This is a genomic window from Geofilum sp. OHC36d9 (assembly GCF_052400685.1).
Lineage (GTDB): Bacteria > Bacteroidota > Bacteroidia > Bacteroidales > Marinilabiliaceae > CAZHHH01.
This window is the reverse complement of record NZ_JBQTGJ010000020.1, coordinates 1-57,671: the sequence shown is the minus strand read 5'-3', so window position 1 is coordinate 57,671 and position 57,671 is coordinate 1. Positions and strand designations below refer to the sequence as shown.

General features: G+C 38.9%; 54 protein-coding genes and 1 pseudogene (1 of these 55 running past the window's edge). 41 read left to right on the top strand and 14 right to left on the bottom strand.

All coding sequences use genetic code 11. The features are described 5' to 3' along the window. The 30 genes from ACT3CD_RS14930 to ACT3CD_RS14785 all read left to right on the top strand — a co-directional run. Positions 1-392 carry the 3' end of an alpha-L-fucosidase gene (locus ACT3CD_RS14930; protein ID WP_444646457.1) on the top strand. Its footprint begins 1,246 nt before the window's first position, so the window shows 392 of its 1,638 coding nt (coding positions 1,247-1,638); its start codon lies off the left edge, out of view; its stop codon occupies positions 390-392. A 210-nt stretch (positions 393-602) separates the two neighbouring features. Continuing rightward, a complete protein-coding gene (locus ACT3CD_RS14925) occupies positions 603-2,624 on the top strand; it encodes a CBM96 family carbohydrate-binding protein (RefSeq protein ID WP_444646456.1) in 2,022 nt (673 codons plus the stop codon). 58 nt (positions 2,625-2,682) lie between these two features. Continuing rightward, positions 2,683-4,110, top strand: a complete 1,428-nt coding sequence (locus tag ACT3CD_RS14920) for a glycoside hydrolase family 30 protein (protein ID WP_444646455.1) — start codon at positions 2,683-2,685, stop codon at positions 4,108-4,110. A gap of 227 nt (positions 4,111-4,337) precedes the next feature. Further along, complete coding sequence (locus tag ACT3CD_RS14915) at positions 4,338-6,710, top strand: hypothetical protein (RefSeq protein WP_444646454.1); 2,373 nt, start codon at positions 4,338-4,340, stop codon at positions 6,708-6,710. A 17-nt stretch (positions 6,711-6,727) separates the two neighbouring features. Continuing rightward, positions 6,728-7,219, top strand: a complete 492-nt coding sequence (locus ACT3CD_RS14910) for a family 43 glycosylhydrolase (protein WP_444646453.1) — start codon at positions 6,728-6,730, stop codon at positions 7,217-7,219. A 31-nt stretch (positions 7,220-7,250) separates the two neighbouring features. Continuing rightward, a complete protein-coding gene (locus ACT3CD_RS14905) occupies positions 7,251-8,366 on the top strand; it encodes a family 43 glycosylhydrolase (protein WP_444646452.1) in 1,116 nt (371 codons plus the stop codon). Positions 8,367-8,844: 478 nt separating this feature from the next. Next, positions 8,845-9,408: a hypothetical protein gene (locus ACT3CD_RS14900; protein WP_444646451.1), complete on the top strand. Its 564-nt coding sequence runs from the start codon at positions 8,845-8,847 to the stop codon at positions 9,406-9,408. Positions 9,409-9,885: 477 nt separating this feature from the next. Next, positions 9,886-10,017, top strand: coding sequence for a hypothetical protein (locus ACT3CD_RS14895; RefSeq protein ID WP_444646450.1), 132 nt, complete (start codon positions 9,886-9,888; stop codon positions 10,015-10,017). A 636-nt stretch (positions 10,018-10,653) separates the two neighbouring features. Beyond that, positions 10,654-11,205, top strand: a complete 552-nt coding sequence (locus ACT3CD_RS14890) for a sigma-70 family RNA polymerase sigma factor (protein ID WP_444646449.1) — start codon at positions 10,654-10,656, stop codon at positions 11,203-11,205. A 12-nt stretch (positions 11,206-11,217) separates the two neighbouring features. Then, a complete protein-coding gene (locus ACT3CD_RS14885; protein ID WP_444646448.1) occupies positions 11,218-11,481 on the top strand; it encodes a hypothetical protein in 264 nt (87 codons plus the stop codon). A 1-nt stretch (position 11,482) separates the two neighbouring features. Further along, positions 11,483-11,749, top strand: a complete 267-nt coding sequence (locus ACT3CD_RS14880) for a hypothetical protein (protein WP_444646447.1) — start codon at positions 11,483-11,485, stop codon at positions 11,747-11,749. Between the two features lie 91 nt (positions 11,750-11,840). Continuing rightward, positions 11,841-12,149, top strand: coding sequence for a thioredoxin family protein (locus ACT3CD_RS14875; RefSeq protein WP_444646446.1), 309 nt, complete (start codon positions 11,841-11,843; stop codon positions 12,147-12,149). Between the two features lie 126 nt (positions 12,150-12,275). Then, a complete protein-coding gene (locus ACT3CD_RS14870; protein WP_444646445.1) occupies positions 12,276-12,737 on the top strand; it encodes an OB-fold protein in 462 nt (153 codons plus the stop codon). A gap of 45 nt (positions 12,738-12,782) precedes the next feature. Beyond that, positions 12,783-13,346, top strand: a complete 564-nt coding sequence (locus tag ACT3CD_RS14865; RefSeq protein ID WP_444646444.1) for a YceI family protein — start codon at positions 12,783-12,785, stop codon at positions 13,344-13,346. Between the two features lie 31 nt (positions 13,347-13,377). Further along, positions 13,378-13,812 carry a thioredoxin family protein gene (locus ACT3CD_RS14860; RefSeq protein WP_444646443.1) on the top strand — a complete coding sequence of 145 codons (435 nt, stop codon included), beginning with the start codon at positions 13,378-13,380 and terminating at the stop codon, positions 13,810-13,812. 90 nt (positions 13,813-13,902) lie between these two features. Further along, positions 13,903-14,343: a DUF4395 domain-containing protein gene (locus ACT3CD_RS14855; RefSeq protein ID WP_444646442.1), complete on the top strand. Its 441-nt coding sequence runs from the start codon at positions 13,903-13,905 to the stop codon at positions 14,341-14,343. A gap of 95 nt (positions 14,344-14,438) precedes the next feature. Next, positions 14,439-15,020, top strand: coding sequence for a peroxiredoxin family protein (locus ACT3CD_RS14850; protein WP_444646441.1), 582 nt, complete (start codon positions 14,439-14,441; stop codon positions 15,018-15,020). A gap of 6 nt (positions 15,021-15,026) precedes the next feature. Next, positions 15,027-15,533, top strand: a complete 507-nt coding sequence (locus ACT3CD_RS14845) for a DinB family protein (protein WP_444646440.1) — start codon at positions 15,027-15,029, stop codon at positions 15,531-15,533. Beyond that, positions 15,521-16,240: an NRDE family protein gene (locus ACT3CD_RS14840; protein ID WP_444646439.1), complete on the top strand. Its 720-nt coding sequence runs from the start codon at positions 15,521-15,523 to the stop codon at positions 16,238-16,240. Before ACT3CD_RS14845 ends, ACT3CD_RS14840 begins: the two co-directional genes overlap by 13 nt. Next, on the top strand, positions 16,237-17,247 hold the full coding sequence (locus tag ACT3CD_RS14835) for a DUF6695 family protein (protein WP_444646438.1): 1,011 nt from the start codon (positions 16,237-16,239) through the stop codon (positions 17,245-17,247). Before ACT3CD_RS14840 ends, ACT3CD_RS14835 begins: the two co-directional genes overlap by 4 nt. Positions 17,248-18,433: 1,186 nt before the next feature. Next, positions 18,434-19,726 carry a hypothetical protein gene (locus tag ACT3CD_RS14830; protein WP_444646437.1) on the top strand — a complete coding sequence of 431 codons (1,293 nt, stop codon included), beginning with the start codon at positions 18,434-18,436 and terminating at the stop codon, positions 19,724-19,726. A gap of 6 nt (positions 19,727-19,732) precedes the next feature. Further along, the gene (locus ACT3CD_RS14825) at positions 19,733-20,182 is read left to right on the top strand and encodes a hypothetical protein (RefSeq protein ID WP_444646436.1); all 450 of its coding nucleotides are present in this window, start codon (positions 19,733-19,735) and stop codon (positions 20,180-20,182) included. Between the two features lie 10 nt (positions 20,183-20,192). Further along, positions 20,193-21,686, top strand: a complete 1,494-nt coding sequence (locus ACT3CD_RS14820; protein WP_444646435.1) for a hypothetical protein — start codon at positions 20,193-20,195, stop codon at positions 21,684-21,686. A 1-nt stretch (position 21,687) separates the two neighbouring features. Continuing rightward, a complete protein-coding gene (locus ACT3CD_RS14815) occupies positions 21,688-25,038 on the top strand; it encodes a hypothetical protein (RefSeq protein WP_444646434.1) in 3,351 nt (1,116 codons plus the stop codon). Then, positions 25,031-26,407: a hypothetical protein gene (locus ACT3CD_RS14810; protein WP_444646433.1), complete on the top strand. Its 1,377-nt coding sequence runs from the start codon at positions 25,031-25,033 to the stop codon at positions 26,405-26,407. Before ACT3CD_RS14815 ends, ACT3CD_RS14810 begins: the two co-directional genes overlap by 8 nt. Position 26,408: 1 nt before the next feature. Beyond that, the gene (locus ACT3CD_RS14805) at positions 26,409-27,941 is read left to right on the top strand and encodes a hypothetical protein (protein ID WP_444646432.1); all 1,533 of its coding nucleotides are present in this window, start codon (positions 26,409-26,411) and stop codon (positions 27,939-27,941) included. A 1-nt stretch (position 27,942) separates the two neighbouring features. Then, the gene (locus ACT3CD_RS14800; protein WP_444646431.1) at positions 27,943-28,422 is read left to right on the top strand and encodes a hypothetical protein; all 480 of its coding nucleotides are present in this window, start codon (positions 27,943-27,945) and stop codon (positions 28,420-28,422) included. Next, positions 28,422-29,141, top strand: a complete 720-nt coding sequence (locus tag ACT3CD_RS14795) for a hypothetical protein (RefSeq protein WP_444646430.1) — start codon at positions 28,422-28,424, stop codon at positions 29,139-29,141. The genes ACT3CD_RS14800 and ACT3CD_RS14795 overlap by 1 nt, the downstream gene beginning before the upstream one ends. Beyond that, a complete protein-coding gene (locus tag ACT3CD_RS14790; protein ID WP_444646428.1) occupies positions 29,141-29,761 on the top strand; it encodes a hypothetical protein in 621 nt (206 codons plus the stop codon). The genes ACT3CD_RS14795 and ACT3CD_RS14790 overlap by 1 nt, the downstream gene beginning before the upstream one ends. Further along, entirely contained in the window at positions 29,751-30,527 is a 777-nt protein-coding gene (locus tag ACT3CD_RS14785) for a S1C family serine protease (RefSeq protein ID WP_444646427.1), read from the top strand. The genes ACT3CD_RS14790 and ACT3CD_RS14785 overlap by 11 nt, the downstream gene beginning before the upstream one ends. A 604-nt stretch (positions 30,528-31,131) precedes the next feature. Here ACT3CD_RS14785 and ACT3CD_RS14780 read toward each other — a convergent pair. The 3 genes from ACT3CD_RS14780 to istA form a co-directional block, all read right to left on the bottom strand. Continuing rightward, positions 31,132-31,269 (bottom strand): ATP-binding protein, encoded by a 138-nt coding sequence (locus ACT3CD_RS14780; protein WP_444646426.1) that lies wholly within the window; start codon positions 31,267-31,269, stop codon positions 31,132-31,134. A 233-nt stretch (positions 31,270-31,502) separates the two neighbouring features. Further along, on the bottom strand, positions 31,503-32,228 hold the full coding sequence (gene istB / locus ACT3CD_RS14775; protein ID WP_444646424.1) for an IS21-like element helper ATPase IstB: 726 nt from the start codon (positions 32,226-32,228) through the stop codon (positions 31,503-31,505). 30 nt (positions 32,229-32,258) lie between these two features. Then, on the bottom strand, positions 32,259-33,827 hold the full coding sequence (gene istA / locus ACT3CD_RS14770) for an IS21 family transposase (protein ID WP_444646423.1): 1,569 nt from the start codon (positions 33,825-33,827) through the stop codon (positions 32,259-32,261). Positions 33,828-34,979: 1,152 nt separating this feature from the next. Between istA and ltrA the strand changes: the two genes are divergently transcribed. After that, positions 34,980-36,230 (top strand): group II intron reverse transcriptase/maturase, encoded by a 1,251-nt coding sequence (gene ltrA / locus ACT3CD_RS14765; protein ID WP_444646422.1) that lies wholly within the window; start codon positions 34,980-34,982, stop codon positions 36,228-36,230. A gap of 777 nt (positions 36,231-37,007) precedes the next feature. Next, a complete protein-coding gene (locus tag ACT3CD_RS14760) occupies positions 37,008-37,742 on the top strand; it encodes a hypothetical protein (protein ID WP_444646421.1) in 735 nt (244 codons plus the stop codon). A 288-nt stretch (positions 37,743-38,030) separates the two neighbouring features. Here ACT3CD_RS14760 and ACT3CD_RS14755 read toward each other — a convergent pair. Further along, positions 38,031-38,342 (bottom strand): annotated as a pseudogene (locus ACT3CD_RS14755) (IS91 family transposase); the annotation flags it as partial. 485 nt (positions 38,343-38,827) lie between these two features. On the opposite strand from ACT3CD_RS14755, the gene ACT3CD_RS14750 reads away from it, so the two are divergent. Continuing rightward, positions 38,828-39,028: a hypothetical protein gene (locus ACT3CD_RS14750; RefSeq protein WP_444646420.1), complete on the top strand. Its 201-nt coding sequence runs from the start codon at positions 38,828-38,830 to the stop codon at positions 39,026-39,028. A gap of 161 nt (positions 39,029-39,189) precedes the next feature. Here the strand turns inward: ACT3CD_RS14750 and ACT3CD_RS14745 are convergent, their stop codons facing one another. The 6 genes from ACT3CD_RS14745 to dinB form a co-directional block, all read right to left on the bottom strand. Continuing rightward, the gene (locus tag ACT3CD_RS14745) at positions 39,190-40,290 is read right to left on the bottom strand and encodes a TrmO family methyltransferase domain-containing protein (protein ID WP_444646419.1); all 1,101 of its coding nucleotides are present in this window, start codon (positions 40,288-40,290) and stop codon (positions 39,190-39,192) included. Then, a complete protein-coding gene (locus ACT3CD_RS14740; RefSeq protein ID WP_444646417.1) occupies positions 40,280-41,059 on the bottom strand; it encodes an ABC transporter ATP-binding protein in 780 nt (259 codons plus the stop codon). Before ACT3CD_RS14740 ends, ACT3CD_RS14745 begins: the two co-directional genes overlap by 11 nt. Beyond that, positions 41,056-42,099: a FecCD family ABC transporter permease gene (locus ACT3CD_RS14735; RefSeq protein WP_444646416.1), complete on the bottom strand. Its 1,044-nt coding sequence runs from the start codon at positions 42,097-42,099 to the stop codon at positions 41,056-41,058. The genes ACT3CD_RS14740 and ACT3CD_RS14735 overlap by 4 nt, the downstream gene beginning before the upstream one ends. After that, complete coding sequence (locus ACT3CD_RS14730; protein WP_444646415.1) at positions 42,092-43,219, bottom strand: ABC transporter substrate-binding protein; 1,128 nt, start codon at positions 43,217-43,219, stop codon at positions 42,092-42,094. Before ACT3CD_RS14730 ends, ACT3CD_RS14735 begins: the two co-directional genes overlap by 8 nt. Beyond that, entirely contained in the window at positions 43,219-43,641 is a 423-nt protein-coding gene (gene nikR / locus ACT3CD_RS14725; protein ID WP_444646414.1) for a nickel-responsive transcriptional regulator NikR, read from the bottom strand. The genes ACT3CD_RS14730 and nikR overlap by 1 nt, the downstream gene beginning before the upstream one ends. A 127-nt stretch (positions 43,642-43,768) precedes the next feature. After that, positions 43,769-45,046: a DNA polymerase IV gene (gene dinB, locus ACT3CD_RS14720; RefSeq protein WP_444646413.1), complete on the bottom strand. Its 1,278-nt coding sequence runs from the start codon at positions 45,044-45,046 to the stop codon at positions 43,769-43,771. 817 nt (positions 45,047-45,863) lie between these two features. Between dinB and ACT3CD_RS14715 the strand changes: the two genes are divergently transcribed. Then, on the top strand, positions 45,864-46,727 hold the full coding sequence (locus ACT3CD_RS14715; protein WP_444646412.1) for a VIT1/CCC1 transporter family protein: 864 nt from the start codon (positions 45,864-45,866) through the stop codon (positions 46,725-46,727). Positions 46,728-46,867: 140 nt separating this feature from the next. On the opposite strand, the gene ACT3CD_RS14710 is transcribed toward ACT3CD_RS14715, so the two are convergent. Both ACT3CD_RS14710 and ACT3CD_RS14705 read right to left on the bottom strand, forming a co-directional pair. Further along, positions 46,868-47,572 (bottom strand): LytR/AlgR family response regulator transcription factor, encoded by a 705-nt coding sequence (locus tag ACT3CD_RS14710; protein ID WP_444646411.1) that lies wholly within the window; start codon positions 47,570-47,572, stop codon positions 46,868-46,870. Then, the gene (locus ACT3CD_RS14705) at positions 47,569-48,642 is read right to left on the bottom strand and encodes a sensor histidine kinase (protein ID WP_444646410.1); all 1,074 of its coding nucleotides are present in this window, start codon (positions 48,640-48,642) and stop codon (positions 47,569-47,571) included. The genes ACT3CD_RS14710 and ACT3CD_RS14705 overlap by 4 nt, the downstream gene beginning before the upstream one ends. A gap of 338 nt (positions 48,643-48,980) precedes the next feature. Here ACT3CD_RS14705 and ACT3CD_RS14700 point away from each other — a divergent pair, with 338 nt between their 5' ends. The 4 genes from ACT3CD_RS14700 (at position 48,981) to ACT3CD_RS14685 (ending at position 53,176) form a co-directional block, all read left to right on the top strand. Beyond that, a complete protein-coding gene (locus tag ACT3CD_RS14700) occupies positions 48,981-49,832 on the top strand; it encodes a polyphosphate polymerase domain-containing protein (protein WP_444646409.1) in 852 nt (283 codons plus the stop codon). Continuing rightward, positions 49,810-50,487, top strand: coding sequence for a DUF4956 domain-containing protein (locus ACT3CD_RS14695; protein ID WP_444646408.1), 678 nt, complete (start codon positions 49,810-49,812; stop codon positions 50,485-50,487). Before ACT3CD_RS14700 ends, ACT3CD_RS14695 begins: the two co-directional genes overlap by 23 nt. Continuing rightward, complete coding sequence (locus ACT3CD_RS14690) at positions 50,477-51,160, top strand: DUF2490 domain-containing protein (RefSeq protein ID WP_444646407.1); 684 nt, start codon at positions 50,477-50,479, stop codon at positions 51,158-51,160. The genes ACT3CD_RS14695 and ACT3CD_RS14690 overlap by 11 nt, the downstream gene beginning before the upstream one ends. Before the next feature lie 219 nt (positions 51,161-51,379). Further along, positions 51,380-53,176, top strand: a complete 1,797-nt coding sequence (locus tag ACT3CD_RS14685; RefSeq protein WP_444646406.1) for a carbohydrate-binding domain-containing protein — start codon at positions 51,380-51,382, stop codon at positions 53,174-53,176. A 314-nt stretch (positions 53,177-53,490) separates the two neighbouring features. On the opposite strand, the gene ACT3CD_RS14680 is transcribed toward ACT3CD_RS14685, so the two are convergent. Together ACT3CD_RS14680 and ACT3CD_RS14675 are read right to left on the bottom strand one after the other, a co-directional pair. Further along, positions 53,491-54,408: a YeiH family protein gene (locus ACT3CD_RS14680; RefSeq protein ID WP_444646405.1), complete on the bottom strand. Its 918-nt coding sequence runs from the start codon at positions 54,406-54,408 to the stop codon at positions 53,491-53,493. Between the two features lie 190 nt (positions 54,409-54,598). Next, positions 54,599-55,483 (bottom strand): LysR substrate-binding domain-containing protein, encoded by an 885-nt coding sequence (locus ACT3CD_RS14675; protein ID WP_444646404.1) that lies wholly within the window; start codon positions 55,481-55,483, stop codon positions 54,599-54,601. A gap of 299 nt (positions 55,484-55,782) precedes the next feature. Between ACT3CD_RS14675 and trhA the strand changes: the two genes are divergently transcribed. Genes trhA through ACT3CD_RS14660 form a run of 3 tightly spaced genes read left to right on the top strand, consistent with a single transcriptional unit; the run spans position 55,783 to position 57,583 of the window. Further along, complete coding sequence (trhA, locus tag ACT3CD_RS14670; protein WP_444646403.1) at positions 55,783-56,427, top strand: PAQR family membrane homeostasis protein TrhA; 645 nt, start codon at positions 55,783-55,785, stop codon at positions 56,425-56,427. Positions 56,428-56,465: 38 nt separating this feature from the next. Continuing rightward, positions 56,466-56,669: a YwbE family protein gene (locus ACT3CD_RS14665; protein WP_444646402.1), complete on the top strand. Its 204-nt coding sequence runs from the start codon at positions 56,466-56,468 to the stop codon at positions 56,667-56,669. Next, the gene (locus tag ACT3CD_RS14660; protein WP_444646401.1) at positions 56,666-57,583 is read left to right on the top strand and encodes an RluA family pseudouridine synthase; all 918 of its coding nucleotides are present in this window, start codon (positions 56,666-56,668) and stop codon (positions 57,581-57,583) included. The genes ACT3CD_RS14665 and ACT3CD_RS14660 overlap by 4 nt, the downstream gene beginning before the upstream one ends. The last annotated feature ends 88 nt before the right edge of the window (positions 57,584-57,671 follow it).

Below are 57,671 nucleotides of genomic sequence, written 5' to 3'. Positions count from 1 at the left end.
CACAACGCATTTATAACAATGCCAAATGGCCAAACCCTATAATTGTTAAAATTGAGAATGTACTCCCATCACTTGATCCTCCCATTATTGAAACACAAAAGGCTAAAGTCGCTAATAAAACGGTAACCCTAAGTGGTAATCTTTTAAAAAAGGGAGATGCAAAAAAAGTGAAAGTCGGCTTTGAATACCGTTTGTATGCCGGCTTTGTTGAAAATATATCTAATAAAACCTGGCATGAAACATCATTCAGGGAAGCTTCAAATGAGGCGGAATTTACTGTGGTACTTGAGAATCTTCAACCAGGGAAGACCTATGAATATAGGGCTGTAGTGGTACATCCACAAATGAGTATATATGGTGATGTTAAAAAGGTTACAACAAAAAATGAATAGGGAAAATTTCACTTTTTAGCGGAGCTGAATCCCTGTATTTAGCAGGATTTTCAATCGTCACGCTTTACTCTGTTGTATTATTAAGGCGTTATTAGTTATAGGAAGTTGATTTAGAGTAGGGGGGTGGAAAGGAAAATATTTTACACATTGTAAGTCATTGGTGTGTAAGAGTTAATAAATGAGAATAATAATTAAAAATATGAGATTAAAATGAAAAATAATATTTGTATCATTCGATTTCTGTTAATATCGTTTTTGGTTTTAGTGTCTGCACAAACTAATGAGGCTTATTCACAAGCTCAGGCTGGTAGTTCGTCTCAGTGGTTTACAATGAATTGTCAGATTCTGGATAGATTAAATGATTACGAGGAGAACCCTTCCAATATGGAGTTCAGCAAATATGGTGGCTGGAAAGCACATCAAACTACGGCTACGGGTTTTTTTCGAGTGGAAAAAATTGATGGTCGCTGGTGGGCAATAGACCCTGAAGGTTATTATTATATGCACAAAGCACTTAACTCTGTTAATTTAGATGATTTTTCAACTGATGAGATTTACAAGCTCCTTACTGAGAATGGATTTAACGGATTGGGATGCTGGAGTGATGAAGGTATTGTGACGACCCTGAATAATGAAAGCCCCTTAGCATATTGCCCAAAAATAAGTTTTATTGGAATATATAGAGCGCAACGAAACCCTCGCATTGAAATGCCTGTTTTTGATGATGAATTTGAAACGTTTGCGAATGAGTTGGCACAAGGTTTCGCTTTATATAAGGAAGATCCTTATGTGTTTGGTTATTTTTCTGATAATGAGTTGTCATGGAAAAATGAAGGCTTAAAAGCACATCTTGCCATTACTGATCCTACAGATAAGAACTATATTACTGCTGTTAATTTTTTATCATCAAGAGGGAAAACCTCAAGTAATTGGGATGAAGATGATCTATATGCTTATATGGCCTTAATGGCTGAGCGTTATTATTCTGTTGTCTCAGCAGCTATCAGAAAAGTAGATCCTAATCATATGTATCTTGGAAGCCGTTGTAATAGTACAGAGAAGACTCTCGAAGATTTTATGAAAAATGCCGGTAAATATGTAGATGTGTTTTCAACCAATCATTATAGTAGATGGGGGGCTAGAGACTTTGAAATTCAAAATATGGTAAATTGGTCAGGCCGTCCTTTGATGTTAACTGAGTTTTATGCTATGCATGATAAAACAGATAAAGCAACTGGTGCGGGATGGAAAGTTAAAGATGAGGAGTCTCGTGGTATGTTTTATCAAAATTTTGTAACAACAACAGCCGAAACTGGTTGTGTGGTCGGATGGCATTGGTTCAAGTTTCAGGATGACCAGGTTGATGTTGCTAAAGGAATTGTAGATATAGATGGGAACCAGTACACTACTTTACTTGAGGATATGAAGGAAGTGAATAATCATATTTATGACTTCATTGATTATGTTGATTCACAGCCTCAACCTAGTGTGACATTGATTCCTGAAGCAGATGCCTATTATAAGGGTAATACTAATTATGGCTCAGAATCAGAGTTGATTAGTAAGTTTTCGACTAAGGCTCCCTATTTGCGTGAAACATATTTGCGATTTGATTTATCTTCCATAGCAGCTTTATCTTCAGATATCTATTATGCCAGGTTAAAATTATTTTCTATAAATACGGGGTCTGAAGTTTCTAGTTACCAAGCAGAATTAGTTGAAGACGATAATTGGGATGCGAATTCAATAGTCTATTCAAATAGTCCTGATGGTACTAAGATCTTATATACTTGGAGTGATGGTGGTGACGTTACTATTGATGTCACAAATGAATTATTGAATGCTTTAGATGATAACAATAAGCTTTCTATTCGTATTGCCTGCACTCTTAGTAATAACAAAGCGACCAGGTTTGGATCCTCAGAACATCCCAATCCTATTGCTCATCCCAAATTAATGGTTTACTCTAAAGAGGTCTCAGTTTCTACTGATAAGGTTGTTGGTGGCCAGGATTTCGATTTTTATCCAAATCCTGCACATAACAGTTTAACTATCAATAATGCAGAAGGCTCAAGAATGGATATATTTACTGGTGCTGGGGCATTAATACAGCAAAATATTATTGTTAGCAAGACTCAAATAATTGATGTTAGTACGCTCCCTAATGGATTATATATTGTTCAATTAATTCGTAATGGATCGGTGAATTCTTGTAAATTGATTAAGCAATAGTTTTGTTGAAATTTCTAATCGATTGGTTTAAGAATCAATAGAATCTAAAACAAATAGTATGACTAAAAAATCGTTTTGTATTACACTGGCAGCAGCTCTGGTGTTTTATGGAAGCATACAAGCGCAAACGGTTACGACTTATAAGCCAGCATCGGTAAGTTATGTTAACCTTGCGGATGACGCAACAGTTACAGGTCAGCCGGTGATAACAAAAAAAATGAAAATTAAACCATCAGAGAAATCTGAGTCATCAGTTAAAATTAAACTGGATGCCATTATCCATCCAAACTTAAGTGGTATTGGTGGCGCATTTAATGAGCAAGGTGGCGAGGCTTTCATGAGTTTAAGTAAAAATGGTCAGAAGACGTTAGCCAGGAACCTATTTAGTGCCCAAAAAGGCATCGGCTTTTCTATGTGCCGCACAGCGGTTGGATCATCTGATTTCGGTCTGGGAGCATACAGTTACAGTGAAACACCTGAGGATTATGAAATGAACCATTTCTCGGTGGCACGTGACGAAAAAACGGTTATTCCTTTTATAAATGCTGCTTATTCTCAAAATTCAGAGCTTAAAATATTTGCATCTCCATGGAGTCCTCCGGGTTGGATGAAATATTCAGGTATAATGGATGGTGGTAAGAAGAATGCAGAGAATAATAAGCTTAAGGCCGATCCTAAAATTTATGCTGCTTATGCTCTTTATTTTACTAAATATGTTCAGGAATATGCCAAAAGGGGTGTTCATATTGATCGATTGGTTATTCAGAATGAAACAGATATGAACCCAAAGTATCCAGGTTGCGACATGTCTCCAGAACAAATGGCTGAATTAGCTTTTGATCATATCCGACCGGCGTTTAAAAAAGCAGGCGTAAAAACTGAAATTTGGGCTGGCACTTTTAGGGCATTTCGCAAAGATGCTGAGAAATTTTTGACACTCAAAGGAAGCGAAGTGATTGACGGAATTGGATTGCAATACTGTCGTAGAGGTCAAATCAAATCCTTAAATAGCGATTATCCGGATATGGATTTTATGCATACGGAAGGAAGATGCGAGAATGGGAAAAATAGTATGGAACAAGCTCGCAAACGTTTCGGTGAAGTGTGTATGTGGCTCAACGGTGGATGTGAGAATTTTTGCTACTGGAATATGGTTCTGAATGAAGAAAGTAAAAGTGGCTGGGGCTGGAAACAAAATAGTCTGATTAAAATCGATCGTCAGGCTAAAACTGTAACCTATAACCCCGATTATGCGCCAATGGCTTTGCTCAGTAAATTTATTCGTCCTGGTGATCAGAGTATAACGACTGAGACCCCGGAAGAGGTGAATGCATTAGCTGTTCGTAACGACCATCAACTGGTTGTTTTTCTGCAAAATGATGCAGATGCTGTAGCAACACAAAATATAACTCTTGCCGATAAAAACTACACAGTAGAGCTACCTGCCAAAAGTTTATGTGCATTTGTCTTTAAGGCTGTAAAATGATTTTTAATGCCATAGGTATTTTTATACTAGTGATATAGCGTGTTGTTGCCATTCAAAAGTTTATTATCGCCACTTATTTTTTGATAAGTAGTGCCTGCAAGAAAATTTTTATGACAGAAAGAAAGCTTCATTATCAGGACTTGTGAAGTCCTGATAATGGAGTTTTATTGCTGACACTAATCAGAAAATAAGAACTTTAAAAGTTAAAGAAAAACGAAACTAGAAATATGAGATTAGTCAAAATAGGTATTCTGTTGCTTTTATTGCTGGTACTAAATGTGGCCAATGCCGCTGACTTTTATGTGAGTCCCAATGGATCGGATTCAAATAAGGGAACAAAGAGGAGACCTTTTGCTACCCTGATGGCGGCAAAATATGCAGCTCGTAAATATTTAGGCAGAGAAATGGTGACGGTACACGTTGCTGCTGGTGTTTATTATTTGCCTGAAACGCTTGTTTTTAAACCTGAAGATTCAGGCACGGAAAAATATCCTGTTGTCTTTAAGGCGGATACCGAGGGGGAAGCAGTTTTAAGTGGAGGAACAAAGCTCCAACTTACCTGGAAACCGTATCTGAATGGGATTTATCAGGCATCTACACCTGAGGATTTGAAGATTGACCAGCTATTTATCAATGGGTTAAATCAACGAATGGCACGATATCCAAATTACGATGCCGGTAAGAAAACAGATGCTTATCAGGGTTATGCCGCTGATGCTTTCTCAAAAGAACGTGCCGCAGGATGGAAAAATCCGGTGGGGGGTTACATACACGCCATGCACTCCAGACTTTGGGGCGGCTATCATTACATCATCACTGGAAAAGATGTGAATGGCGAAATAACCTATAAAGGTGGCTGGCAAAACAACAGGCAAATGGGAATGCATCCAAAATATCGTATGGTTGAAAACATATTTGAAGAATTGGATGCTCCGGGTGAATGGTTTCACAATGCGAATACAAATACCTTGTATTACATGCCGGAAGTGAATACAGATCTTGCAAAAGCTACCGTAGAAGTGGTTCGCTTGACGCGTTTAGTTGAATTTCAGGGTTCTATGGATGCTCCTGTCAGTCATATTACATTTCAGGGTTTTGTTGTTCGTCATGCAGCCCGAACGTTTATGGATACCAGAGAGCCAATGGTCCGCTCTGATTGGACCATTTTTCGTGGTGGGGCATTTATGCTTATCGGTACTGAAAATATTCAGATTCTCGATTGTGAGTTCGATCAGGTTGGGGGTAATGCCATTTTTGTGAGCAACTATAACCGTCACACCTTGGTGAAAGGAACCCATATTCACGATACCGGAGCCAGTGGTATTTGTTTTATTGGTGACCCCAATGCTTTGCGTAATCCATTGTTTCAATATCGTGAGAAGAACGAATTTATTAAACTGGATCTCACACCAGGACCAAAAACCGAAAATTATCCGGCTTTATGTACTGTTGAGGATTGCCTCATTCATGGTATAGGTACGGTAGAACGTCAACCGGCCGGAATAACTATTGATATGGCCAGTGAAATAACGGTGCGTGATTGTTCTGTTTACGATTGTGCCCGTTCCGGAATTAATATTGGCGATGGCGCTTTTGGAGGGCACTTGATAGAACGTTGCGATGTGTTTAATACGGTGCTTGAAACTCATGACCATGGCTCTTTTAACTCTTGGGGCCGAGATCGCTATTGGCGTGTGCAAGGGCTCGATTTAGCTAAATATCCTGAACTCCCGTTTGCCGATGCAATGAAAACTACTGTGATTCGCAATAGTCGTTGGCGATGCGATCACGGTTGGGATATCGATCTGGATGATGGTTCCTCCAACTACGATATTTATAACAACCTGATGTTATCTGGCGGATTAAAATTTCGTGAAGGATTCCGTCGTCGGGCATGGAATAATATTACCGTAAACAATACCTTCCATCCTCATGTATGGTATCCCAACAGTGGCGATGAGGTGTTTTCAAATATTTTTATGGCTAAATACCGGGGGGTTAAAGTGCCAACTGCTGAGAATTCAGGTAAGCTTGTTGACCGAAACCTTATTTTTAATGGCGTGTTAACGCAAAAATTTGGGTGGGACGAGAATTCAATTGTTGCCGATCCTCTGTTTATCGATCCCAAAAATGGTGATTTCAGGGTAAAGGAAGGGTCGCCAGCTTTTAATGTCGGCTTTAAAAATTTTCCGATGGATCAATTTGGTGTAAAAAAACCGGCTTTAAAAGCAATTGCACGAACTCCGGTTATACCGTCTCTCGCAACGGCAGGAAAACGTGACAAAAAACCGAAAAGCAAAAAAATGACAACCAAGGCAACAACATGGATGGGAGCTAATATAAGTGGTTTGACCGGAATGGCATTTTCAGCTTATGGTGTTTCTCAGGATGAGAAGGGGATTGCCTTGATAACTGTGCCTGAAGATTCGGAGGCAGCCAAAGCCGGATTTCTTGAAGGTGATCTTGTTTTAACCGTGAATGGACAACAGGTGGCCACCGAAACTCAATTCTTAAAAATAGTGAGTGAGCAATCCGCACCGCTTAAGTTGAAAGTCGTTCGTGAGCAGCAAGAAATATTTTTGACAGTGGATATTAAATAGTAGAATAAAGCATAAAAATGAAAAACCAAACCAATAATTTTTTAATCTTTTCACTGATTTTATTTTTTGCATTTGGAATATTCTCTATCGCCCAAAATCGTCGTTCAAACCCTGTTGTAAGTCACATGTTTACAGCCGATGCATCGGCGCATGTTTGGAAAGACGGGCGTTTGTATGTTTATCCTTCCACTGATGTTGCGCCCGCAAAGGGATATGCCAAAATGGATGGCTACCATGTATTCTCAACCAATGACATGATGACCTGGAAAGATCATGGCGAAATTCTTCATTCGAGGGATATTCCTTGGGGAACCAAAAAAGGAGGTTATATGTGGGCCCCAGATTGTGTCTATAACGATGGAATCTATTTTTTTTATTTCCCTCATAAAAATGCAGATATGGTTTGGGAGATAGGTGTGGCAACCAGCAAAATGCCTGCTTCTGATTTTAAAGTACAGGGATATGTGAAAGGGGGGGGAGACCTTTTGCGATCCATCTGTTTTCATTGACGATGACGGACAAGCTTATCTTTATGCGGTTGTGCATGCTAAGTGTTATGCCGCTAAACTTAAAGATAATATGATGGAAATTGAAGGGGAAATGGTTCATCAGACCGGAGTCGACGAACATCGCGAAGGTCCGTTTGTGTTCAAGCGTAAAGGCAAATATTATATGATCTACCCGGATCATCATCGGCCTTACAACCAAATGCAGTATTCAATGAGTGACAGTCCATTAGGACCATGGGAGCCCAAAGGTCTGATTCTTGAGCATACCGATGTGATTACCATGCATGGTTCAATAGTTGAATATAATGACCAGTGGTATATTTTTTATCACAACGGGAATCTTTCGGGAGGAATTGCGCCACAACGGTCCATTTGCTTCGACCCTGTTTATTTTAATGAAGACGGTACTATTCAAATGGTAAAACAGACGTTGGGTGTAAAACTCCCAACTTTTCATAACGACATTAACTTTAATGAAATGTTCGGAACTTTACCCGTTGGTGAATATAATCAGGCTGAAATGCTGAAACGTGGTATTACGCCTAAAGCAATATCCTCCATTCAAATGCCGGAAGGTTATATGGTCGAATGTTTTGAAAAAGATGATTTTAAGGGGAAATCATGGCTTTTTCAGGAAGACAGGATTGACTTAAATGCAATAGGCTGTAACGATATAATTTCTTCACTTAAAATTTATAAAGCAAAAATAAATAACCTGGTCAAAAATTCATCCTTTGAGCTCGCTACCCAAAATCAAATTAAATTTTGGGTAGATAAATCTCCAAAAGCATATACATGGTGCCGTGACAATACGGCAAAAGGTTATTATTCATTGCAATACAAAGGATCAGAAAGACCAAAGGAGAAGATTCAAAAGGTGCAGATTACTCCAAATACAATTTACCAGTTAAGTGTATTGTTAAAAGTTGATAAGGGGACCATTGGCAAAGCAATATTCGATACCAATGGTGCATTTGATAAGACGTGTCGGTTTGAGCTTGATGCGAACAGCAAGGTTGGCCAATGGGTTGAGTTTAAAGGTGTTTTTAATAGTGGTGAATCCTCAATGGTACAATTGCGGTGTCTTACATCTTCTGAATTCAATGGAAGGTGTTACTGGGATTATGTTAGACCAGAAGAAAAATAGGGGTACTGTAAGATATTGTGTTTTATACGAAATCAGAGCCAGCGCGGTGGGGCTGGATCTACATCCGTAGAATCATGCTTCTGCCACTTTTCGCACTGAAAGTGAAAATTAATTCAGTCCAGGGCAACACTCTGGGAAACGGTATTGAATAAAATATTTCGTCCTGAAAAGGTCGCTCACATAAATGCTACTTGCCTAAATGCATCGGGATCAGATGTTGCAAATTAAAGGCTTGTTAAAGTTTTGTGTGGCTCGGAAAACATGAGTTGACCCCAGTAAATATTTATTATCACAGCAAGCACAACGCAGTAGATGAATTTTATAAGCAGCCCCATCTAATTATTAGCCATTTTTGATTAACCTTTTTGGTAAATATCAGTGAATTCGTAAATTCGGTATTTGTTTTTACAGAAAGCAACGAAGTCAATAAGAAATAGTAGATAGATAAAATTTCAATTAATAAAATTAAGAAGATAAAATGCGACAATTACAACTATTTGGATTTTTCGCTTTGATAGTGGCATTGGCTGCTTGTGGACAATCCTCTCAAATAGAGTCAAAAAAAGACGTTAAAGCTGAAACATCAGGAAGTTGGATATCTCTTGACGAGTCCGATTATTCAATTCAGTATCCCGATACCTTTAATCTGGATAGATCTGGACAAATGGGGTTGAGTTTCATTCTATTATCGAACCAAATTTCTCAACAAGACTCATTTAGAGAAAATATAAATTTGCTGATACAAGATTTATCCGGACAAAATATTGACCTTGATAAGTATGTTGAGATTTCAGAAGAACAGATTAAGACAATGATTACAGACGGTAATTTAATATTGTCCCAAAGATTAACCCATAAAAACAAGGCGTTTCAAAAAGTGATTTATACAGGGAAGCAAGGTCGATTTGATTTAAAATGGCAACAACTTTATTGGGTTGAGAATAAAAAAGCTTACGTGTTGACTTTGACCTGTGAATTAAATCAATATGATAAATATGTATCGGTAGCAGAAGATATTATGAAAACTTTTGTGATTAAGTAATCAATAAAGAATAGAAAATCAGTCTCCGAAAGGGAAATATGATGATTGTCCTATGATAAAAGTATCCACAAACGCCGAAGGGATGATATGATTATAGAAGAATATAAATATTCATTGGTGTCCGGTAAAAATTTAGAGAAATGATTAGAACCCAGATCCAATGTGATAGTCAGAGATTTTAGGAGATATTGGGGTTGCTTTCCGCCTCAAGAAATTTCCGTTAAGAAAATCAATTTTATTGGCGTAAAGAAATCCGGGCTGTTTGAGCGAAGCGAGTTCCCGGATTTTAGACAATGAAATTGATTTTTAGGAAATTACTTGCAGCGGCGGCATTTTTTGTTTACTTTTTTTTGCTGTAGAAAAAAAGTAAAAGCCGGTGCGGCTTGAGCACTTAAATGGAGAATATATTTTTTACCGGACAATAGTGATAAATATTGATTAACCCAACGCCGAAGGGGTGAAATAAAAAATGAATATATGTCTGGAACATTCTCACCAATTTATATTCAAGTTGTTTTTGCCGTAAAAGGCAGAGGAAATCTGATTTCCAGATTATGGCGCAATGAATTGCATAAATACATTTCGGGCATTATAAAAGACAAAGGTTAAAAAACAATTATTGTAAATGGCATCGCTGATCATATTCATGCTTTTATTGGTTTAAAACCATCTATTGCTATTTAAGACTTGGTGCGAGACATAAATAATAATGCATCTAATTTTATTCATAATAGAAAATTGGTGAAAGAAAATTTTTTTGGCAGGAGGGTTACGGAGCTTTTCCATATTCTCATTCACAAATAGAGAATGTCTACAACTATATTTTGAATCAGGACGAACATCATAAAATAAATTCATTTAGAGAAGAATATTTGAAATTGTTTAAATTTGAATTGAATACAATGAAAAATATTTATTTGATTGAATAGATTGATTATATCTCCACTTCCGGATTTATATAAATTTGTTGTCCGATTTGCTACCATTATTTCATCCCTTCGGAATCGATTAAAACCCAACTTTAATGCGAGTGAGTTCAAAAATTTTGAGTTACCTTAGGGTTGCTTTCCACCTCAAGGAATTGCCGTTAAAAAGCCAGTGCGGCCTGAACACTTAAATGAAGAGCTTATTTTTTACGGACAATAGGGATGAAAATTTATAAATAAACTGTTCCACTTTTTTATCCGCATAGAAGGGGTAAAAGTTTACAATAAAAGTTGAATAATTAAAAATAAAAAATGAACCATGCCAACTAATCTACTAACAACATGGGTAGAAAACTACACTACCGACCTTTATAAATGGGCGTTGTACAAGGTTTCAAACAGTGAGCTGGCCATGGACTTAGTTCAGGATACCTTCCTTTCGGCCACCGAAAAAATGGACTCATTTAAAGGAGAGAGTTCTCCTAAAACGTGGCTCTTTAGTATTCTAAATCACAAAATCATCGATCATTACCGTAAAAAGGTGCACCAAACCGTATCTGTTGATGATCAATCTTTTTCCAGCTTCTTTGAACACGATGGAGGCTGGCAGGAGCAACGAAAGCCAAACGACTGGCACATCGACGCTGAAGAGCACCTGCTCGATGACTCTGAATTTCAGCAAGTATTAAAAAAGTGTCTGGATGCTTTACCTGAAAAGTGGAACACTTCGGTTAAATTGAAATACCTGATGGAAAAAAATAGCGAAGAAATTTGTCAGGAATTGGGAATCACGCCGTCCAATTTTTGGCAGATAGTACACAGGGCTAAACTTCAGTTGCGTGATTGTGTTGAAAAGAACTGGTACAATTAAAATTGAAAAACTATGATGACGAAAATAATGCACCTGCTCTTTTTGTCTTGTCTCAGGGCAACTGAGTTGATCGAAAAACAATTCCATTTTAAGCTTTCGTTTTCAGAGCGATTGCAACTAAAAATACACAAATCGATGTGTAAGGCTTGCGCTGACTACGAGAAACAAAGTACTGTTTTAGAGCATGGCATTCAGAAACATCTGAAAAATCAAGCTATTCAGGTTGATGTATCAAAGCTGAAACAGGAAATTATTAGGAAGCTTAAAACAGAATAAAATGGGGACAACTTCGACAACAACAATTTTAAAAAAACGTTTGATTACTGAAGCATCGTTTAAAAGGGCGATCAGCGTGGCTGTTATTGTGGGTATTATCCTTAATTTAATCAATAATCCCCAACTTTTCAGACTATCATTTACCGGACTGTATTTTTACAAAGTCCTGCTCACATTTTTCGTTCCCTTTTGTGTTTCGCTGTACTCTTCAATATTGGCCAACCGCGGTAAATGCCCTGAACAAATCACCGAAAAGACGCTAAGATGAGCCGCATTAAAGTCATTTTCTACGAAGAATAAACTGTTACGTTAATTAATTTGCACCCGAAGCATACAACGAAGATAAATACCTCAATGCTTTGAAAACGGCGGGGCTAACTGATAGCGCCATTCCTGATGCTTCATTGGTTGTTTCCTATCTCGACTTCTACGCCCCGTGGTGTGCGCCTTGCCGACAAATGATGCCCATGATCGACAGCCTGAGGTCGGAGTATAAGGATTTGATCACCATTGTGAAAATAAACGTCGATGCCAGCAACAAGCTGGTGAAAGAGCTGAAGTTGGCAACTGTGCCTAATTTGGTTATTTACAAAGAAGGACGCATGCTCATTAGTCACTATGGATTGGTCAAAAAAGAACTCCTGATATCGGCGTTCGAAAAATTATAAACTTCTTTTGTCAGGATCGAAAGCAAACGCCGTCTATACATCTGAAAATATTTCAGGACAAATCATTTTAAATGTCAGGTTTTTCTTTTTCCCCGACTGTTTGGGTACAAAATAAATTAAACGAACATGAAACGAAGAAAGATTATACGAATTGGAATCATAACTGCTGTTGCCGGAATTATAATTGCCGGGGCAACAGGCTTCTACCTGTTTAATATGCCACATCGCAATGTACAATCTGCTAAAACCGATTACCAGATAACGGCTAAGGCTTTGGTTGCCGAATATCTTGAAAATGCAGATGCGGCCAATGAAAAATATCTGGCATCCGATGGCGACTCCAAAATTATGGAAGTAACCGGTACCATCCACAAAATTGCCGAAGATTTTTCGGGTAAGAAAGTTATTATCCTCCAAGGTAAAAACGATAAGGCTGGTGTTAGCTGCACATTCAGTGGCGATGTTGTCGCGCTTTCCCCTGGAGCAACCGTTACTGTGAAAGGGGTAATCAATGCCGGCGCATCCTACGATACTGACATGGAATTATATCAGGATGTTGTTCTCAACAATTGCACACTGGTCATTTAAAACTTGAAAACAGATTAAAGTAATAACCATTTAAAAATGAATATCATGAAACGAATTAGCTTAATACTGAGTATTATACTCCTTAGTGCGGTCACAACTACGTTTGCACAGGCGACTGCAAAACTGAAATCGACCAAAACGCATATCAGATTCTTTTCGACCACACCGGCCGAAAACATTGAAGCCAACAATTTCGCTTCGGTGAGTACCTTAAGCACAGCAACCGGCGAGAGCATTTTTTCAGTGCCCATGCAAAGTTTCGAATTTGAAAAGGCGTTGATGCAAAAGCATTTCAATAGCGGTAAGTTTCTTGACACCAAAGCATTTCCAACGGCAAAGCTAAAAGGAAAAATCACCAATATTACAGAAATTGACTTCTCAAAAGATGGCATCTATCAGGCAAAAGTAACAGGCGACCTGACCATTAAAGGGAAAACAAATCCGATAAATGAATCTGCTACTATCACGGTCAAAGGCAACACGGTAAGTGTATCAGGTAAATTCAACATTACATTGGCCGATTATGGAATCACCTTCGTTGGTGGCAAACCTGCATCGAATATTGCCAGGACCGTTGAAGTTACTGTTCATTCCGAATATCAACAATAGAAAGTTTACTAATCTAAAAGATCAGAATACAATGAACAAGTTGAAAAAAATAGCATCAGGGCTTTTCATCTTTATTTTTGCGGTCTCGCTTCAGATGAGTGCCGCCGGGAAAGAAGAAGCCAAAGGCATCAATTTTCATCAGGGGACTTGGAACGAGGCGCTTGAATTGGCAAAAAAAGAAAACAAACTAATTTTTCTCGATATCTCGGCCAGCTGGTGTCCTCCTTGCAAAATGCTGAAGGCAAACACCTTTACGAATGCAGAAGTTGGCAGTTTATACAACAATCGTTTTATAAATGTAGCCCTCGACGGTGAAAAAGGGGAGGGGATTTCTTTAGCACGTGATTATCAGGTCACGGCTTATCCAACTTTACTATTCATTAATGGCGATGGCAAAGTGGTGAAAAAGTCCATGGGTTACCATACTCCTGAGCAATTTTTAGATCTGGGGCAATCGGTGAAATAGAGCTCACAGCCCATTAAAAATTAAAAGAATATTTTTTTGTCAGGTTCGACAAAGTGGCACGTCTATTCCCCAAACAAATAAAATTGAAATATGAAGACATACGCATTTTGCCCCATATCCGAACGAAAAATAAACGAACAAGTGGCCAGGATCAACGCCGCATTTACGGTTCTTTTCCTAATCGTTTTTGCTTATACCGGTTCTTTATGGTTTATGGCGTTTATGGTTATCGACTTTCTGTTAAGAGGCTCCAGCTTGGCACAATATAGTCTGGTGGGTATCACATCAAAACAAATTGTGAAGTTGCTGCCGGTAGAGGTACAATTGATCAACGCCGGTCCTAAAATATTTGCAGCCCGCATAGGTCTGCTCCTTACCAGTGTGGTTTTGGTGGCAACATTATTTGGATTAAACACTTTGGCTTTGGCCGTTGCCGGAGTGCTTGGCCTCTTTTCATTTCTGGAGGCAGCGTTCGGCTTTTGTGTGGCTTGTAAAATTTATCCTTTTGTTTACGGCTTTTTTTACAAGTAGTGGAATTTAGGGGACGTTTTCTTCCTTGTCAGGAATTAAACTTTCTCCGTCTATTCTTTTAAAATAGATAAAATAGCTCTTAAAAATAGATGATTATGAAGATTCAAGCAGGTCAAACAGCCCCCGATTTCAAAGCGGTCGATATTTATGGAAAACAAGTACGTCTGTCCGATTTCAAAGGAAAGAAAATCGCAATAGGCTTTTTTCGCAACGTAAATTGTCCGTTTTGTAACCGGCGGGTGCACCAAATTATGCTGAACAATATCAGTTTTAAACAGAAGGATGTTCAGTTGTTGTTTTTGTTCGAAAGCCCGGCCGAAACGTTGAAGAAAAGTGCTTTTCACCGTGGAATTAGTCCGTGGCCCTTGATTGGCGATCCGAAGAAGGAAATTTACGACCAATACGGGGTGGGAACATCCATGATGGGCGTTGTTCGTACCATGCTTTCAGCCGATATGAAAACAGCCAATCGCGAAGCCAAAGAATTAGGCTTACCCGCCGAAAAGGATAAAGATGCCAGCATGTCCCTTTTACCTGCCGATTTCTTTATCGACGAAAATTTTAAAATTGTGAAAGCTCATTACGGTAAGCATCTCGACGATCATGTTGATTACAATGAATTGTTAGGATTCGCCGGAATTGAGAATCCTTTTAAAAAGTTACACGCTGTTAAATAGTTAGCCATGATAGAAACGGCCAAACACAACCTTAACCAATTGCGCATTTTGTTAGAAAAATTGAACAGCGATGATTATTCGGCGCGTCCCGAAGTGCTGTCCGGAGCCTCAATTGGTGAGCATTACCGCCATATTCTGGAGTTTTATCTGTTGTTGGTTTCGGGTTCGTTTACCGGGGTAATCAGTTACGACCGCCGTGAACGTGATGGCCGCATAGCTCAAAACACCCATTTCGCCATTGAAACCATTAACCGGATTATTGCGGGTATAAATACACTCGATTTGAATAGCCGGATATTGATGGAAGTCGAGGCCTCAACCGATGAAATCATGGATAACCGGATTTTTACATCGGTTGGACGTGAATTGGCCTATTGCATAGAACACAGCATTCATCATCAGGCCATCATTAAAATCGGGTTGATTGCCACCGGCCGGATACAACTGGTCGATGAACAATTTGGCGTGGCCTATTCAACCATTCGTTACCGCAACAACTCATGTGCACAGTAACATACATACCGCAACCCCAGGGGTTTGTTCTTACCTCGAACCGCGACGAGAAGGCTTTTCGTGAAACCATTATCCCTCACAAATACCGCCGGGACGATGTCATTCTTTGCTATCCCAAAGATGCGGTGGCCGGCGGTTCGTGGATTGCCATGAGCAATAAAGGACGTGTGGTTTGTTTGCTCAACGGCGCTTTCGTACCTCATACCAAACAAGCATTTCACACCCACAGCAGGGGCAAAGTATTAATTGATGCCGCCGGGTCCGGGTTAAATCCCGATCAGTTTCTCACTGCTGAAGCGCTTGCACATACCGAACCATTCACCTTGTTGACTATCGATTTTGATGGCAATGAAATGACCTCCTTCAGCGAATTGATTTGGGATGGGAATGACAAACACAATAGGCAACTTGACACCAGGCACTCTTACATTTGGTCGTCGGTAACATTGTATTCCGCTGCCAACCGAAAGGAGCGCAAAGTTTGGTTCAATCAGTTTCTGAAAGAGAGCAAAATGCACCCCACGGCTTCTGGTTTGCTTCAGTTTCATTCCGGTAAACACACCAACGATAGCACGGTTAATGTGATCATGATGCGCGAGGGGGAATTAAAAACAGTTAGCACCACGCAAATAATTCATGAAGGCAGTAAGTTGGAAATGAGTTATTACGATTTAATCAAAAACACCAACCATACGATTCAGCTATGACCACGAATAATAAACAAACAGGATTTGCCATCGCCATTGCCTGGCCCGAAACATACTGTAAACAGGCTGGGGGCTGGTACGAATGGATCACTTCAGGTATAGGTATCAGCAAAAATAATTATTACCAGGCCGGACATGCCGCTCTGGTATTGGTCGACAGTCAACATAAAAAATGTTTTTATTTCGATTTTGGGCGGTATCATTCACCCTTTCAGCACGGAAGGGCACGTGGGGCAATTACCGACCCCGATTTAACCGTACACACTTTACCATGGATATCCACGAATGGCAAAATGCTGTTGAATTTCAACGAGATATTGATTGAACTTCAACAAAACCCGGCATGCCATGGCGAAGGGAAATTACATGCCTCGTATGCCCCAATCAATTTTAAAAAGGCTTATGCCAAAGCGTTGCAATTACAGGCTAAAAGTCCTATTCCTTATGGCCCTTTCCGATACAGGGGGAGCAACTGTTCCCGTTTTGTAAATTCGGTGTTGAGGGCAGGGAAACTCAATTTTAAACAGCTTTTCCGGTTGAATTTCATGGTCCCGCTCACACCAACGCCGATGAACAATGTACATGCCTTCGGAAATCAAACGGTTATTGAAAACCTGAGTGGTATACAACCCGTTTGTCCGTCTCTAAAACCTCATAGAGAGTTTTTGAAATCGACATTACCACAGCCCGAAAAACATTCCTCCATACCTGAAAATGCACAATGGCTGGCAGGTGAAGGAGCCGGTTCCTGGTTTCATATCGAAACGGTTAAGTCGCTGCTTAAAGTAACGCGCTATTCGCCTTTAGGAATAATTGAATGCAGTGGTTTCTACCACAACAAGCAGGCTCACATTCATTTGATCGACTTGCAAGCTTTTACGGTGACGTATCCAAGCCATTGTAATACCGTCACAATTGTAATTGAAGAAAATAAAATCCGATATCACAAAAAAGTCAGTTCAACGCAGAAGCTCCACTTTAGAAGCAGACTCTTTTTACATTCGTAAAATCATACTTTTGCCACTCACCGCACTTAAAGTGCAAATAACTTCAGCCCAACGGCAACGCCCTGGAATCCCATCCCGAATCAGAAATTTCGCATTGAAAAGGCCGCTCATGTAAATAGAGCCTGTCCATCAACCAAGTGTTTAAAATATAAAGCTCAAATTCAAGGCCTGTGAAGTCATAAAAATCAAGGAGTTTACTTTTCGTAAATGACTGTTTTTATGACAAGCATAACGCAGAAGTTGACTTTATAGACAAACACTAAATAGAGTCTGTCCATCAACCAAGTGTTTAAAATATAAAGCTCAAATTCAAGGCCTGTGAAGTCCGGCAAAAGTGAGTTGCCACCCGTAGATATCCGATTTAAAAGTAAGCAAACGCAGAGGTTGTCCTTTCCTTGCAAGCCCCCATCAAGGCTGAAAGCCTTGTAGCGTTAGCCCAGGGCATCGCCTTGTGGTATGATCACCCGTTGTTTTATCGCCCTGAAAGGGCCCCAGCCTCAAAGCAAGATCAGCCCGATTTCAACTCGCAACTGATAGAATAACGCGTAAGGCATTGTTTATTCCTTCCGCCGGCGTAGATTTGTAATGGGTGACAGCTATAATATACTGTCTGCTTTCCACACCGGCGCGGAGGGCTTTAGCCATAAACCCTCAAATTCAAAATTTGTGCCATCCGAAAAAGGATTAAGCGAGTAAAGCCCCCCATAGCCGTTTTTGAATATTTGTAAAATTAAGAGATTGAGATACTTATTTAAACATTTATAGTTTTTGTTCAATTTTTTTTTCGTTTGACTTTTCTCAAAATATTTCATTTTAGTAAATTTGTACCTCTTTTTTGGAAACAACCGGAATACAATATAAATACAATAGGGCTTTTAGTTAACATACAATAATAACGTTATGTACATTTTATAACTAAAAGTAAAAAAGAGAGATATTAAACTTGAAACCCGAATTTAATTATTAAAAATACGGACCAAAATGGCTCTTTGGTTGAAGCTTGGTGCAAGAAAAATTAGTTTTTGCCCGGCTGCAGATACCTTTTTGGACAGCTGAAGAAGACAGCACACATGCCATACTCTAACCCCATAAACCAAATTTTTCAAAAGATGTAGAATGCCTGCACCGATTAAGGCAAGGGATTTTCACCATTTGATCAAAGATTTAACATTAAGATATTTCAATTATGAGATTCTACTTTTACCTGATTCTTATTCTTTTGATTTTTACTTCAAGCTGTAAAAATAGAAGTGAAAGATTAAGTAATTCTGAAACCAAAAAACAAACAGAAAACCAAATAGGTTTTGTTAAAAATGCGTCCAACGCTTCTATGGAAAGGAATGTGGAGAAAGCAGTATTTTATTTAGAAAATTCAGGAAGTATGTTTGGATACGTTAATGGTTTTACTGAATATGTTGACGTTGTTTCAGAATTAGCAGAAAAACCTCGTTTTGCGGAAGAAAATACAAAACGGGAATTTTATTTTGTTAATGGTGGGCAAAAAATAAAAATTACAAATATTGGAAATAATCCGGCTTACCTGAAAGACAAATTAAATTTGACAGGTTTTAATTGTGGTGACGTTACTAAAAGTAATCTCAACTTAATGTTTCAATTAGCTCTATCTCGCGCAAAAAACGATACTGTTTCAATTCTAATTTCAGATGCTATTTACGATATTGGTAAACCTCAAGCGCCAATGAATGCGCTATCAACAGAAGGACGTGAAACAAGAAGCCGTTTTATTGAAAGATTAAATACAGGTGATTTACAAACAATTATCATAAAGTTGAAATCTCATTTTGATGGAAAATATTTCCCTGTTACAGGTGGTGTCAAAATATTATCGCAAGACAGACCTTTTTATGTTTGGATTTTTGGTGAAACCGAATTGTTAAATGAATATTTCAACGATGATTATATTAAAAGCCTTAAAGGCTTTTCTGATGTCGCTAGATTCTTAAAAAACAGTGAATTGGAGGTTCCGTATCAGGCCGTTGCACATAACAAAGTCGGTGATTTTAGATTTGACAAAAGAGATAGAAATAAATTGGTTAGCGTAAAATCAGATAGAAAGGGACAAGGTTTCCATTTTACATTAGCAACAGATTATTCTGCGTTGCCATTTTCAGATTCCTATCTCACATCAGTTGATAATTATATATGTGATAATTCAAATTTCTCAATTAAAGCTGTTTCTGAAATAGGTGATATAAAACTTTTTGGTTTAAACTTCACCCCGACTCATCTAATCACGGTTGGGACAGAGAGAAGTCCATTATGTCAACTCGAAATTTCTTTAAAAAACACGATTCCAAATTGGATTGTGGAAACAAACAGTGATGATGAAAGTGATATTGTCGGAGACACCTCTCATACTTTCGGTTTTAAGTTCCTAATTAATGCAATTAGTGAAGCTTATCAATATAAAAACCAAGAATCTAACATTGTCACCTTTAAGTTTGAACTTATTAAATAAAGTATTATGAATGACCTTTTCGCAACTATTTATGAGTCTTTGTTTAACCTGTACGACCCTCAATTTGGGTTGATTTTTAACACTTTATATGATTCCGGGGGCTATACTCTACTAGGCTTGACTTTTGTACTCGTTCCATTAATATTGTTCGCTGCTTTCTATTATTTATGGAAATCTCCTTATGGGAAATTCCGGCATTGGTTTTTATGGTTAATTATTGCATCCCTGTTAACTGGAGGCATTTCTTGGGGTATTTCGAATAATGAAATATTCTTATCAAACAACCAGGATCTGATTGATGCATTAGCATATCCTGAATCAGGTTATGAAGAATTTGCCAAAACATTACCATTTGAATATGCTTTATTCAATGGTTTGCTCGGCATTGTTGTTGGTTTTATTTATAGCTTAATATTAAAGCAATTCAGCAAAATCCAAATTCACTTACCTTTTTAAATAAAACACAATGGCAAAAAAAATATACATATTCGGAATTGGAGGGACAGGTTCTCGAGTTTTAAAGGCATTAACAATGTTATTAGCTTCTGGATGCAAATTTAAAAATGATTTTGATACGGTTATTCCAATTATTATTGACCCTGATACAAGCAATGGTGATCTGAACAGAACCAAAGATATTTTAAAGTTATATCAACAAATAAGAAACCAAGTCGACCAACCCGATGATTTCTTTTCTCAGGAAATAAAAACTGTTAATGAGTTAGCAAATAAATCATCGGTAGTTAATTCAGATTATTTTCAGTTCAGTTTAAATGATGTTGATCAAAGTACATTTGGACAGTACATTGGTTTTAATACACTTGATGATGATTACAAAAATTCAAAAGACGATAAAAATTTTACCAGGCTTTTATATTCTGACAAAAATTTGAACTCCAATTTGAATGTTGGCTTTAAAGGAAATCCCAATATGGGCGCCATTGTTTTAAACCAATTTACCGATTCGGATGACTTTAAACGATTTGGACAAACATTTAATGACGATGATGCCGTTTTTATTATTAACTCAATATTTGGTGGTACAGGTGCGGCAGGATTCCCTTTACTATTAAAAAATTTAAGAGGAAATTCCGATTTGCCTAACAGTGCAAAAATTAAGGAAGCGCCAATTGGAGGCATAACCTATCTACCTTATTTTGCACTAAACAAAAAAGATGAAATTAACTCCGATTCATTTGAGGATAAGGCCAAAATTGCCATCGATTATTACAACAGAACAATTATTAAGCAGAATAAAATTAATTCTCTTTATTTTATTGGAAATAGAGGAAATGCTAAACACTTTGAATATGCTGTTGGAGGAAAGGAGCAAAAGAATAATGCTCACTTTTTAGAAATGGCAGGTGCATTAGCAATTTTTGACTTTTGTGAAAATATTGATAAGACCAGTAATGAAACTCAGGTAAAAGAGTTTGGAATTGAAAATGACACAGAATCAATCGTTTTTGGGGATTTGAACCTAAATAATCAAAAAAATATTGCTAAACCATTGACCAAATATAAACTGTTCTCCGAATACCTGAATATTGGTTTGCCAAAAGCTATTAATGTTTCAAGGTGGACAAAAAGCAATATTAAGCTGGTTAAAAAGTCCGAGAATTCATTTTTAGACAAACAATATTTTAATAGTTCGGAATATAAAATTCAGATTGATGCTTTTAATAAGCATTTTATTGAATGGCTAAATGAAATGGAAGATAATAAACCCGCTTTTAGTCCATATAATAAAGTAAACTGGGATGATGCTTTGAACTTAGTAAAAGGTGATGAAGGAAAAGGAAATAAAAGTTTTAAATCTATTGATGTTGAAAACTGTAAGTTGATTACTGAAATAGGCTTTAGATCCACTCCTGAGAAAAGACACACAACACTTATTAAGGTTTTCGGTAAATCAACTGAAAATGTATTAAGTAAAAACAACCTTTTAAAACAAGTTTAAAATGGCTAAAAAAATATTCAGACTCCACGAAGGAGGTATCACAGAAGAAACAGGGTGGTTTAAAAGTGGGATAATTACTTCTGACCAACTGAAGACAATAAAAACAGAAGGTAAAGACGTTGCAACATCTATTCCGACACCCTTTGCAACAATTGATTTGGTAAAATCTGCGTTTAAGTGGGTTTCAGAGAATAAAATAAAAGGCAATACAGCCCACCATAAATTGGTGTCTGATGCGCTTGATGTCGCTCAACTTTTCTTTACTTCTCCAAAATTCGGCAGTAAAATTCGCATTATTGCCTGGAGTCCTAAAGATAGATTTAAAGAGTTAAAAGAGAATGGTAACAAAATACACAAAAAATACGTTGATACGCTTCAATTATTTTGGAATCAGGATAGTGTAGAAGAGGACGAAATAGGTAATGAAGTATTATACAATTTTGAGAAAACAAATAGATTGTATTTTATTCTGAATAAAGAAACGAACAACATTATTGGCGGCACTTCTCCTGCCACCTTGTTTTTCGCTTCTCCTGACGTAAGAAAAGTAACAAGTAAGTTGGATATTCGCATAGGGCAAGACAAACTTTTTGATAACGAGTATGCGCCTTTGTCAGAAAGAGAATCGTCTTTTATTGAATACTTTTACACCTTAGCTAAACAGCCTAAATTTGCTCATTATTTCCCCGAAGTTTACGAGTATCTGGAAAAGGTAAAAGAACATTTGAGTGGAGACTTAAATCGGAAAATTACAGATATAGAAGCTAGCCATCTGACAGAATACAAAGCTTGCACAGTATTAGAGAATGAAAATGATATTTGTGAAGTGTTGAATATAAAACTTGGCGTTCAGGAAACTGATACAGGGAGCATCTCTACTGAAAGTGATTTTGTTATCAAGTCTGATTTTTTGTACAATGAAGTTAAGCCTCTTATTTTACCCCAATATCCATTTTCAAAGAAATGGACATATACAACTAAAGGTATCTTGTGGGATGAAAAAACACAGATTGTCTATAAAAACACAGATGTACCAAATAAATCAAAATTACCGATACAAAATGACCCGTATTATTGGTTGACAATTGGCAATTTTTTTGAAGATAAAATTATTGAATTGCCATACCCAATTGACGATTCAAAGTTTATTACGTGCGGTTCAAAAAAACACCTTTTGCCTTTATCATCAACATTTTTTAAATATTTTAAGGCAGAAAAAGCGAATCAATATTTAAGCCTAAAAGAACGCGCTGGTGGAAATGTGGATGCTGAGCTTAAAATACCGGTTAAAGGGGGCGAAATTATATTTAAGAGGCAATATTCTACAGCTGACAAAAATATTGAGAAATTAGATGTGCATTTAGCTATTTTTCCATTTTTAAAATCAAATGATTTCGAATTAACACATATCATCGGCTTACTTGATTACAGTTTAGATGAATCAAATAAAATAAGTTTAACCACATTTAAAAATGGTGAGCAACAATTGACTAATTCTGCAATTACGAGAAATCCCGGAGGTGGAGGTGAATTAGTCAGTAAATATTTTAAAGTAGAAAATCAGCCTGAGGCATTTGGTATTTCTGTAAACTCAAAAACTGGGTTTGTTATACCAATAATGAATACAGCCAAAGGAACATCCAAAGTAAATTTTGCGATTGATTTCGGTACAACAAATACCCATATTGAATACAAACTTGGAGATAATGATTCAATTTCTCTTGACAACACACCAACTAAACCTCTTTGGCAATCACTAATTAACAGAAACGCAAGTGGTATTGACCCGGTGTATATTGAAAATGAGAATACTTTTGAGCAAGAAATTTTACCATTTGTGTTTTCAAATGGTAACGGATTAAGGTTTCCTCTAAGGTCTGCCCTTGTTCATAATAAAGACGTTGATTTTAATAACAAAGTAGATATTATCAGACAGGTTAATAATTATTTGCTACTTGAAAAACGAAGTGTGCCAAACTACCTTGAACTAAACACTCAGTTAAAATGGAGCAATTATGCAAATACAATTGATGAAAAGAAAGTTGAATCGTATTTAGAATTTTTAACGACAATTGCATTTTACAAAACACTTCAATTAGGTGGTAGCCCTGCAAATTCAACAATTACCTGGTTTTATCCGGTAAGTATGGATGAAGGAGAACTGGAAGTGTTTTCCAGACTCTGGAAGAATGTTTATCAAAGGGCGTTTAAACAAAATTCGGATACCGGAATAAAAAGCATACCTGAGAGTATTGCTCCTTATTTATATTACAAATCCTCTGTAGCTGGTTTAAGCTTATCAATTGACATTGGTGGTGGTTCATCTGATATTGCGGTGTTTGATGAAGATGATAAAAAAGCAAAACTGATCTCTTCTTTTAAGTTTGCCGGCAATGCTATTTTTGGAGATGGGTATCCTTCCGATGAATTTAAGAACAACTCGGATAGAAATGGCTTTGTTAAGACATTTAAAGATGCAGCTTTAGATGCGATTAAAAGCACTGATAAAAATGAATTTGGACAATTAAAAGGAATTTTAGACAATATATTAAACACCAGAAAAAACTCCTCCGATTTTAGTAGTTTCCTTTTTGCACTGGAAAAAGATGAGTCAAATGAATTTAGCTATACAAGGTTACTGCAAAAGAATAATAGGTTGAAACTTTCAATATTCGTGTTTTATGGAGCGATCGCTTACTATTCTGCGAACCTGCTTAAAAAATCAGGTATTGGTATTCCTAAACATGTCTTATTAAGTGGTACAGCGTCTAAATCAGCATCAATTATTGATGCATCCTCAAATTTGAAAAATATTTCAAATTTGTTTCAATACATTTTTGAAAGTGTTTACAGCGAAAAATCAAGAGAAAAACTACAAATAAAACTGTCATCTATTCCTAAAGAAGTTACTTGTAAAGGAGCATTAAAAGCTAATCTTGACGACAGCATAAAAGAATCACCAATTAAATTCTGGATTGGTGGTACTCAGGATGATAGCTGGGGAAAAGTGTTTGATAGAGAAGTGGATGTCCAAAACATTCCAAAATATGGAGAATTGAATGACACACACAAATTACAAATTGAAGAAACCATCAAAGATTTTTATTCAATCTTAGATGAGTATATTCAAACCATTAATATAGAGTCAAAATACATTATAGAGACTGATGCCTATTCAATTTTTCAACAAGAAAGAGAATCAGGAATAAATGATTTTCTTGTAAGGGGAATACAAGCATACTACAAAAAGCCAGACTCTAAAATAGAAGAAACTTTGTTCTTTTATCCTTTAATAGGAATACTAAATAAATTGTCTTACGCACTCGCTGAAAAGAAAACGGACGATGAATAAAAGACTAATATTTTTTATCATATTAACAGGCTTTGTGCAAGGTTCATTTGCACAAAGCCTGTTCAAAGATTCAACAGAAGCATATAATTATTGGGCTAAGAGAGGTGTAATTGAAGCGACCTATGCATATATGCAAGATTATATCACTACTGTGGGCGAATCAGCTGCAAAAAATGAAATAGTTGGTAAAGACAAATACTTCGAAGCTTTTATTCAAGATATTGATTTAAAAGAAACACTACCAACTTTCACTCAAATTTCAAAGTTCTTAAATGAGAATTACTGGAGTGGAACCAGAAAGAAACTTTTCGTCCCTCTGAAAAAGAATTTTGAGAGTAAAATACCTTTGAATGAGTCTTTTTTTAGATGTACAAAACCAGGTAGTAATGATTTAGTAACTGTAATTCCAGGTCGCAACAATAATCATGACTATTGGAACGAAAAAACAAAGGAGATAGTTCTTAAGTATAATCAATCTCTTTCTGCATTTCATCAAGAAGCAAAAAAATTAATTGAAAATAAATCGGAATCTGTTAAGATCGAAGATAAAATACCTAAAAAAGACCTACAACCAAAATTAACCCAAAAAAGAAATACAAATCAGATTCTTAGTAATACAATTTTTTTATACGGAGGTGTTTTCATTACAGGGCTTATGATTGGAGGGCTTTTTATTTTTTTAATTACCAAAAACAAGATTAAGTCGATTGTCAATGAAGAAGATGAACGGAAATACAATGATTATTCACAAGCGGGAAATAATAAACGATTCTTATTTGGATATTTAAGAGTTGTATTTTGCTTACAAAAACAAAAAAGCAAGTATAAAAAGGAATGTCAATTAGCTAATACCAACAGAGGTAGCGGTATTGACGATCTACGAAAAAAAATATCATCCTTAGAAAAGAAAACGAAAGAACTTTCGGAAGAAAACGCTGATTTAAAAAAAAGGGTTGAACAAAAATTTATTTCGAAGGATGAGGGTAAAGCAGATACATATAATGCCCTATCAGAAAGCGCTCTAGACCAGCCAACAAAACAAATAAAAAAGATTTATTTTTCAATGCCCGAAAGTGATGGCAGCTTTCTAATTTCAAATGGTGAGATTTCAAATGATGGGAAAAAATATTTCAAGATTGAATTTAAAGAATCTTCAACCAAAGGGGAACTGTTTTATTTGTCGGGCGATAGAGACCAAAGGGCAATTAACCGCTTAGAATCCTACTTAAAGCCTGTTTGCGATATCGAAAACATTACAAATTCATCTACTGCCACAAAAATCGGACTAATTCATAGCGGCAAAGTGACTCGTTTAAATGATCGTTGGATGATTGACACTGAAAATAAAATTAAGATAAAACTCTACTAATATGAATCTTTGGCATAAAATAGAAATAGCAATAATTGTTGGAGTTATTATATATCAATTACTTCACACCTACAAGGTGCATTTGAATATCTCTAAATTAAAAAACATCTTTTCATTTAAGCTATTTCTAAGAACTGGTTTTGTTGAGAAAGAAAAAATTGGGGCTGTTGATTTTGATTCAACCGATGTTCAATATGAAGAATCCTTTTCTGAAATTGCAGATGATGACATCGTAAAATTGTCCTTGATTGATACCGAAGGAAGAAATGAAGTTATTTCTCAAATCAAGAAAGCAATAAATACTTATCTCATTAATAATTATGGTGCTGCAGTTAATTTTAGCATTATAAAAGATATTGTTGACAGAGAAATAGCTGTTAAAGACGACGAGATATCGCAATCAGTAACACTTCCTCTTTATTTAGGCCTTGCGGCAACAATGATTGGTATTATTTTCGGTTTATTCTCAATGCCTGAATTAAATGGAGATGGATTTTCTTTAGGGGTTAATGATTTAATCGGTGGTGTTAAAATTGCAATGCTCGGTAGTTTGTCGGGGTTAGCTTGTACAACATATCTTTCTTCTTTTTCCTATAAAAAAGCCAGACGCATTGTGCAGAAAGATAAAAATGAGCAGTTAACTTATATGCAAGCCAAGCTTCTTCCTGAGTTGATAAAGGCCGAAGATACAGGAGTCTCTGGCTTAAAAGCAAGCTTAGACAGGTTTGCGAGAGTTGCAACTAATATTTCGGACAATGTGTTAACAGCTGCGAATCAAACAGGTGAAAATCTTGAATTACAAAAAGATGTAATCGAAAAAGTTGACAATATGGAAGTTCTAAAAGTTTCAAAATGGAATTTAGAACTCTTTGAGAAGTTGGAAAACAATATGGAATCTCTCAACAAGTTTTCTGCTTACATAGCCAATATGGAGCGAATAACTTCTCAACTGCTGGAATTTGCCAACCGTACATCAGATGTTAATAAAGTTATAAACGGTATTGATGACACTCTCGTTGAATCAAGGCAATTAACAAGATTTCTTTCTGCCCATTTTGATAAAATTGAAAATTCAGGAAATGCCGCCTTGAAATCTGTTGGAATCGTAGAATCGCACTTTGAAGAATCTATTAATGCTTTAAAAAACAGAACCGAAGAAATGATCAGTAACCTGTATAAAAGTGCCGGTAGTCACGAGGAAAAACTGGAAAGTATTTATAAACACATTGAAGGGAATCTGAATAATATTACCTCTCAATATATTGAATCATTTAAAGATGCTTATTCTGATTCAATTCCAAAGTTTAACCAACTTGACAATTTGGAACTGATGAAAGATATTAATAGTTCCATTAAAAATATGCAGCAAAATCAATCGTTGTTGGACAAATTGAGTTCTATTGAGGCTGGTTTAAGAAATCGTCAGTCACGAAACAGCAAAGTACCTACAAATGGAAGTTTCTCCAAACACGTGATTTCTAAAGGGTCAGATGGCTCTGTTAGCCTTGTTAAAGTAATAAAGAAAATATTTTAATATGCGTTTGAATCTTATCAAAACATTACAAGGTTGGGAAAAAACCTTGTTAATTATTGCCTTGATCCCAATACTTTTGCTTGGGTTTTCATTAATGACGTATGGGGCGGTTTTTAATCCTTTATTTGAAGAAAGTGGTTCTTCCTTTGACTTTTTTAAACTCCCGAATCTTTTTTCATTATTTTATTCAGATGTTGCATTACCTCTTGTTGTAAAAGTAATAGGAAAGATGTGTACAATTTTACTAAGTATTATAGCTGTAGTATGGGTTATATTGTACACTATCTGCTGCTACCTGCAGCTTTCACAACAAATTGGCAATAAAATTGAATTGATAACCGAATTAGTAATTTTTTCATTGATTTATTTCTTTTTCATTTCTCCTTCCTCAATTGTCCTTTTTTTATTAGGCCTTTTACTAATTCTAATTAACCTTGGACTAATTCTTTTATACTGGATTTATGAACTAAAGTCGAATTAATGAAAAAGGATAATATTTTTTGGATAAGTTATTCTGACTTGATGACAAGTCTGTTTTTTGTGATGCTTGTGCTATTTGTCGTTACAATAGGTTATTTAAAAAACCAAATGTTTAACAATGAAGAATTAATTACGCAGTTGAGAGAAAAAGAGCAGGAAACAGAAACACTTATAACAGAACTTAAAACCGCCAATGAAAAATTAATTATTACAGTAAAACAACAAGATAAATTACTGAAAATTGAAGAACAATTTAAACCTCTAGAAGAAAGCGGTAAGTTTATTTACCTTCCTAATTGTAAAAAGTACCTAGTTAAAGATCTACTTGGACAAGAAATTTTTGAACCTAATAAGTCGGTTATAAAAAGAAAGTTTGTAAGTACTACTATAAATATTGGCTATGAAATAGAGGATTTTCTGAAAGATCTATATATGAAAACTCCTGAATTATCATATTTATTAGTCATTGAAGGAAATATGGCAAATACTTATGATAGATCTTATAGTGTTGACAATAAATATGGTTATAAAAAGAGCTTCGAGCGAGCATTAGCCGTGTATGATTTATGGAACAAAAACAACATCGATCTGCGGAAATACAATACTGAAATAATGCTTTGTGGTAGTGGCTTTAATGGCCTATGCAGAGATAATTTAGAAGAAAATAACAAACGATTTTCTATTCAAATTATTCCGAAAGTCCAAAATAGATCGAATTAATGAAAAAGGATAATATTTTTTGGATAAGTTATTCTGATTTGATGACAAGTCTGTTTTTTGTGATGCTTGTGCTATTTGTCGTTACAATTGGGTATTTAAAGTACAACATCGAGGATATTAAGGAACAACTAGTAAAAATTCAAGAATTACATATTGCCGTTCAAAAATTGCCAGAAGAGTATTTTGAATACCAACCAGAATACAAACGCTTCAAATTAAATAAGCAAATTCAATTTCAGAGTGGCAGTTCTTACATCAACCCCAAATATTATAAATATTTAATTAAAGTGGGTAATTCTATTTCGAATTTAATAACTGAGCTTAAAAATCAGCAGAATTTTGAGAAATTTGATATTAAGTATCTTGTTGTAATTGAAGGTATGGCATCGAAAGATAATTATTCACGCAATTACGAACTTAGCTATGAAAGGGCTTTGTCTCTTTATCGCTTTTGGAAATCAAATGGTATAATCTTTAATGCGATAGATTGTGAAATTCAAATTTCTGGTAGTGGTACCGAAGGAATCAGGGAATATTCTGGGAAAGATGAATATAAAAACCAACAATTCCTTATTCACATAATACCTAAAATGGGCAAAATTCATAATAATGAAGAATAGGACATATCAAGTTGTAGGTAATATTCTGATGGGTTTACTTTTTATTATTACTCTACATTCGTTAAGTGGTTGTTCTGGTTGTTCTCCGTCTGGAAGACGTAGTCATCAAAAAGCAAGTTCTACAACAAACTATTCATCAAATACAACAGACCGACAACGACACCAAAATACTGAAACTCGTGTGATAGAAAATACTGTCAGGCAGGTTTTACCTCTAAATGAACTTTATAATAAATACAAAAAATCTGTATTCCTAGTATATACATCTGATGGAAATAATGAATTTCAAGGCTCTGGGTTTTTTGTGTCTAAGAATGGATTAGCCGTTAGTAATTATCACGTATTTGAGGGAACTTCACAAGGGTTAGAAATAATTGAGACTCTTGATGGTAAGCAATTCAAGGTGAAAGAAGTATTAGAAAAAAGTGAAGAGAATGATTATATCATCTTTCGGGTTAATATAGGTAGCTACAATATTTTAAATCCTATTCCTGTCGTTTCGCAAATTCCTGAAATTGGAGATGATGTATTTGCTATTGGAAACCCAAGAGGATTGCAAAGTACACTGTCGAAAGGAATCGTTTCAGCTTTTCGAGAGAATAATAGTTTAATTCAAACAACGACTGAGATAACTCATGGAAGTAGCGGTGGACCATTATTAAATATGATGGGTGAAGTTATTGGTATAACAACATCAGGTTTGGGTGAAGCAAATTTAAATTTTGCGGTAAACATAAAATACTTAAAGCTTTACAGGTTTCTTTAAAATGGGCGAAAGCTGTTCTAAACGTTGTTAAAGTTAAATCTTGAATCTGACAAACTCTTATCAAGAGATCTAATCTCAGAAATGCAACCAGATTAGACACAAATCAGCCATGTTTTGCAGAAGCCTTGATATATTTTATTTTTAATATGGTGATCAGTTTTATGATTTGTTGTTTGATTTCATTCTAAATAACACGTCTGAGTTTTTTGGGATATTTTTTGCCCAGACATTTTTAGGTAATCACTTCCTGTATTCGTAAAATCATACTTTTGCCACTCACCGCACTTAAAGTGCAAATAACTTCAGCCCAACGGCAACGCCCTGGAATCCCATCCCGAATCAGAAATTTCGCCTTGAAAAGGCCGCTCATGTAAATAGAGCCTGTCCATCAACCAAGTGTTTAAAATATAAAGTTCAAATTCAAGGCCTGTGAAGTCCGGCAAATTTGAGTCGCCACCCGTAGATATGTTTATTTCAATTGAAAAGTATACCAGAGTTTCAATCCAAAAGTATACCATTTAGATTAAATAAAAAAGAGTCTTCACAAGATTGGGGTACCCCAATCTTGTGAAGACTGGGATGCTGATTTTTTGATAATTATTTTTCATTTATTATTCATTTCTTTGGTTTCTTTCAAACGATACGATTCTCCATTCATATTTACAAGGTGTGCTTTATGAGTCAGCCGATCAACCAGTGCAGCACCGCTTGAGAAAATAGGTGACTTTTCAGTAACAGACACACAAGGTGATACTTTATGGACTGCTAAATATTCTAAAATTGTATTTCCAGAATTGTTAATTAAAGAAAAAACGATTAATGATACTGTCTATTTCATTTGTGATAGTATGCCGTCATATCCAGGTGGATTAGATAAAATGCGTCAAGTGGAAAAAACGGTTAATATCCCCCCATAAAAAACGGCCATATCCGTTCACTTTTTTTCTAAATCAGTCATGAAAATACAAAAATAGATTAATTATTAGCTTTTCTCATTGTCTCACCTTTTAATTCAAAACGATATGCCGAATGAACCATTCTATCGAGTATTGCATCTGCAGCAGTGGTGTTTGATGTCATAATATCATACCAGTCTGACACTGGCAATTGGCTCATTATAATTGTTGCTTTTCGGCTATGCCTGTCCTCTATCAGTTCCATAAAATCCAGTAGCTGTTGGCCATCCATTTTTTTTACGCCAAAGTCATCAACAATAAGCAAATCCATTTGTGCCATTTTTTCAAAGAATTTTGGCATTGTTGCTTCTATTCGGTGTAAGGTTATTTTTTCAAACAGCTTTTGGATGTTAAAATAGGCCACTTTAAATCCCATTAAACAAGCATGATAACCAAGAGCTGTACCTAACCAGCTTTTGCCGGTTCCGGTGGCCTCGGTAATAAGAATAGGGGCTCCATGTTTTATATATTCGCAGGTGGCCAATTGCATAATCTTGGCACGTTCGAGTCCTCGTGCCGCGTCAAAGTTCAATTCTTCAATGGTCACCTGATAGCGAAATTTAGCAGCTGCGATTAAACGTGCATTACGGTTCTCTTTACGTTGGCTTTTTTCTGCCTGTAAAAGCATTTGTATGCCTTCGTAAAAGGACAGACTGTCGATTTTACGTGTCTCCAGCAGCGATGTCCAACAACTGGCCATCCCCGGCATTCTTAAACTCTTAAATTCGTTTGCAATTTCGTTCATTGTTTTTGCTTTTTAATTATTATTGATGGTTTACTTAAAAGATCTTTTTCCCCTGATATTTTTATGGGAAGGAAACGTTTGTGGTATTTGTTCTTCATTAATTTCATGAATGCCTCTGCATTTGGATTTTATCAAGCGTTCAATAAAGCCATAGCGATACCTTTGGTACAAAAGAGCCGTTTCACAGGCTTTTTTAAACAGGGCTGGATCCGTAACGCGTTGAAGTTTTAGTAGCCCGTCACAGCCTCGATAAAATGTTTCAGCCGGGACTTTGGCCGTTGCGAACATATATTCAATAACCTGTCCCAGTTCAGCAAGTACAGCACGTCCGCGGTTGATGTAATACTGGGGTGACCGTTCCCGGTAGGCCTGGGTATTAGATGCCAGATGACTTTTTTCAAGGGTATATGCTCCTTGTTTATAGCCTCTGAGATGTTTCGCAACACACTCACCTTTGATATATATTTTTACAATATTGCGGGTGTAAATAACATGCGCTTGCTCCCCTATGTGAACATAAGGCACCGAATAGTAATGCTTATCGCGTCCTAAGTAGATACAACCATTAAGCCCTACTTTTAAATTTGTATAATGACGTACTTCAAACCTCTCTGTCGTAAGTGGCTGTAGTTGATCCTTTTCCGTAGCTAAAAAGTGCTCTTCCCGCGTGTAAGAATGTTGTTGCATGCGTTTGCGATTATGAGCCAGCATTTTTTCTGCAATGGCACGATTAAGTTCTTCTATGGAAAAGAATTTTCTGTTGCGCAATTGGGCATAAACCCGGTTATAAACAATTTTTACATGATTTTCTACCAATCCTTTATCCTTTGGCCGCCTGGGACGGGCAGGGATTACCACGCACCCGTAATGATTGGCCATATCTTCCATTATGCGATTTATTTGGGGCTCATAAGGATCGGTTTTAATGACGGCTGATTTTAGATTGTCACTTACAATAATCTTAGGAACGCCACCCAGTGCCTGAAAACAAGACGTAAGTGCGTAGATAAAATCTTCGCTCTTTTGGGAGCGTACAGCCATGGCAAAGCCATAATCTGTTGCAGGCATACAAGCCACAAACACCTGCACCTTAACAATCTCGCCGGTTTCAATTTCAATATATTCCATGGTGTCCCCGGCAAAATCTATAAAAAGCTTTTCGCCCGGTACATATAAATCTTTTAAAATTGAAGAAGGGATTTTTCGCCTGGCTTTGGTATGTTGCCTGAAATGATATCGAAACTGTGTTAAACTATATCCATCGGGTTCCTCTGCAATATATTCCTCCCAAAGAGTTTTCAGGGTTACATGTTTCCTTTCCAGCTCCTTTTCGAAGTATGAAAGCTTACCTTTTAGCACTTCGAAGCGATTATCCGGATAAGCGGGATTTCCACCGGTCATTCGGTGTTGCAAGACGGGGTCATCCAGTTTAAGTAATTCGTTTAGAGATAAAGGGTCGCGTCTGGCTCGTTTTACGTAACGATTTACAGTTTCTTTATCGACCGATAGTTCTTTGGCTATTTGGCGGTTAGATACGCCATTTTGATGTAGCCGGAGCATTTGTTTTACGTTACTCATGTCTTTAATTTTTCCTGCCATGACTTTATGATTTTTCTATACGTTTTGTGTATAGGAAAATACCAGCAAAAAAGTGAACGGCAATGCTCCGTTTTGTTAGAGGGATCTCACTGGGGGGACATACTCCGTTTCGGATTTTATTCCAGGTCTTTACAATCTTAAAATGGGGGCCTATGCTCCGTTTTTTTGACGCTTTTTTGACCTTGGGTAAACCGTTTTTTGGGTGGAAATGCTCCGTTTTATCCATCAAGATTTGATTTTGAATTTATGGGTTGAGATGCCAATAATTGAAAGCAGAATAAATTGTATGCGGATTGTTTCCTTTGTGATTGATAAGCATGGTGAAATGCGAGATATAAAATTTCTCAGGTCTTGTGATAATGGATTTGTACAAAAAGCGATATTGATTGCATTGAATAATTTAGATAAGTTTACGAATGGATTTATGAATAATGAACCTGTAAATATTAGATTTACAATACCAATACACATTGATTTACAATAAATGCCAGCCCATAACACACAATATAAAACAGTTGGGGTTCAGTGGTTTGCGAGGGTTGGTTCTCGCATCAACTTTTTCCTCGGTGGATACAAACGCAGCCCGAAAACCCAACCGTTTCATAGTGTGCCGAGAAGCAGTGAACGGCAATAAATATTATTCACTGCATGCTGTAATTGAGATGGTGGAAACCAGTTGTAAGGTTGAACCACTGGGGTCGTCTTGCAGGAGGGGGTCTCAAACCGCCCAAAGGTGCTTTGGTAAAGAGTCAAGGTGCTGAGCGTTTGGGAAATGCTGCACTATGAGTGTGGTTAGGTATGGATAAGGGAGATGAACTAACCGTAACCGCTGAAGAGGTGTCGAGAAGTTGCCACATTCTATCAAAAGCTGTAGAGTATGAAATGCAGTGATAAGTACAGCGGAAACCTGTTTATTGGCTGTACGGTAGGCGTCATTCAGGCGGCATGAACTTTATCTGGGCTCAATTATGGAACTCGGGAACCTGTATAACAATGTTAAGGGAAACGTACGACAGGATCAACCTGGAGGCAGAATACCGAAGAGTTATTCAGGGACGGACTGATTCGTAGTAGTGATGATCCAACTGTAATGGAAGGGGAGCGAAGGGATCAGGTTATACAGTCGATTAACATTTAACAACTCGTAAGAGGATGAATTTATGGAATGAGACAAAATCGATACCGATAAGTCGGTCCATGGTCTGGGCCGCTTATAAGAAAGTAAAAGCCAACAAAGGTGGTGCAGGAAGCGACGAGATCGACATGACAGAATATGATGCCAGTCGGTCGAAGCACTTGTACAAACTTTGGAATCGTATGGCATCAGGGAGTTACTTTCCACCACCAGTCAAAGAAGTTGAGGTATCCAAGAAAGACGGAGGTATTCGTAAATTAGGTATCCCCACAATCAGCGACAGGGTTGGTCAAATGGTGGTCAAAGATTACATAGAACCACGTTTAGAAGAGATATTTAGTTCTAATTCTTATGCTTATCGTCCGAACAAGAATGCCCATAAGGCATTAGAGTCTGTTCGGTTAAACTGCTGGAAATATGACTGGGTAATTGATCTGGACATTAAAGGTTTCTTTGATAACATCGATCACAACAAACTGATGCTTGCTGTAGAGAAACATGTACCTGAAAACTGGGTGCGACTTTACGTTAAACGATGGCTTGAAACTCCAGTGCTAACAAAATCGGGGAACCTATTAGAAAAGGATGGAAAAGGAACACCGCAGGGAGGGGTGATTAGTCCGCTACTTGCAAATTTGTTTCTACATTATGTCTTTGATAAATGGTTAGAGTTAACCGATTCAACAGTAAGTTTTGCAAGATATGCCGACGATGCAATACTTCACTGTAAAAGCAAGGCTCACGCCGAACACGTGCTTAAATTGGTCGATGCCAGAATAAAATCTTGTGGGTTGGAACTCCACCCCGATAAGACGAAACTGGTGTACTGCAGAGATTATCGCAGGACAGGAAAATACCCGACAGTTAAATTTGATTTTTTGGGTTATTCCTTTCAACCACGCACAGCCAAATCAAAGAAAACAGGCAAGCTGTTTCTGGGCTATGATTGTGCAATAAGTATAAGTTCACGAAAACGATTAGCCGATAGTTTAGAAAAACTAAAGATAGAGACACTGAGTTTTAAAAGCGTAGTTGGAATAGCCCAATACTTGAACCCTATGATTCGGGGTTGGATAAACTATTACGGTAGATTCAGGGGTTATGAGCTGTCAAAAGTTTTTCGGTTGTTACGAAATCGTTTAATTCGGTGGGCTCGGAAACGGTATAAGCGTTATAAAACAAGTCTAAATCGAGCATTTAAATGGTTGGATCGGGTAAGGAAACAATATCCCTATCTATTCTATCATTGGCAACTTGGTTATTCTTGATAAATTAGCGATGATTTGTATAACAAGAGCCGTGTGATGGGAGACTATCAAGCACGGTTCCGTGAGAGGTTCGGGGTGAAATTCCCCTTACCTACTCGACGTGTGCTGTGAGTGGGGAAACGTCCCTACGCAACTTTAGATGAGATGGTGGAACCGACCCTCCAGAATCTGTTTTATAGGAACCGGTTCTAAACTGCTTTTCTGATGCGAGCGAAGTGATTTGCTGGTGTGAAGCGAGAAAAGAAAAGGCAGGCAAAGATCTGTCAAGTATGGATAAAAGAGATGAGCGAAAGCGAACCTTGCGATGACGCATCGAGAAGGTAATATTTGTTGTCAAAACCGAGAAATGTCGAGGTCTCAGGGATAAGCATAACGGACGACCTGTTATACTGGTTATGCGGCAACCGTTGTAGAGCAGGCATGACTTTTATCTGGGCTCATTTATGGAACGCAGGAAGCCTTATGGTAATGATTCAGGGAAACACCAAGCAGAACAACTGCAAGACTATTACCAATGTGCCATAAGGTGGCGGACTAACTCGTAGTAGTGATGAAGCTTCTGTAATGGGAGTGGAGCAAAGGGGTTAGCTATTGTAGCTAAATGAATTACCAACCTGAAAGGGGATGAGTTTCCAAATTTTGCTACATTAGAAGAGCCGTATGACGGGAGACTGTCACGTACGGTTCTGTGAGAGGGGGGAGGTGAAATTCCTCCTTCCTACTCGACTTGTCAAACGTTGTGTGCAAGTGTAACCGAGCGACATCGATATGAATAAAATGGATAAAATATTGCCAGATTGGATTGAATCAAAAGCTTCAGTATTATCATATATTGATGTGGATGCTGAATTAAATGATGACAATGCTTTTTGGTATTTCTTAACAGCATGTTGCCCGTTGATTTATGAAAAATATGCGGTGATTTTACATCCGTTTTGGATTAATTATAAAGCAAAGAGAGAAATTGAATCTGGAATTAAGTTAAAAGAAGATGACTTGAAAGATTTGGACTATGAACCTTTGACATGGAGTGACTTTTTCAACAAATTTGATATTGAATTCCAGTTTGATACTGCATATAAATCTAAACAACAACTTGAGAAAAAATTACTTAAATCTGATTGGCCCGATTATCTCTGGGCACCTGGAGAGGGGGATTGTGAATTTGGAGATTTAAAAAGGATTTGCGATACCATCATTGAGATAAGCGGTGATATTGATGTGAACTTTTTTTACTGCATGCTTAAAACAAAGGATTGGGAAAAAGAAAGACTACTTCAAGATAAATTATCTCAACTTGATTCATTATATAAGAATGAAGAACTAAGAGATAGCCCAACTGCAATTTTTCCAGACTCAAAAGAGTGGTATATTGTTTCGGATTATGATTTACCACTGACCTTTATAGGAGGTTCAACGGATTTGATTGATAAAGTATTAAAACTAGCCGACATTGATATTTTTGAAATTAAACCAAGATTTAGAGTAAAAAAACCAGCACACAATATATAGAACTATGAGCGCTCGGCACGACCCCGCGATTACTTCAGGTTGAACCACCTCCCGGTAGAACTACAACTGAATATTATGCACTTACTGCCGTTTTTTATGTTTTTGGGAAGAATGCCCATGCTTTAATTGTGTTGCTTTAAACTATTTATGTCTAAAAAAAGAGAGCACTTTGTAACTCAAAAGTTAAAACCAGCCTCTTTTTGGCTTAAAACCGACCCCCTTTTGACAATGCAATACCTAACCCCTAACCCCATGTTCATGAAGTTTTTAAGGGAGGTGTTTTGTTGGTTACAGCAACTTGGCAAAAAGCATAGAAGGCAGATGTCCTGCGGGTGACCGAATTCTGGGCATAGTTCTTATGACAATCAGACGTCCCTTTTTGCAATGAGGGAATTTGGTCACGTCAATCCTGGTTAATTTTAAAATGCGTTATGAAGCTGTTTCTTCCTTTTGGGGTGCCATCAACTGGTCAATGCAGGGTTTTTCATCCGGCACAAATTGCAAATTCAGGTGGCGTTTTGTGGAATGGTGATAAATACCGAATCGACGAATGCGTACGTACCCATCCGGAATGACATGCAGCCAGAATCGACGCAGAAACGATCCCTCTTTGAGTGGTGGTAGTCTTTTTGGATAAAACGGAGTATTTCCGTTTCAAAATGCTGAAATTGGGCAAAAATGTGCAACGGCGACCTCTTGGTGACACTCGGGGCGCACGATCCTCCCCGATGGCAGTATGATTCTTCCCTAAGGACTAAGTCTTCTCCCCAAGCGGAGAAGGTTTATTTTTGAAGATTTGTTCTCAATACACCATGGCTCTCATCTTAGTATGGGGGCTGTTTTTGTTCAACTTAGTTGGTAAATAGCAGCGAATTAGTAAATTCAGGGTTTGTTTTTCCGGAAATTACCGGCAAAAGACAAGATAAATACAATATTTTTTTAGTGGTTTAAACGATTTTGGCGTTATGGGGGCGTTACCGCCAAGTGAAAAGAAGCGGATTGCATATCAGATTGAACATTAAATAAATAAATTGTTGATTTTGTTGTGCATTTTGTCCTTTTGTGAAAAATAGTATACCTAAATTATGAGAACACTATATCAGAAATTTGAGACGCTTTTACATAATACGACAACAGATTTTAAACGTTATTTATACGAAAATGTCTCATGGGATAGCCGAATGGTTGGGATTATTGGTGCTCGTGGGGTTAGGAAAGTAGGCCGCATTCCCAAACGTTTGTTACCCTCAACCGTTGTGTGGAATAACTCACTTAAATCTAAATAGTGCCTGTCCATAGAGTCGGAATTCTTAATTATGGGTCCACTCCGAGAAGTCCATTCTGTTGAATTTTAATTTTTTAAGGTGCTGATATTCAGTTATTATTTTAGTTAATAATACGCCAGAATAGGTTATCGGAGTGGATTCAACAATAAAGCCCCAATTTATCAACCAATCCCGTGCCCGCTGAGAGTCCCCGTTTTTTGGTGGGCGCAGTCCAGGCATAATGTTTGGCCTTCTATTGTTACGCTTCTGGTGCTGATCACGCTCTCGCCACATTTTTGGCAGGTCACGCTTTCGTGAATGGGGGCAAGGGGTGGTATTTCCACCGTTTTATGTTCTATTTTAAACAGGTCGTCAAACGGTAACTCAAGCGTGCTGAACGACCGTTGTCTGGACGCTTCTTTAAATTGCTGCTTCAGTTTTTCATCGTGATTTTGTTTAACAATGACGGCCTCAAACAACCTCTGGTAGTCGGGATTAACTTTTTCAAGCACTTGTCTGAAATCATTTTTTACGCTGATGCGAATGCCTTTACCATTTCGTGAAGCCAGGGTGAAAGCTGTTTTGCCTAAATCGCGGTATATAAGAGCATTGTTACCAAATGTGCAGCCTGTTACATATTGAATGCCGTCGGCAAAGCAGCTGTTGGTTTCAGTAATGGCCAGCACATCTTCCAGACCGTCGGAACTGTTGTTTAGTTCGTTGACCGCACGGGTGGCGGCCATCACACCCATTGCCAACCCCGGACAAAAATGGCCATGCATCCGGGCCGCATCCATCAGCAGTTGTTCTGTATCTTCGCTTTTGATGTGTCTGATGAGTATCGACCGGGGATTGCTTTTAAGACGTTGTTGCGTGATTCCGGCACTTTGCGTGTTCGTCTCAAAAAAAGTGTTATCGCTGGGTTTAATATCCAAAACAGGCGTGCCATTCATGGCATCCAGCCCCGAAACGGTGAGTCGGTTGTTGTTGATGGCCATCAGTTTGACGGTGGTCACACCAATGCCATTGGGCCGGTGGGGACTGCGGGAGGCGAATACCCCTTTTATTTCTCCCGTGTAAATCGGGGTTACCAGTTTGTATCCTTTCGATTGGCTGAAATGAAACAGGATGTCGATAGCCGTGTGTTCCTCTAACCGCAACAGCCCTTCGGCAAATGACGGATATACTTCTATTTCGCTGGTCAGATGCTTCCTGGTGAAGCCTTCCCTGGGTTGTGTTATTTCATTTTTAACAATGCCGATGGGTGTGAATTCAATTTTCATAGTTGCTTGTTAATGGTAATACATAAGATTGTCCGTTGTGTTGGACCATGGTGACGTCTGTGTCGTATAGTTTTTGAAGGTTTTCGCGCGTCATAATATTTTTGCCGCCTTGCCTGATAATATGACCGTTTTTCAGGAGAATGAACTGGTTGGCATATCTGAGTGCCAGGTTCAAATCGTGAATGGCCACAATAATGGTGATGTTACTTTTTGAGATGTCAGAGAGTGTTTCCATGACCTCTATCTGATGTTTAAGGTCGAGGCTCGACGTGGGTTCATCAAGAAGCATGATGCGTGGCTGCTGGGCTAACGAACGTGCTATTTGAACCCGTTGTTGCTCTCCGCCACTCAACTCATTGATATTCCTGAATGCCAGATGATCTATTTTAAGCTGTCTCATTGTTTGAAATACCACATCGCGGTCGGCGGCTGAGGGATGCCAGCTTACATGCGGCCGGCGTCCCAGCATCACCGTGTCGTAAACCGTTCCCGGATAGATTGATTGTGACGATTGAGCCACATAGCTTATGGTCCGTGCCATTTCCCTGAGGGGTATGTCAGTCAGTTCTTTATCATTAATGAAGATGTGACCCGACTGAGGTGCTAAAATTCCGTTAAGCGTCTTTAGCAGGGTGCTTTTACCGCTTCCATTGGGACCTATGAGGGCGTAAAAACCGCCGGATAAAAATTGTCCGGAGATATTTTTTAGCACGTGCTTCTGGCGGTACGAAAAGCTCAGATCCTTAAATAGCAGGTCGGACGACGTCATTGTTTGTTCCTTTTATGGTTGATGTGGATGATGAGCAGATACAGAAAGAATGGGGCGCCGACAAATGAAGTGATAATGCCCACTGGTATAACAATGGGTGCCGCTACGGTGCGGGCTATAATATCGCTTAGTAACAGAAATATCGCCCCAAGGATGGCTGAGCCGATAATGACGGTCGGCTCGTTGGAACCTATCAGACGCCTCGTTATATGGGGTATGATGAGTCCTACAAACGCGATGATGCCGAAAAAAGCCACCGTAACCGCAGTGCAAAGCGAGGCCACCAGGATGTTGATAATACGTAACCGGTTAACTTTAACCCCCAGGCTTTGCGCCACTTCATCGCCGGCATTGAGGGCGGCGAGTGAAAAACCATTGTAGATAAAATAGACCATTGATGGTATCACCACTATCAGTAACAGTTTGACATTATTGCCATCGGCTTTTCCCAGATCCCCAAACATCCATGAAACGATGGCGGTCAGTTCGGTGTCATTGGAAAAGTATTGAAGCAACGAAGTGCCCGAATTAAATAACGATGACAGGATAATACCTGCTATGATAAGTGTTTCGGGCGATGCCCCCCGCCAGCGTGCCAGGGCGGTAATAAATAAAGCGCACAGCAAACCCATGAGAAAGGCTGAGATGGTGATGAGATATGGACTGGTGCCTGACAGGGGCATCAAATAACCGGATACAACAATGACCAGGGCCGCGCCAAACATCGAGGCGGCACTTAAACCCAATGTGTAGGGCGAGCCCAGGGGGTTACGTATAACGGTTTGAATAACGGAGCCGGAGATGGCCAACGCAACGCCCGACAGGATGGCGGCTAATACCCGTGGTATACGGATATGAAACAATACCTGTGCGGCGGTATGATTGGTATGACCTAAAAGCATAGCCGGGATTTCGCCCATGGGCAGGTTGGAGCTGCCAACCGATAAACCAACAAGTGTTAGCAGTAGCAGAACGATTAATGAGCCTGTTAGTAGCAGGTTGCGTTTGAGGCGCTGTTGTGTTAGTTGTTGTTCAATCATGAAACGCATGTTTTAGCCAGCCCTGGTACGTTGCTGTCATCTTATCAAAAATATCAACGCCTAAAAACTGCTTGTAAACAGCACGGCTTTCGGCCTCAAAATCGATATTCATACCGGGATATAGCACCGACGCCACAAACCAGCCGTTGGCTAACACCGATTCGTAGTTGGTGCCGTACCAATTATAGGGCATGAGGGTATGTACATTATTGTTTTGAATGGCATCAAGGGTGTCATGAAGTGGCGTGCCGGGGGCTATTTGCGGGGCTACGAGGGCTAATCCGGCGGCATCGATAAACAGATGGTCGGGGTTCCAGTTGATAAGTTGTTCTGCATCGATGGTGTATCCCCGTATGCTGCCCGAAGCCGGCGGTAATGCTATGCCGTTGGCCACATTGTGGGCGTTGAGAAATGAGAATGCTTCGAATTGTGGAACCGTGGAGGTGATACCGCGCGCCCCGCTGTAGGAGGCGCCTCCAAGATAAACTGCGGGCTGACAGGGGGCTGTTGCTCCCAGCTTTTTTAGCCTTTTGGTTTGTCTGTCTATAAAACGGATAAGTGAATTGGCTCGCGTTGTGCGGTCAAGTACTTGTCCGATAAGGCGCAATGACTGATCGAAAAGGGGGCGTTGCGTCGATAAATTGCCTGGATTGAGTACGATGACGGGGATGCCTGTCTTTTGCTGTAACGCATCGGCTTGACCTGCTGTGGCGTAAGTGATGAAAATGACATCCGGATGATTGACCGTCAACAGTTCGGCATCGCCGCCCTTCATGGGGCCTATGACCGGTTTTTCGGCCAGCTGTGGATACGCCATGGCGTAGGGACGACCGTAGCGTTGTTCTACATCTTCAACGCCCGACACCAGCGAAACGGCATTCATATAAACTAATAAACGCAGTGCCCCGGGATTTAGCCCCACTATTCTTTTTATGTTTTGCGGAACCGAAACCGTCCGCCCAAGCAGATCGTCAATGGTGATGTTTTGGGTGGACGGGGAGGGGGAACCGGTTTTACAACTCAACAACAGCATAAAGAAGATGATTCCGATACTTTTTATGAAACCTGTTAAGGAAGTGCGTTGACGTAGCTTCATTGCTATTGGGTGGATAGCTGTCATTATTTTTCTGAGTTGTGTATTTGTTCGGTGCGACTCATGGTGAGCTTGCCGTGATGAATGCCTTTTATCGCAATGAGTTGATCGGACAGATTGGTGAGTTGGCAGGCTTCGCCTTTTATAGCTATCATTTGCATGCAATTATCATTACCGAGATTAAAATGCTGAGACCCCAAAATCAAGGACTGGTTGGCATGCTGTATTTGAAATATCTGTTCCGTTATATTTCGTTTGTGAAAGTTGTAAATGAGAGTGATGGAACCTGCCACCTGGTTGTTACACATCCATTTGGTGCGTGCAGTATGGTCGGCTATCAGCTGACGAATGGCCTGTGAGCGGTTGGTGAATTTGTTCTTAACAACAAAGTCATCCAGCGCTTCAAGCAGTTCCTGTTCAAGTGAAACCCCAAATCGAACAACGCTCATAATAATACGTTTTTGTAAATTCGTAACACGAATGAGCAAATATAACGGTTTGTTCATCCATGAGCAAATGTAAATGACCGTTTAGAGAGCCAGCATAACGACGGAGTTGGACTTTATAGCTCAAACTTTAGCGTCCTGCTGCCCGTCCCACAGCATCAACGCCAAATTTTTTACGTATCCGGTCCATGGCTTGATAGAGATGTACCTGCTCAGGAGTGTCTTCAAACAGGTTGAGCTGTTGCGTTCCCGACACTAAATGGCTGAGCCGGACGCCGATGAGGCGCACCAGCACACGCCGGGTATAAAGGCGGAGCAACAGTTCCTTGGCTTCACGTATGAGTATGTGATCGAAGGAGGTGTAGGGAATGCGTTTTTGAATGGTGTGCGTGTTAAAGTCGGCATATCTTATTTTTACCGTGATACAGGCTGTTAGTTTGTTGGAAGCGCGTAGCTCAAAGGCCAGTTTCTCGGTGATGCGAACCAGCCATTCGTTTAAAAAACGAAGGTCGGTGGTATCTTTTTCGAAGGTTTCTTCTGAGCCGATAGATTTTCGCTCATAGTAGCGTTCCACGGGTGAGGGATCAACGCCATGGGCTTTTTGCCATAAGTCAATGCCGTTTTTGCCCAGTACCCGTTCCATCATATCGGGGGGAACCTGCCCGAGTGTTTGTATATTTTCGATGCCCATGGAACGTAGCAGCCTGAAGGTTTTTGGTCCCAGCATGGGGATTTTTTTGATGGATAGGGGGTTGAGGAAGGGTTGTACCTGGTGGCGCGCCACAAACAGTTCACGGGAGGTGCCGCTCTTGGCTTCTCCGGTGGCTATTTTTGACACCGTTTTGTTCACTGACAAACCAAAGGAGATGGGGAGCCCTGTTTCGCGAATGATGGTTTGCCGTAATTCATGGCTGAATTTTAGCGTGCCGAAAAAACGATCCATCCCGGTAAGGTCAATGTAATGTTCATCAATAGATGCTTTTTCGTATACAGGCACCTTTTCGGCGATGATGTCGGTTATCATGTTTGAGTAACGGCTGTAGCTATCCATGTCGCCACGTATAAAAACGGCTTCCGGACACAGCTGTCGTGCCAGACGCATGGGCATGGCCGAGTGAACGCCAAACGAGCGCGCTTCGTAGCTGCATCCGGCTACAACACCGCGATCAGACAGGCCCCCTATGATGATGGGCCGGTGGTTCAGACGGCTGTTCTGAAGGCGTTCTACCGATACGAAAAAAGTGTCCATATCCATGTGGACAATCTGTCGGTTGTCTGGTTCTAAGTCCGTGTTAGTTGTCATATTGATTATAATGTAATCTTTGAGATGATTGTAATTTATATAAAAGATGATAGCTTCGCAATGAATCGGGATATTTATTTTGTGGATGATGTCGTACCTGTCCATAAAGTCAGGTGTTTGAGTTGTAAACTTTCAAATTTACGGCTCCCTCCGTCCGAAAAATGTGAGCATACACTTGTAAATACCTATTTTAAGTACAAGTATAACGCAGTCGTAGACTTTATAGACAAGCACAAATCAAGGCTGAAAGCCTTGTAGTCATTAGCACAGGACCTCGTCCTGTGGTGTGATTATCCGTTGTTTTATCGCCCTGAAAGGGCACCAGCCAAAAGATAAATGCAACCATATTTTACCTCGCAATCGATATAATATTCCGACAAGCAGATTTTTTATTTGCCTGTTTACCCGATGATTTTATTCTAATCCCATATGTCATAAATAGCCTTGAAATAGCTTGTATAGCTGTTTGACTTTCTCCCTTAGGGCTAATGTGTTTGTCTATAATAATGTTATTTTTTTTGCCCAAGAGTTTTTAGACAATCACTTTCTACATCCGTAAAATTATGCTTTTTGTGGCTTTCCGCACTGAAAGTGCAAATTACTTCAGCCCAACGGCAACGCCTTGGGAGCCCATATTGAATAATAAATTTCGCCTTGAAAAGGCAGGTCAAATATTTAGCGCATGTCCATAAACCTAAGTGTTTGAAATATAAACTTCAAATACAAGGCTTGCGAAGGCATAAAAATCAAGGCGTTTCCTTTTCGTAAATGACAGTTTATAGTACAAGCATAACGAAGTTGTTGACTTTATAGACAAATACTATTTGATAGTTTCCTTTACAAATTCTGGTGTCTGGAGTTACAACGTCTTAAAATTAACTGTAATTTTAACCTTTATATTTACTCATTTAAATTATTCTTTATGGATCCGAAAGCTATAAAATATGCTCTTAAGTCACAGAAGACTGAGATCACTGAATATCATATTTACAAGGCGCTGGCTAAACGAAGTAAAAATGAGACTAATAAGTCTGTTTTGAATCGTATTGGAGACCAGGAACTGGGGCATGCCCGTTTTTGGGAAACTAAAACCGGCGTTAAGCTTCAACCCGACAAATGGCGTATCTTCCGCACGCTTTTTTTGGTTCGTGTTTTAGGGTTAACTTTTGTGTTAAAGTTAATGGAGAAAAAAGAGGGTACAGGTTCCGGCAATTATCAGATTCTGTCGCAGTATTACCCCGAAGCAGAACAGCTGGCCAAGGAGGAAGCCGAACATGAAAAGTCGGTTTTGAATATGCTGGAAGAAAGCCATTTGCAATATGTGGGGTCCATTGTGTTGGGTCTTAACGATGCCCTGGTTGAGCTGACTGGTGCTCTGGCCGGTTTCACCCTGGCTTTGGCCGATTCACGGATTATTTCTTTGGTTGGGTTGGTTACCGGTATTTCGGCGGCTCTATCTATGGCAGCTTCCGAATTTTTGTCATCCAAAGCAGAGGGGGATGAAACCGCGGGGAAATCGGCTATCTACACAGGTATTTCGTACCTTATTACCGTGACGTTATTGATATTGCCATTTCTTCTTCTCGATAACCAATTTATTGCATTGGCCATTGTCTTGCTCACCGCTGTTCTTATTATTTTCTGTTTTAATTATTATCTCGCAATTGCCAAAGACCTCAATTTTAAACATCGTTTCTGGGAAATGACGTTGATTAGTTTGGGCGTAGCAGCATTTTCTTTCTTTGTGGGTTATTTGTTAAGGAGTCTGCTGGGAGTCGATATTTAGTATTAGCAAGAAAACTTACGTGTCTGATAATAAATGTTCAGATTCAAGGCTTACGAAGTACGCAAAATGTGAGTTTACTCCCGTAAATGACCATTTTGAGAGCAGGCGTAATGCCGCTTAAAATTTTTTGTAAGCACTATTTAGGATTTTTTGTTTTGCATATATTTTAGAAAGCATTCGGCATAGGCCCTGCCCACTGGCAGGGTCTTGCTGTTAATTGTTACCTGGTTTTTGGTGAATGCCGTTATTTGGCTGGTTGCTACAACGAATGATTTATGAATGCGGATGAAAATATTTTCGGGCAATGCTTCCTGAATATTTTTTAGTGACATCAGGGTTGTGATCGTTTTTTTTGGTGTGTGGATTTTTATATAATTGTCCATCGCTTCAATAAACAGAATATCATTAATGTTTACGAGGATATTCTGATATTCAGATTTAACAATGATGAAGTCGTTTTGTATGGGCGCAGGGGGTGTCTGCCATACCCGTTCAATTATTTCACGTGCTTTGTTAACGGCTTTAAGAAATCTGTCGAAGCTATATGGCTTTAGAAGATAATCAATAGCATCGAGGTTGAAGCCTTCGACGGCATATTGACCATAAGCTGTAATAAATATAATATAAGGGGGCTTGCCAACGGTTCTAGCTAACTGTATTCCCGAAATATCCGGCATCTCAATATCTAGAAATAACAATTGAGGTTGTTTGCTTTTGATGATAGAGGCCGCTTCTACCGGATCGGTGCAAGCGGCTTCAACTTGCAGGAATGGGATTCTTCCGGCAAAGTCTTTTACAATTTCCAGGGCACGAGGCTCATCGTCAACGATCACACATTTTATCATAGCTCCTTAATTGTAAGATGAATAGTGTAGTCGTCCTGAGTTATTCGTGTCTTAAGTATGTGCTGGTTAGGGTAGGTGAGTTGAAGCCTGCGTTTTACGTTTTGTAAGCCGGTACCTGTGTTTGTCGTGTTAGTATTCATCTTTTTGTTTTTCACATTAAAAATAATTCCATTGTTTTCAATTGTCAAAATGATGCTTATGGTAGATGCTGTGTGGGTGCTTACACCATATTTAAAAGCATTTTCGACAAATGGTAATAGCAGTAGAGGCGCTATATTGTGTTGTTTGCTATCGCCTTTAATTCGAAAATCAATGGTCGTTTTTTCGGTTAGCCTGATTTTTTGAAGATGGATATATTGGTTAATAACATCAATCTCCTTGTTGAGCGGAATGGTGTCTAACTGTGTTTCTGTGAGTACAAAACGCATCAGATCGGCCAGTTTAAGTATCGTGTCGGGTGTCTCTTCCGACTTTTGCATCGACATGTGATACAGGTTGTTAAGGGTGTTGAATAGAAAATGTGGGTTTATCTGGGCTTTGAGAGCAGAGAGTTCTGCCTGTGATTTCTCCTGTTCGGCTTGATTACGGCGTTGTTCGGTGTCGAACCAGGAGCCGATGATTTTAGTACCGGTACTTACCATAAATACCAGCAGAAAGGTTAGTAATGAGTTAAATGGAATGTGTATCAGGAGCGGTTTAAACATCGGAATGTCATCACTTTTGGGAAGCAACATTCTGGAATCGGGCCCAAAATCGGGGCGATGAAGCGGCATTCTTTCGGGCATTATGGTTTCAAAAGGAGGACGAAGCCAGTCGCCTAAGTCCGAAAAATAGAGATAAATCAAGAGTATAACGAAGGTAATGCCAAAAAATTGCCAGAAACATTTTTGAGCTAGAAACCGGGGTACCAGAATCAGGTTGTTTAGGTAATAGTATCCCATCAGGAAACCAAACATCCCAAAAAACAGCCACGGTTTCATATCATAAAACGGCATAAATAACATTAGGAGGACAAAAAATGTGCTCCATATCATGATGTGCGACAGGGTATTAATGGTGTTACGTTTCATTGGTTTCTTATTGATGCGATAATAATACAAAGGTAACTTATTGATTATTATTCTCTGAGGCTGTTCGCCAAGTCAATCGGGTTGTTTACCCTTTTTTTGGAGCAGACCTTTTCTTTTTAGATAATTTCGATATCGGCAAGTCGTTAAGTAGAGTCTGTCCATAAACTAAGGGTTTGAAATATAAAGTTCAAATTCAAGGCTTGTGAAGTCCGAAAAATATGGGTTTACTATGGTGAACGACTATTTTGAGAATAAGCATAACGCAGCAGTTGGATTTTTTTGCAAGCACTGAGTGTTTGTCGCAACGCACAGGTATTAATCGCTAAAATATAGAAAGAATGTTTGTCAGAAATGATCAAAGTTCGACGCTTGAGACGATGTTGTTAAAGGAGGAGGGACGCAAAAGACCAAAGGCAATGGCTGACCAATTAGATTTGGTGCTTCAGGATTTTAATCCGATAGGTCTCGATGATGTGGCCGCCGTTAAGCTGATGAACCGTGTAGACAGCAAATTTGTGGTGCCATTTTTTTTAGTGCCTGATATTCTTGAGCAGGCAAGTCTGTTTTATTTCGTGCAGGAGATTCAGCAGCGACGGATTGCTAATTACCATACAACCTACTGGGATACCCCTGATTTTCGACTTTATTATGCTCATATCAATGGAAAGCTTAACCGTTGTAAAGTGAGGGTACGGACTTATGTCGATACCTTTCAGCATTTTTTGGAGGTGAAATCAAAATCCAATAAGGGGAGAACGAATAAAATACGGATCCCGGTAGAAATCGCGTTGGCGCTTGAGGCTTCGGATTTTTGTTTTTTGCACCAGCAAATGCCTGATTTTCCCGTCGGTACTCTACAACCCGTTTTGAATAATCAGTTTTTCAGAATTACCCTGGTGAGTTGTGCTATGGATGAACGGTTAACCATTGATTTTAATCTTTCGTTTTCCAGACCTGATGGTCTCAAAGATTTGAAGGTGTCCCCTCTAGTAATCATTGAATTGAAGCAGGATAAAAATGTTAATTCTCCCATAGCTTCCATTTTGTTGGAAAATCGGGTTAAAGCTACCGGTTTAAGTAAATATTGCTTGGGCGTAAGTCAGCTGTATGAGAATGTGAAATACAATATTTATAAATCTAAAGTCCAATTTTTAAAAAAGCAGTTACATGACGAATCTATTTTTGGCTAAAGTACAGGAACCTATTGATATGTGGTCGTTTGATACCGGAAGTGTGGGGTTGATGTTGTTTCGTTTTGGAGTTAACCTGTTGGTGACCGCCGGTATTATTCGTTTTTTGTATTACCCGCGGTCGCAACGACGCGACTATTTTTTTTCGTTTATAATTACCAGTACCACCATTTTTATGCTGCTGTTTATGCTCGATAATGTGAAAATTCAGGTTGGGTTTGCCCTCGGTTTGTTTGCCATCTTTGGTATTTTGCGTTATCGAACCGATACTTTACCTATACGTGAAATGACGTATCTGTTTATGATAATAGGTATTTCGGTGATTAATGCGCTTGAAAAGCATGTGAGCTATCCAGATCTTTTTGCCACAAATTTTATTTTTATAGGTGTTACATGGTTAATGGAAAGCAGTAAGGTGTTACGTCATGTAACCAGTAAACTAATTGTTTATGAAAAAATTGATCTGGTAAGGCCTGATCGCTATCCTGAATTGTTAGATGATTTACGCGAACGTACCGGTATTCCTATAAATAAAGCCGAAGTTGGGGGAATTGATTTTTTAAAAGATACGGCTGTTATAAAAGTGTACTACAATAGTAAAGAGGTGAACAGTACGGATATTAATTTTTTAAAGAGCCCACATAATGATTTCTAACTTGAGATTATTTATCACGGTACTTTTGGTGCTTGTCCCAATGTTTTCCACCATGGGGCAGGATCGGTATCCGGCCTGGTGGTCGGGTTTCGCTATTGAAAAGGAATTGACCAAGGAGATTAGTCTGGAGCTGGAGCCTGAATGGCGTTATTTATTGGACGAAGACGAGACAGACCGTTTTTCAACTTCGTTGAATGTCGATTATGCTTTTAATAAAAAATGGAAGTTTGGTGTCGGATATACTTGGATTCACGATCATGATATCGACGATGATGAGTATGCTAACCGAAATCGTTACAGCTTATTTGTCAGACATAAGCGGGTTTTTGGTAATTGGTCCATGTCATTACGCGAAAAATTTCAATCAACTTATTACGACGCAGATAATGATAATAAAAAGTACGATCCTAAAAATGCCTTGCGATCGAAGTTGGAGGTGTGCTATAAGATAAAATTGTTGCATATAAAGCCTTATATATCTGGCCAATTCCGTTATCAGCTTAACAATCCTGATGGTAATGAGATCGATAATTTCCGTTGGGCTTTTGGTACTGATTATGAAATCAGTAAAACGGTTTCGGCAGATTTTTATTGTCAATATGATAAGGTCGTTAATGTAAAAGAGCCGGAAGCAGGTTGGGTTTTGGGGACCAGCCTCAAATTTGAATTTTAGTACGCAACGAACCTATTTATTAAAACAGATGAAACGAGCCATGAGAATTGTTTCACACACAGGAGTATGATTATCCTGGCGAGTTCCATATGGCAACTTAAAGACAAATTATAAACATATGAAACGAACATGAATTTTAGCATTCTAAAATACACACAGTCGAATGATTAAAATTCATTGAGAGTTCCATATGACCATTGAAAGATAAATTATAAACATATGAAAGCAACACTTTATTTTTGGCTGGTAGCCGGATTGTTTATTTCGGCAGGTTTTTGGGCCTGTACGGACGATGGCGATAATTACGAGGATGATACTTCGGGTACTGAAACCACTGTTGATCCAGAGGGCAGCGAAGATACTGCCGACGACGCGCTGGTAAGTAATAGCGAAAGCCATGAGGAAGCGAGTGATTATGTTTACACCGATTCCGATATCGTGGATATCGCTCTGGAGGGTACATCTGCTCTTGCGGATGGCGCTGGCGTGTCGGTCTCCGGTTCGATAGTGACTATTGAGAGTGCAGGCGTTTATCGCGTTACCGGAACTCTGACCAACGGTCAGTTGGTGATTGATGCCGGGGATGACGATGTGGTCAGGATTATTTTGAATGGCACTGATATTACCTGTAGCAATAGTGCGGCTGTTTTTGTGGATGATTGTAAAAAAGCCATTTTCATGTTGGCCGAGGGTACCAATAATCAGTTGACCGATGGTGCTTCTTATGTCTTCGAAGCGGATGATGACGAGCCTAACGCTGCGTTTTTCAGTAAAGAGAATATGTCGGTGGCTGGTTCCGGAAGTCTGACTGTTACCGGTAATTATAATGATGCGATTAATTGTAAGGATGGGTTGGTGATTAATGGGGCCACAATTACTGTAAATGCTGTAGATGATGGTATTCGTGGCAAGGATTATCTGATCGTTAAAGAAAGCTCAATTGTGGTAAACAGTACTGGCGATGGTTTTAAATCTGATAACGACGCGGACTCTGCCTGTGGCTATATTTTAATAGAATCCGGAGATTTTAATATTAATGCGGGCGGTGATGGGCTTGCGGCTGAAACGGATGTAATTGTTGCGGATGGATCTTTTAATATTGTAACAGGAGGGGGAAGCAGTTACAGTTATAATTCTGATAATTCAATGAAAGGTATTAAGGGTGGAACCGGTATAATAATTGACGGCGGCATTTTTACAATTCAGACGGCTGATGATGCCATTCACAGCAATGGAACGGTAGCCATAAATGGCGGAACTTATGATATCGCCTCGGGCGACGACGGCGTTCATGCCGATGTGGCACTGGGTATTAATGGTGGCGATATGATCATCACAAAATCTTATGAGGGATTGGAAAGTGCCGTAATAACGTTCAACAGCGGGTCTGTTCATCTGGTTGCCAGCGATGATGGGGTTAATGCCGCAGGTGGTAGTGATAACTCTTCGCAGGGAAGACCTGGTGCTGGTAATTTTTCTTCTTCGGGTGATTATTATTTGTATATCAAAGGCGGTTATCTGGTGGTTAATGCAGGAGGAGATGGACTGGATGCCAATGGCACCATAGAAATGAGCGGCGGTACGGTTATTGTTAATGGGCCCACTTCGAGCGGTAATGGCGTTCTCGATTATAATGACGACTTTAAGCTTACGGGGGGCACATTGATCGCTGCCGGAATTGCTGATATGCCGCAAACGCCTGGCTCTGCTTCAACACAGTGTTCGTTGACGATCGCATTTGATAGCAGTCTGTCAGCAGGGACTTTGTTTCATCTTGAGACAGCCGGTGGTGATGAAGTAGTTACTTTTGAGCCATCAAAAAGATATCAATTGGTGACTTATTCTTCTCCATTGTTGGTAAAAGGGACTTCTTACTCAATTTATTATGGTGGTAGTGCCACGGGTGAACAGGTCGATGGCTTGGTTACTGATGGCGTGTATACCCCTGGAAACAAATACGATGATTATACTCAATCGCAAATTGTTACATCCATAAATGTTCGTTCTGGCTTTTAGTTTTGTAGTGGGATGACTCTTTTGGGGTGTCGAATAATGATTTTTTAAATAAAAGAACTCATTCAAAGTCTTTTAAAGGGCTATTGAGTGAGTTTTTTATTTGAGTTTACTCCCGTATCGCTGTTTTGAGAGCAAGCGTAACGCAGCAAATTGGACTTTATATCGATTATTAATCAAGGCTGAAAGCCTTGTAGCATAAGCACAGCATTGCCCTGTGCTATTATATCCAGGCGTTTCATTGCCCTGAAAGGGCTACAGCCAAAAAGATTCACCTATTTTTTTATGACAAGCATAACGAAGTAGTTGACTTTATATTATTGATACGACAGATATATTAATGACGAGGTAGAAACAATAATCCATAGCGCAATACCTTGTAAAAAGCTGCCTTTACCTGCTTTTTTTATGTCGGTAAGCGACAAGTTGCTGCCGATAAGAAAGATGGCGGCTACCAGGCAACGTTTGCCTGCCAGACTCAAAAAGTGGTACCCGACCGATAATTGTGGAATAAAGTGAGCGATCAGTATTGCCACCACAAACAGAACGATGAACCATGGTATTTTTATTTTTTTACCGTTTTTCCGGTTGAATAAAGCAAAGGCCAGCGAGACCGGGATAATCCATAAGGCGCGTGTCAGTTTAACAATGGTGGCTGTTTGGAGCGCCACTTCACCGTAAGCCGCGCCGGCGCCTACCACCGAGCTGGTGTCATGAATCGCTATGGCAGCCCAATATCCAAATGTTTCCTGACTGAGATTGAAGAAATGACCTATCACAGGAAACAAAAACAGGGCTACGGCATTAAGCACAAATACCACGATAAGCGAAAATGAGGTTTCGTGGTCTTTGGCATCAATTACCGGCGCAACGGCTGCGATAGCACTGCCTCCACAAATGGCTGTGCCCGAAGAAATAAGTAATGAGGTATTTCGTTCTACTTTAAAAATACGACCCAAAATGAACCCGGTTGTTAATGTTCCCAAAACTGAAATAACGGTCAGCATGACACCGGTTTTGGAGGTGGTTAGTACCTGCGATAAATTCATCCCAAAACCCATCATTACAATGGACCACTGAAGAATTTGGGTTCTGAATCGGGTGAAAAATTTATCCTTAATGCGAAAGGCCGATAGTAAAATGCCGGCTGTTAGTGCCAGTGCCGGTGATGTTATAGGCATTAAGCATAATATAAGGCAAAGGCTGTAAATGATGCGTGTGGTTGTCTGGTTCATTTTTGCGTCAGTTAATGAGTATTGAATGGCGCAAAAATAGTGTTTAGATATAACTGTATAAAATACTGAATAGTTATGTCTTATAACTTTTGGTTATGTGACGACTTCCTTTTCAATCCGTACTAATCAATTTTTTGGTGGTAAGGGGCAGGGTTGTTGTTCGTGTGCGTTGCGTTGGCAGGCGACGGGTTTATTTCAGATTGTTTAAGTGATTTAGAAACAGCTCGGGTATCGACGTTTCGTAGCCGTGCAGCACAGCGGTTCTAAATGAGCGGGTGATGGTCAGGTCTTCTATCTTTAATTGAGTTAGTTGGTTGTATTGTAGTTCTTTTTGGATGGCGATTTTTGAGACCAATCCGATGCCATCAAAATTGGAGAGTAAGTTTTTGATGCTTTCGGTACTTCCCAGATGCATAAAAATATTTAATTGTGAGGGGTTTATATTTTTTCGGCTAAGAGCTTTGAAAATGGCTTCGAGCGTTCCCGATCCTTTTTCGCGCACAACCAATGGTAGTTGTAGCAGGTCGTTTAGTGTTATGACGTTGCGTTTAAAAAAGGCACTGTTTTGTCCTACTATGGGAACAATTTCATCTTCTTTAAACAGCGTATATTTGATGTCGGGATGGGAACTGATATTTTCAACCAGGGCTAAGTCGATTTTTTTGTTAATGAGTTTCTGTTCCATTTCTGCTGAATTGCCATTGAGCAGAAACAGTTCAATATGTGGATATTTTAGGTGAAAGGTGCCCAGATGTTGTGGCAAGAGGTATTGCGCTATGGTTGAGCTGGCACCTATACGTAACTGACCCTGGTAACTATCGGTCAGTCGGCCGATTTCAAAGTTAAGGTCATCGTATTTTTGTTTGATTTGCTTGAGCTGGTTGTAAACAAGTTGTCCGGCTCGTGTAAGATAAATTTTGTTGCCCTTTCGATCGAATAAGGGGAGGTTCAGCTTACGTTCGAGCTCTCGGATGTGTTTGGTAACTGCGGGCTGACTGATAAACAGACTTTCGGCAGCCTTTGAAAAACTCAAGTGCCCGGCTACAGCCATAAAAACCTGATCACGATAATCCATTTTCTTGTGTTACTTGTGTGAGGTAAAAATAGATAAAATTTGAGAGACTTCTTGTTCCCTTTTTTGGGGATGGAGTCCTCAGCGAATATGGGGTAATTGTTTCAAACCACAAGTCTATGATGAGATTGGGAAACAATATTGTTGCTTTTTGTCAAACACAGAAGCTTGGACTTTTTAGTTTGCACTATCATATTGAAATGGTCGATTAGGAACGAAAGATAGTAATGTTAAATAATTCTTCTTTTGTCATAAAAAGCTTTGTTTGAATTACATTTGTGGCTTATTAATACAGCCTTGCTTTGAATACAACATCCCGTGTAAAATATTATTCCCATTTAGAGGAGACGCTGAATATTTGGAGCCATGCGGTCGGTTTATTGCTGAGTGTGGTAGCTTTATTTTTTTTGTTGAATAAGGCGGCTCAGCAGGATCAGATATTGTATTGGGTGGCTTATATTGTTTATGGTTTATCGCAGATCGCTGTTTTTTCGGCATCCACTTTTTACCATGCAGCAAAGGATGAAACACGGCGTCATCGTTTAAATATTTTTGATCATTCGGCCATTTATTTATCAATTGCCGGAACTTATACGCCCATAACTTTGCTTGTTATTCCGGGGGTGTGGGGTTGGTCGGTATTTTTTGTTGTTTGGAGTATGGCACTGGTGGGTATCGTCTTGAAATTGTTTTTTACCGGTCGCTTTAGCTTGCTATCAACCATTAGTTATGTGGTTATGGGAGGTGTTATTGTGTTGGCTATAAAATCGTTGATAGATCTGATGGCTTTGCCTGGATTACTGCTGCTGGCTTTGGGTGGCGTAATATATGTTATTGGAGCTGTATTGTATCAGCTTAAACAGCTACCATATAATCATGCCATATTTCATTTTTTTGTTTTGGCAGCAGCTATTTGCCATTTTATGATGGTTTATTTTTTCACCTGATTTTTGGGTCAGAGTTTCAAGGTTTTTATTTTTTAAGAATGGAAGGTACCAATCGAAGTCATATAAAACCCGGGATAAGGGTTCGTATTGTTTTAAAAAAAGATCAGCGTACAGGCGCTCTCACCGAGGGCGTGGTAAAAGATATTCTGACCAATTCGTCAACACATCCGCATGGTATTAAAGTGCGGCTTCAAGACGGTGCCGTGGGGCGGGTTAAAGAAATTATTTCGGCGTCTTTATGAAGGGGACGTCTAATTCATTGGCCACATCGCAGTCCTCTTGTCTGAAAGTAACTGAGTCTGTTGAGTTGTTGAAATATCTTTTGGCATCGTTTCCCAATAACAGTCGTAGTTGTGCCAAAGGGTGGCTGGCGCATCATAAGGTTTTTGTTAATGGTAGCATGGTTAGTCAGTTTAATCATTTGTTAAAGGCCGGCGATGAAGTTCATATAGGGGCCGGTAAAGTTGCCATAGCGAAACCCGATAAGCAACACGATGATTTTTCCATTGTTTTTGAGGACGATTATCTCATTGTGGTGGATAAGCGCGCCGGGATTCTTACCATGGCATCGGCCGATGAGAAGATACACACGGTTTATCATGGCCTGAGCCATTATATGAAATCGACACATCCGGGCGGAAAAATATTTATTGTTCACAGACTCGATCGCGAGACCTCGGGGCTGGTGGTTTTTGCTAAAAGTGAAAAGGTGCAACACCTGTTTCAGGATGACTGGAAGCAGGTTGTAACCGATCGCATTTATGTGGCCATCACTGAGGGGGTGGTGCTTAAGGATGAAGGCGTTGTTGAGTCGTATTTGTTTGAATCGAAGTCGTTGGTGGTTCATTCGGGTACGAATCCGGAGAAGGGAAAACGAGCCGTTACCAATTACAAAGTCATCCGGCGGTCGAAAGATTTTTCAATGCTGGAGCTGCAACTGGATACCGGTCGTAAAAACCAAATCAGGGTGCACATGCAGGATTTAGGACACAGCGTGGTTGGCGATAAAAAATATGGTGCCAAAGGCAATCCTTTGGGGCGTCTGGGGCTTCATGCCAAACGCTTGTCGTTTGTGCATCCCGTAACACATCAGTCCATGAATTTTCAGTCGCCCACGCCTAAAAAATTTTTGCATCTGTTCTGTAAAGGCCATTAATTGTGACATTTTGTCATATTCTGAAATAGCTTGACGTAAAAAGTCAAGTAAAATGAAAAAAAAAGGAATTGCCATGTTAACAAATAGC

What these genes read in the sequence shown, in the direction of transcription:
- ACT3CD_RS14925 (WP_444646456.1), top strand. Translation starts at nt 603, where the DNA reads ATGAAAAATAATATTTGTATCATTCGATTTCTGTTAATATCGTTTTTG.
- ACT3CD_RS14920 (WP_444646455.1), top strand. Translation starts at nt 2,683, where the DNA reads ATGACTAAAAAATCGTTTTGTATTACACTGGCAGCAGCTCTGGTGTTT.
- ACT3CD_RS14915 (WP_444646454.1), top strand. Translation starts at nt 4,338, where the DNA reads ATGAGATTAGTCAAAATAGGTATTCTGTTGCTTTTATTGCTGGTACTA.
- ACT3CD_RS14910 (WP_444646453.1), top strand. Translation starts at nt 6,728, where the DNA reads ATGAAAAACCAAACCAATAATTTTTTAATCTTTTCACTGATTTTATTT.
- ACT3CD_RS14900 (WP_444646451.1), top strand. Translation starts at nt 8,845, where the DNA reads ATGCGACAATTACAACTATTTGGATTTTTCGCTTTGATAGTGGCATTG.
- ACT3CD_RS14895 (WP_444646450.1), top strand. Translation starts at nt 9,886, where the DNA reads ATGTCTGGAACATTCTCACCAATTTATATTCAAGTTGTTTTTGCCGTA.
- ACT3CD_RS14890 (WP_444646449.1), top strand. Translation starts at nt 10,654, where the DNA reads ATGCCAACTAATCTACTAACAACATGGGTAGAAAACTACACTACCGAC.
- ACT3CD_RS14885 (WP_444646448.1), top strand. Translation starts at nt 11,218, where the DNA reads ATGATGACGAAAATAATGCACCTGCTCTTTTTGTCTTGTCTCAGGGCA.
- ACT3CD_RS14880 (WP_444646447.1), top strand. Translation starts at nt 11,483, where the DNA reads ATGGGGACAACTTCGACAACAACAATTTTAAAAAAACGTTTGATTACT.
- ACT3CD_RS14870 (WP_444646445.1), top strand. Translation starts at nt 12,276, where the DNA reads ATGAAACGAAGAAAGATTATACGAATTGGAATCATAACTGCTGTTGCC.
- ACT3CD_RS14865 (WP_444646444.1), top strand. Translation starts at nt 12,783, where the DNA reads ATGAAACGAATTAGCTTAATACTGAGTATTATACTCCTTAGTGCGGTC.
- ACT3CD_RS14860 (WP_444646443.1), top strand. Translation starts at nt 13,378, where the DNA reads ATGAACAAGTTGAAAAAAATAGCATCAGGGCTTTTCATCTTTATTTTT.
- ACT3CD_RS14855 (WP_444646442.1), top strand. Translation starts at nt 13,903, where the DNA reads ATGAAGACATACGCATTTTGCCCCATATCCGAACGAAAAATAAACGAA.
- ACT3CD_RS14850 (WP_444646441.1), top strand. Translation starts at nt 14,439, where the DNA reads ATGAAGATTCAAGCAGGTCAAACAGCCCCCGATTTCAAAGCGGTCGAT.
- ACT3CD_RS14845 (WP_444646440.1), top strand. Translation starts at nt 15,027, where the DNA reads ATGATAGAAACGGCCAAACACAACCTTAACCAATTGCGCATTTTGTTA.
- ACT3CD_RS14840 (WP_444646439.1), top strand. Translation starts at nt 15,521, where the DNA reads ATGTGCACAGTAACATACATACCGCAACCCCAGGGGTTTGTTCTTACC.
- ACT3CD_RS14835 (WP_444646438.1), top strand. Translation starts at nt 16,237, where the DNA reads ATGACCACGAATAATAAACAAACAGGATTTGCCATCGCCATTGCCTGG.
- ACT3CD_RS14830 (WP_444646437.1), top strand. Translation starts at nt 18,434, where the DNA reads ATGAGATTCTACTTTTACCTGATTCTTATTCTTTTGATTTTTACTTCA.
- ACT3CD_RS14825 (WP_444646436.1), top strand. Translation starts at nt 19,733, where the DNA reads ATGAATGACCTTTTCGCAACTATTTATGAGTCTTTGTTTAACCTGTAC.
- ACT3CD_RS14820 (WP_444646435.1), top strand. Translation starts at nt 20,193, where the DNA reads ATGGCAAAAAAAATATACATATTCGGAATTGGAGGGACAGGTTCTCGA.
- ACT3CD_RS14815 (WP_444646434.1), top strand. Translation starts at nt 21,688, where the DNA reads ATGGCTAAAAAAATATTCAGACTCCACGAAGGAGGTATCACAGAAGAA.
- ACT3CD_RS14810 (WP_444646433.1), top strand. Translation starts at nt 25,031, where the DNA reads ATGAATAAAAGACTAATATTTTTTATCATATTAACAGGCTTTGTGCAA.
- ACT3CD_RS14805 (WP_444646432.1), top strand. Translation starts at nt 26,409, where the DNA reads ATGAATCTTTGGCATAAAATAGAAATAGCAATAATTGTTGGAGTTATT.
- ACT3CD_RS14800 (WP_444646431.1), top strand. Translation starts at nt 27,943, where the DNA reads ATGCGTTTGAATCTTATCAAAACATTACAAGGTTGGGAAAAAACCTTG.
- ACT3CD_RS14795 (WP_444646430.1), top strand. Translation starts at nt 28,422, where the DNA reads ATGAAAAAGGATAATATTTTTTGGATAAGTTATTCTGACTTGATGACA.
- ACT3CD_RS14790 (WP_444646428.1), top strand. Translation starts at nt 29,141, where the DNA reads ATGAAAAAGGATAATATTTTTTGGATAAGTTATTCTGATTTGATGACA.
- ACT3CD_RS14785 (WP_444646427.1), top strand. Translation starts at nt 29,751, where the DNA reads ATGAAGAATAGGACATATCAAGTTGTAGGTAATATTCTGATGGGTTTA.
- istB (WP_444646424.1), bottom strand. Translation starts at nt 32,228, where the DNA reads ATGAACGAAATTGCAAACGAATTTAAGAGTTTAAGAATGCCGGGGATG.
- istA (WP_444646423.1), bottom strand. Translation starts at nt 33,827, where the DNA reads ATGGCAGGAAAAATTAAAGACATGAGTAACGTAAAACAAATGCTCCGG.
- ltrA (WP_444646422.1), top strand. Translation starts at nt 34,980, where the DNA reads ATGAATTTATGGAATGAGACAAAATCGATACCGATAAGTCGGTCCATG.
- ACT3CD_RS14760 (WP_444646421.1), top strand. Translation starts at nt 37,008, where the DNA reads ATGGATAAAATATTGCCAGATTGGATTGAATCAAAAGCTTCAGTATTA.
- ACT3CD_RS14750 (WP_444646420.1), top strand. Translation starts at nt 38,828, where the DNA reads ATGAGAACACTATATCAGAAATTTGAGACGCTTTTACATAATACGACA.
- ACT3CD_RS14745 (WP_444646419.1), bottom strand. Translation starts at nt 40,290, where the DNA reads ATGAAAATTGAATTCACACCCATCGGCATTGTTAAAAATGAAATAACA.
- ACT3CD_RS14740 (WP_444646417.1), bottom strand. Translation starts at nt 41,059, where the DNA reads ATGACGTCGTCCGACCTGCTATTTAAGGATCTGAGCTTTTCGTACCGC.
- ACT3CD_RS14735 (WP_444646416.1), bottom strand. Translation starts at nt 42,099, where the DNA reads ATGATTGAACAACAACTAACACAACAGCGCCTCAAACGCAACCTGCTA.
- ACT3CD_RS14730 (WP_444646415.1), bottom strand. Translation starts at nt 43,219, where the DNA reads ATGACAGCTATCCACCCAATAGCAATGAAGCTACGTCAACGCACTTCC.
- nikR (WP_444646414.1), bottom strand. Translation starts at nt 43,641, where the DNA reads ATGAGCGTTGTTCGATTTGGGGTTTCACTTGAACAGGAACTGCTTGAA.
- dinB (WP_444646413.1), bottom strand. Translation starts at nt 45,046, where the DNA reads ATGGACAGGTACGACATCATCCACAAAATAAATATCCCGATTCATTGC.
- ACT3CD_RS14715 (WP_444646412.1), top strand. Translation starts at nt 45,864, where the DNA reads ATGGATCCGAAAGCTATAAAATATGCTCTTAAGTCACAGAAGACTGAG.
- ACT3CD_RS14710 (WP_444646411.1), bottom strand. Translation starts at nt 47,572, where the DNA reads ATGATAAAATGTGTGATCGTTGACGATGAGCCTCGTGCCCTGGAAATT.
- ACT3CD_RS14705 (WP_444646410.1), bottom strand. Translation starts at nt 48,642, where the DNA reads ATGAAACGTAACACCATTAATACCCTGTCGCACATCATGATATGGAGC.
- ACT3CD_RS14700 (WP_444646409.1), top strand. Translation starts at nt 48,981, where the DNA reads ATGTTTGTCAGAAATGATCAAAGTTCGACGCTTGAGACGATGTTGTTA.
- ACT3CD_RS14695 (WP_444646408.1), top strand. Translation starts at nt 49,810, where the DNA reads ATGACGAATCTATTTTTGGCTAAAGTACAGGAACCTATTGATATGTGG.
- ACT3CD_RS14690 (WP_444646407.1), top strand. Translation starts at nt 50,477, where the DNA reads ATGATTTCTAACTTGAGATTATTTATCACGGTACTTTTGGTGCTTGTC.
- ACT3CD_RS14685 (WP_444646406.1), top strand. Translation starts at nt 51,380, where the DNA reads ATGAAAGCAACACTTTATTTTTGGCTGGTAGCCGGATTGTTTATTTCG.
- ACT3CD_RS14680 (WP_444646405.1), bottom strand. Translation starts at nt 54,408, where the DNA reads ATGAACCAGACAACCACACGCATCATTTACAGCCTTTGCCTTATATTA.
- ACT3CD_RS14675 (WP_444646404.1), bottom strand. Translation starts at nt 55,483, where the DNA reads ATGGATTATCGTGATCAGGTTTTTATGGCTGTAGCCGGGCACTTGAGT.
- ACT3CD_RS14665 (WP_444646402.1), top strand. Translation starts at nt 56,466, where the DNA reads ATGGAAGGTACCAATCGAAGTCATATAAAACCCGGGATAAGGGTTCGT.
- ACT3CD_RS14660 (WP_444646401.1), top strand. Translation starts at nt 56,666, where the DNA reads ATGAAGGGGACGTCTAATTCATTGGCCACATCGCAGTCCTCTTGTCTG.